The sequence below is a fragment of the Streptomyces sp. NPDC005435 genome, assembly GCF_040703155.1.
GTDB lineage: Bacteria > Actinomycetota > Actinomycetes > Streptomycetales > Streptomycetaceae > Streptomyces.
In genome coordinates, this window is record NZ_JBEXEQ010000011.1 from 1 (window position 1) to 57671 (window position 57671).

The following is a 57671-nucleotide window of genomic DNA, read 5'->3' on the forward strand; positions in this document are numbered from 1 at the left end:
AGGCCGGATCAGGGAGCGGCGTCTGGTGCCGTGCGTCGCAAGGCGGAGGAGGGAGTCGATGCGGAGCATCGGCGACCGACGACAACGCGGCGAGGCGCGGTGCCAGACGCCGCGAGCCCGGCCTGATCGACGAGACACCCCCTAGGGGCTCCGGTGACACGCTGTACGGCCCGCCGGCCTCGTAGGGGGTGGTCGGGCGCGGGCCGGGATCGACGCGCGCACCGGCGTGGAGCCGTGAGCGGTCAGCGGCGGCGCAGGGCGGCGAGTGTCGTGGCGAGGTCGGCCGGGCGGGGGCGGTTGTGCGGCAGCCTGGCCAGCAGGAGTGCCATGCCGCAGGTGTCGGTGAGCGCGGACACGACGAGCCCGCCCGCGACTCCGGCGGAGAGGATTTCGAAGGCCGGGTGCACGAGGAGGCCGAGGAGCAGACCCAGGAGGACGAGTGCCCCCGCCGTGCAGCGGACCTGCCGCTCCATGCTCCAGCCGGTGCGGGTGCCGTCGGCGGCGGGCCGGTGCAGGTCGTGTCCGGCGGCCGCCCACGCGTGGGTGCCGCCGGTGAGGGTGGCCGCCGGGACGCCCTGCCCGGCGAGGGTCCGGCAGGCGTTCGCGGAGCGGTTGCCGGAGGCGCACACCATGAGCAGGTCACCCCGGCCGGCGGCGTGCCGGAGTTCGGGCAGGGCGGCGCGGAGCCGGTCGAGGGGGAGGTTGAGGGCGCCGGGGAGGTGGCCGGTGGCGTACTCGGCGGGGGTGCGGACGTCGATGACGGTGAGGTCCCGGAGGCGGGCGCGGGCCTGGTCGGTGTCGAGGGTGCGGGGTGTGGTCATGGCAGCTGTGATCCTTGTGTGGCCGCGGGTCGCCGCCGTCCCGAAGCGGGACGTACAGTACCCCTAGGGGTATTTTTCGAGGAGTGAGCGTGGAACTGGAGCTTGAAGGCGCGAACTTGAAGTCCGTGCTGAACCGGCTGCGGCGGGCGCAGGGTCAGATCTCCGGAGTGATCCGGATGATTGAGGAGGGGCGCGACTGCGAGGAGGTCGTCACCCAACTGGCCGCCGCTTCACGGGCGTTGGACCGCGCCGGCTTCGCGATCATCGCGACGGGCCTGCAGCAGTGCCTGACCGACGTCGAGGAGGGACGCAAGAGCGGGGAGGACACGGCGGCGATGCGGGCGCGGCTGGAGAAGCTGTTTCTGTCGCTGGCGTAGGGGTCGCTGACGCAGGGGCCGCTGGGCGCGGCGGTCGCTGGGCGCGGCGGCGGGCGCCGTCCCAGCCGCGCCATGTCACATGACCCGCTCATCGCATCACCGCGTCGACCAGCATGAAGCACGCCACGCCGAGCAGCGCGACGGCGAAGAGCCGCTGGAGCGTACGCCCCGACAGCTTCGCGGCGAGCCGCTTGCCGTCCCAGGCGCCGAGCACCGCCGCCGCGGTGAACGGTCCCACGACGGCCCAGTCCAGCCCGTCGGCCGTCCCAGCGCGCAGGGCGAGGGCGGCCAGCGAGTTGACGGTGATGACGAGCAGGCTGGTGCCCACGGCCGCGCGCATCCGCATCCCGAGGACGCCGACCAGCGCGGGTACGGCGAGGAAGCCGCCGCCCACCCCGAGCACCCCGGTGACCAGCCCGAGGCCGGCCCCCGCGGCCGCCGCCCGGCCCGGCCGTACCGCCTTGCCGGCCCCCTCGGACACGGCGGCCCGGGGCCTGAGCATCCGGATCGCGGCAACGCCCGCCACGAGCGCGAAGGCCACGGTCAGCACCGCCCCCGGCAGGCGTCCGGCGAGTGCTCCGCCCAGCATGGCGGGCCCGACCCCGGCCGCCGCGAACAGCAGCCCGGTGCGCCGGCGGACGTGTCCGTCCCTGGCGTGGGCGGACAGCCCGGCGGCGGAGGTGAAGGCGACGATGATCAGGCTCGCGGTGGTCGCCGCGACGGGAGTGAAGCCGAGCAGATAGATCAGCGCGGGCACGGCCAGCACACTGCCGCCGCCCCCGAGACCGCCGAGCGCCAGTCCGACGACGGCTCCGGCGACCAGGGCGAGTATGAGCGCGCTCATCCTTGGGCGCGGGCGGCCGGGGCGGCCTGTTCGGCCGCGTCGTCGTCACGCGGGTGAGTGCGTACGACGACCAGTCCGGCCCGTACGGCCGCGTCGAAACCGTCGTCGATCGCGACGACCTCGCGCCCCGCCGCGTGCAGCAGGGAGGCGGCGATGGCGGCGCGCATGCCTCCGGCGCAGTGGACCCACACCTGGCCCTCGGGGACCTCGTGGAGGCGGTGGGGCAAGGTGTGGAGGGGGATATGGACGGAGCCGTCGACGCAGGCCGCCGCACGCTCGGAGTCCCGGCGGACGTCGAGGACGACGGTGCGGGGTGCCGGACGGCCGGAGTCGGCGTGGACGTCCGGTCGCGCCGCGAGGTCGGCGAAGGTGGCGCGCGGGAAGGAGACGAGCCCGTCCGTCGTCCACCCCTCCGGCTCCCCCGTGGCCGCGGCGGCGGGGCGGTCGATCCCGACACGGACCAGCTCGCGCTGGGCGGCGGCGAGTTGTTCCGGTGACGCGGCGAGCAAGGTCACCGGCCTGCCCCACGGGATCAGCCAGGCGAGGTACGTCGCGAGCTGCCCCTCGGCCTCGAAGTTGAGCGAACCGGCGACATGGCCTTCGGCGAAGGCGACGCGGTTCCGCAGGTCGATCACCCACTCCCCCGCGGCGAGCCGGGCGGCTGTCTCCCTGGCGTCGGCCACGGCGGGCGGCGTCAGATCGACCGGCGCCGGTCCCGCGGCGTTGGCCGGACCCATGTGCGCGTAGTACGCGGGGACGTCGTCCAGCCCGGCGAGCAGACCGGCGACGAAGGTGTCGACGTCCTGGAGCAGCACCTCGTTGGAGACCTTCTCCTGCCCGATGGTGCTGGCCTCGCCGTCGGCGCGCCCGGACGAGCAGAAGCTGCCGAACCCGTGCGTGGGCAGTACGGCGGTCCCGTCCGGCAGTTCCCCGGCCAGCCGGTGCGCGGACGCGTACTGCTCCCGGGCGAGCCGCTCGGTGAGCCTCGGCTCGACCAGGTCGGGCCGGCCGACGGTACCGGTCAGCAGCGAGCCCCCGGTGAACACGGCGACGGCCGTGCCGTTCTCCTCCAGGACGTACGCGGTGTGGTGCGGGGTGTGCCCGGGGGTGGCCAGCGCCCGCACCGCCAGCCCGGCTGTGGGGTCCACCGCCACCCGGTCCCCGTCCCGCACGGCCACCCGCTCGTACGCGACCCGGGCGCCGGCGGGCACGAGATAGGCGGCCCCGGTGACGCGCGCCAGCTCAAGCCCGCCGGTGACGTAGTCGTTGTGCACGTGCGTCTCCGCGACGTACGCGATCCGCACGCCCCGCCGCGCGGCCGCCGCGATCACCTGGTCGATGTCACGCGGCGGGTCGACAACGAGGGCCGCGCGCTCGCCACCGGCCAGGTAACTGCGGTTGCCCAGACCGGCGATGTCGAGGGTGTCGATGAAGAACACGGGGGACTCCCTTCCTGCGAAATTACCCCCGGGGGTATGCGTGGACGGTACCACGGGTACCCCCGGGGGTATTTTGGAGGGCGGGGATCTGCCGTGAGGCGGTCGCACCGACCAGGGATTTGGCGCCCTTGCGCCAGGGAGGTCGACTCAGGGGGGGACCCCTTCAAGACACGTCAGGGCACCGCGTTGAAGGTTTCGGCTGGCGCCAACACCCCCAGACGCCGCCTACCTGAAATCACCGGGGTGGCTCGGCTACCCGCAGTCCAACGATCAGGCGGCGCTGAACCGAACCGGCTGACGCCGACCGCCGCCAGCCGTCGGGCGACCGCTCTCAGCCCTCCGCCGGAGTCGCCGCACCCTCAGCCGGAGCCGCCGCATCCTCGTCCGGCAGGTAACTCGCCAGCCCCCGCAGGATGATCTCCAGCCCGATGTCGAAGCGGTCGTCGGAGGAGTCGACCACCATCAGGCTGGAGAGGGCGCGGAGGTGGGGGAACTCGCCCTCGGGGAGGGACGCGAAGTAGTTCTGCATCTCGTCGGCCATCTCGCGCCAGTCCGGGCGGGCCAGGGAGTCGCCGCTCTTCGCGTCGCGGGCGGCCCGGTCCTGCCACATGTCCTCTTCGAGGACGAAGCCGTCGATGTAGGTGGAGATGAGGTCGCCGGCTTCCGCGGCGATACGGTCCGGCAGCCCGGCCGTGCGGAATATGGCGAGCAACCCCTCGACGTGCGGCAGCAGTTCGGCCGTGAAGGGCACATGGGCCATGGAGATGCGCGCCACGTCACGGTGGGACAGCAGCCGGCGCCGCCCGGCGCGGGCGTAGTCGCGGACCTGCTCCTGCCAGCGCTCCGGGTCGGGCTCCGGGAGCCGGAAGTCGTCGAAGAGCCGGGTGTACATCAGCTCCAGGAGGTCGTCCTTGGAGCTGACGTAGGCGTAGAGGGCGGAGACGGTGACGCCCAGTTCGGCCGCGACCTGCCGCATCGACAGCCCGTCGAGCCCCTGGCGGTCCAGTACGACGAAGGCGGCCTCGACGATCCGGTCCCGCGAGAGCGGCGCCCGCGCGGGGGCGGCCTGCGATCGGCCGGAGCGTCGGCGCTCCCAGGGGGACGGCGGAGGGGTGGCGGGGGTACCGGCGGCCGCATCGGTCATGGGGACAGTCTAGGCGCGCGGTGAACAGTGTTCTCGTCCGGTGAACAGGCAACTTCCACAGGCGAACGCGATATATCTTGTCTCGGTCCGGCGATTGCGCTATATCTTAATGAACAGCGTTCTCTCGGTGAGCACTGTTCTGCTACTGTGAACAGTGTTCACCGGGCGTCCGGCCCCATCGGCCCTCAAGGCCGTACCGGCGAGCCGGGCAGTCGTATCCATTCACCCGCCGCACCCGTGGGCGTCCTTGCGGGCGCGGCCCTTCCGCCAGGAGTCCCGATGTCCACCACCGGTGTCGCGTCCACCGAGACGCCCGCCGACTCCCCAGCGCCCTACCGGTGGCGCTGGGCCGCACTCTTCGTGATCCTCGCGGCCGAGGTGATGGACCTCCTCGACGCCGTCGTCACGAACATCGCCGGCCCCTCCATGCGGGCCGACCTCGGCGGCGGCGCGTCCACGCTCCAGTGGCTCGCCGCGGCCTACACCCTCTCGATGGCCGTGGGCCTCGTCACCGGCGGTCGGCTCGGTGACATCCACGGGCGCCGCCGGATGTTCATGGTCGGCGCCGCGGGCTTCACCGTGGGTTCGCTGCTGTGCGCCATAGCGGGCTCGCCGGAGATACTCATCGCCGCGCGGGTCGTCCAGGGCCTGTTCGGCGCGGTGATGCTGCCGCAGGGCCTCGGCATGATCAAGGAGATGTTCCCGCCGAAGGAGTCGCAGAAGGCGTTCGGCATGTTCGGCCCGGTCATGGGTCTGTCCGCGGTGTGCGGCCCCATCCTGGCGGGCTGGCTCGTGGACGCCGACTACTTCGGCACCGGCTGGCGCATGATCTTCCTCATCAACCTGCCGCTCGGTCTCGCGGCGCTGCTCGGTGCGGCGCGCTATCTGCCCAAGGGCCGCTCCGAGACCAAGCCGCGCCTCGACATACCCGGCATGCTGCTGGTCTCGCTGGGCGCGATCCTCATCATCTTCCCGCTGGTCCAGGGCCGTGAGTACGACTGGCCGGTGTGGACCTTCGCGATGATGGCCGCCTCCGTCGTGGTGTTCGCCGTCTTCGCGCGGTACGAGTCGAGCCGCAGCCGGGCCGGCCAGGACCCGCTGGTCGTCCCGAGCCTCTTCCGCAAGCGCGGCTTCAGCGGCGGCATGGTCCTCGGCCTGGTCTTCTTCTCGACCATGCAGGGCTTCATGCTGGTCTTCAACCTCTACACGCAGATCGGTCTCGGCTACTCCCCGCTCAAGGCGGGCCTGGTCATGGTGCCCTGGTCCGGCGGCATGATCGTCGGCTTCGGCATCGCGCAGGGGGTCGCCCGGTTCGGCCGCGCCGTGCTCCAGGCGGGCACCGTGGTCATGGCGCTCGGCGTGTTCGGCGTGTGGCTGACCCTGGACATGGTGGGCGCCGGCGTCGGCCCCTGGCAGCTGCTGCCCGCGCTGCTCGTCACCGGTATCGGCATGGGCCTGCTCATGGCGCCCTTCTTCGACATCGTGCTCGCCAGTGTCGAGCAGCACGAGACGGGTTCGGCGTCGGGCACCATGACCGCGATGCAGCAGCTCGGCGGCGCCTTCGGCGTGGCCCTCCTGGGCACGGTCTTCTTCGGCCTGCTCGGCGGCGGCATCGCCACCGCCGTCGACCACCGCGCGGACGGTCTGCGCCACCAGCTGGCCGCCGCGCACGTCGCCCCGGCCGCGCAGGACCGTGTGGTCGCGGACCTGCGCCGCTGCGCCTCGGACCGCGCCGTCGCCAAGGACCCGGAGGCCACTCCGGCGTCCTGCGCCCGCCTGGAGAAGGACACCCGCGCGGCCGTCACCTCCCCGCAGGCCGCCCGCCAGATACCCGGCGCGCTGAAGGCCACCGCGTCGTCCGCCTTCGAGAGCGGCTTCGGCTCCGTGATGAAGACGGTGCTGTGGATCGTCGACGGGATGCTCGTCCTGACGTTCCTGCTCTCGTTCCTCCTGCCGCGCCACGCGCGTACGGAGGAAGGGGAGCCCGCCGGACACTGATCCTCCGGCGGCGGAACGGGACGGCCGGGCGGCTCCTTCGGCGGAGCGGCCCGGCCGTTGCGCGTCGTACCAGGCTTTGGCGTACGAGGCGCTGCCACAGAGGCGTTCGCATACGCGGCGCCGGCGTACGACGGGAGTCGCGTACCGTGACGCCACGCGGGCGGAGCGGCGTGGCGTCACCGCGCTCAGCGATTCCCGCCGCACCGCTCCCGCCACCGTTCCGGAAGGACGGCCCCGTGCTCACGTCGTACGCAGCCCACTTCGACACGCCCGCCGGGTATCTGGACTTCGCCCGGTTCGGGCCGCCGTCGCGGGACGCGGTGGCCGCCACCGCGCGGGCGATGGAGGAGTCCGCGCGGGCCGGCCACACCACCGTGGACGCTCTGATGTGCGCGGAGAACACGGCACGGGACGCGGCCGCGCGTCTCGCGGGCACCGACGCCGCGCACACGGTGCTGCTGCCGAACGCGTCGACCGGCGTGTTCCACGCCGCGCTCGGCGTCCGGGAGGGCGTGGTCCTCGTCCCGCGCGGCGACTTCCCCGCCAACCACTATCCCTGGCGCCGCAACGCCCACCTGGGCCGGGCCACACCGCGCTGGCTCGACCCGGCACCCGGGGGCGGTGTCACCCCGGAGCTGGTCCGCTCCGCCCTGACCGACGACGTGGTGGCCCTGTCCGTCAGCGCGGTGGATTTCCGTACGGGGTTCCGGGCCGACCTGGCGGCGCTGCGCGAGGCGATCGGGCCGGACCGGCTGCTGATCGTGGACGCCATCCAGGCGTTCGGCGTGGCCGACCTGCCCTGGAGTGCGGCGGACGTGGTGATCGCGGGCGGCCAGAAGTGGCTGCGCGCGGGCTGGTCCACGGGTTTCGCCACGCTGTCCGACCGGGCGCTGGAGCGCCTGGAACCGGTCCTCACCGGCTGGACCGGCGTCGAGGACGTCGGCCTCTTCGACGGCACCGAGCACCCACCCGCCCCCGACGCCCGGCGCTGGTCGATGACCAACCTCAGCCCGGTCACGGCCGCCGCGTTCGCGGCCGCGCTGGAGCTGGTCGAACGGCACACCGTCGCGGCGATCGAGGCGGCGATCGGGGTACGGATCGGCGAACTCACCGAGACCGTCACGGCCCGTGGCGGCCAGATCCTCTCCCCCACCGACCCGTCCCACCGCGCGGGCGTCCTCTCCTTCGCGCTCCCCGGCCACGACCCGTCCCTCGTCGCGAAGGCCCTCCACGCGGAGGGCGTCACACCGACGGTACGCACCGACTCACTCCGCCTGTCGCCCCACGCGTCGACTCCGCCGGAGGCGACGGAGCGGGTGGCGGCGGCGCTGTCGTCACTGCGCGGCCGCTGAGGGCGACGGATAGCCCGCTCGCACGGCCGGAAACTCCTTGGGCTGCTCCACCGACCATGGCCCGGAGGCCACTCCCCCGACCGAGGCCGAAGGCGGCGCGCGGCCGCGCCCCTCAGCACCCGGCGGCCCGCGTCCGGCGCCCCGCGACCGGCGACCCGCCGTCCCACGACCGCCGTCCCGCGACCGGCGACCCGCGCCCAGCACCCGACGTCCGGCATCCGGCGACCGGCGACCGGCGCCCCGCGCCCCACGTCCTGCCACCCGCGCCCAGCACCCAGCACCCGGCGCCCCGCCGTCCCGCGCCCCGCGACCGGCGACCGGCGACCGGCGACCGGCGACCGGCGACCGGCGACCGGCGAGCATCGGGCCAAGGCCAGGGCCAGGGCCAGGGGCAGGGCCAGGGCCAGGGGCAGAGTCCGCCGCTCGTACCCGCCCGTGCACGGCTGGAAGCCGGGCTCGGCAATCGCCGATCGCGGCCGAGGGGCAGCGGCTCCCACCCGCCCATCGTCGACCGGGCCGGAAGCCGTCGGCCAGCCGACCGCCCGGTCCCCTCGGCTGTCACGGGCCACGAACACACGCTGCGCGCCGCCCGGTTACTCACCTACGGCCGCAGTCCGCGGGGCCGGTGACCCCGTCCGCAGCCGGAGGCCGCCCACGCCGCCCTGGTCAACGCCGGAAGCCGGCCGCCAGGCCGCCGCCACCGCCCGCCCCATAGCTGCTCACCACGGCCGCAAGCCGCCCCCTCGGCAACCACCGTCCCCGGCCGGAGGCCACCCGCCCCCACCTGACGAGCACCCACCGACCCCGATCAGGGAGCCCTGCCCGCAGCGCTGACCACGAGCGAGGACGCTGCCCCCAGCCGCCGACGGCTCAGCCAAGCCCCACCCCCGGCGGGGCCCCTCAGCCCAGGTCCAGTTCCGGCCCGTACAAGTCCAGCCACAGCGCCAGGTCGAGGGTGCGTTCCATGCCGCGGCGGGCGGACTGGGTGGCGACGGGGCCGGCCGTCTCGGCGGTGCGGCGGACCTTGTCGCGGTCGAGGAGGTCGAAGACGCGGTGGGAGGGGCGGGAGAGGAGGTCGTGGACCTGGGACTGGAGGGCGCGGCCGTAGACGGGGTCCTGGGTGGAGGGGTACGGGCTCTTGACGCGGTCGTAGACCGAGCGCGGGAGGAGGTCGGCGGTGGCCTCGCGCAGCAGGCTCTTCTCGCGGCCGTCGAAGGACTTGAGGGACCAGGGGGTGTTGTAGACGTACTCGACGAGCCGGTGGTCGCAGAACGGCACCCGGACTTCGAGGCCGACGGCCATGCTCATGCGGTCCTTGCGGTCGAGCAGGGCGCGGACGAAGCGGGTGAGGTGGAGGTGGCACATGCGCCGCATGCGGTACTCGAAGTCGCTCTCGCCGTCGAGGCGTTCGATGCCGGAGACGGCCGTACGGTAGCCGTCGGCGATGTAGCCCTCCAGGTCGAGGGACTTGCTGAGGTCGGCGCGGAGGACGCCGGTGTCGTCGCCGAAGTGGCGGCCGAGGCTGACGAGCCAGGGGAAGGTCTCGGCGTGGCGGGCCTCCTCGTCGAAGAACTGGAGGTAGCCGCCGAAGACCTCGTCGGCGGACTCGCCCGAGAGGGCCACCGTGGACTGGTCCCGGATGGCGCGGAAGAGCAGCAGGAGTGAGGCGTCCATGTCGCCGAACCCGGCCGGCAGGTCGCGGGCGCGGATGACCTTCTCGCGGGCGGCGGGGTCGGCGAGGGACTGCGCGTCGAGCACGATGTCCTGGTGGTCGGTGCGCGCGAGCCGGGCCACGTCGTGGACGAAGGGGGTGTCGGGCGTGCCGCGCAGCTCGTCCGCGACGAAGTTGTCCGCCTGTCCGGCGAAGTCGACGGCGAAGCTGCGTACCTTCTCCCCCTGTTCGCCGAGCTGCCGTGCGGCGAGCGCGGTCATGGCGGAGGAGTCGAGGCCGCCGGAGAGCAGGGTGCAGCGGGGCACGTCGGCGACGAGCTGGCGGCGCACGATGTCGTCGAGGAGCGTGCGGACGGTGGCGATGGTGGTGTCGCGGTCGTCGGTGTGCGGGCGGGTCTCCAGCCGCCAGTAGACGCGGGTGCGCAGTCCGGAGCGGTCGACGGTGACGACGGTGCCGGGCTCGACCTCGCGGATGCCGTCCCAGACGGCGTGGCCGGGCGTCTTGACCAGGGTGAGCAGCTCGCGCAGACCGTCCAGGGTCACCCGGGGCCGGACCAGCGGGTTGGCGAGGAGGGCCTTGGGCTCGGAGCCGAAGACGACGCCGTCGGGGGTGGGGTGGTAGGAGAACGGCTTGATGCCCATGCGGTCGCGGATCATCACGAGCTTGTCGTGGCGGCCGTCCCAGACGGCGAAGGCGTACATGCCGTTGAGCCGCTCGGCCACCGCGTCGCCCCATTCGAGGTAGCCGCGCAGGACGGCCTCGGTGTCGGAGTCGGTGGTGAACCGGTGGCCCCGGCCTTGGAGTTCACGGCGCAGTTCGGTGAAGTTGTACGCCTCGCCGGAGTAGACGAGGGCGACGGTGCCCTCGGGGGTGCGGGCGGTCATGGGCTGGCGGCCGCCGGGGAGGTCGATGATGGCGAGCCGTCGGTGACCCAGCGCGGCGGGACCCTCGGCCCAGGTGCCGCGGTCGTCCGGTCCCCGGCAGGACATCGTCTCGGTCATCGCATCCAATACGGAGCCGTCGGCCGCGAGGTCACGGTCGAAGGAGACCCATCCGGTGATGCCGCACATGTGCTGCCTCCTGCCTCCGGACGACGGCCGCCGCCGCGCTCACCTGCGCTTTCCGGGTGGCGTGGGAGAAACCGCCGAACCAGTTGTATCGAGCACCTATATGACGAGCCTCCGCCCGTGAGCCGCCCGGGTCAACGCGTCCGTAACCCACACGAACCACGCCCCTCACACCCCGGACACGATTTCGGCCGCCCTTTGCCAAGGCGAAAGCCCGGAAGCGGGGCGAGTTCGCACCGCTCGGGCCCAAGGCGCCCCGAATCAGGCCACCGGCAAAAACTTCCCCAAGCACCCGGCCTTCGCGAAGAGAAACGGGACGGCCGCCTCGGACGAGGGCTTCGGGCCCTCACGATTCGGGCCGGGCGGATTCGGGCCGCGCGGATTCGGGCCCACCGCATTCGGACCTACCGGATTCAGGCCCTCCGAAGCGCGCGCGAACGGCCCGCGCTCAGACGATCCAGCGCGGGCCCCGCGCCCTCGCCGAGGCCGACCGACTGTCGGCGAGCGCGGCGGCCAGCCGGCGTACGGCCTCGCGCAGGGTCTCGGGCGGCAGGGTGTACGGGAGGCGGAGGCGCTGCTCGAAGACGCCCGGGTCGGCGGCGAAGCAGGACCCGCTCTCGATCCGCACCCCATGATCGAGGGCGCGCCCGGCCAGCGCCGGGGCGATGGGTTCGCCCAGGTCGGCCCACAGGGACAGACCGCCGGGCGGCAGCCGCCAGGTCCACTCCGGAAGGTACTCGTGGAGCGCGGCGGCCAGCGCGGACCGCTGTTCGCGCAGCTCCTCCAGCCGGTGTGCCGCCGGTCCCGCGCCGCGTGCCAGGAGGGCGACGGCCAGGAGCTGGTCCATGACCGAGCTGCCCACGTCGACGGCGATCCGCCGGGCCACGAGTTCCGTGATCAACCGGGCGCCGGCCCGCACCCACCCGATGCGCAGCCCGCCCCAGTGGCTCTTGCTCATGGAGCCGATGGTGACGACCCGGTCGCCGCCACCCCGCGCGGCGTGGGAGGCGAACGGGGGCGGGGCGGGGACGTCGAGGGCGAGGTCGCTCAGCGTCTCGTCGACGACGACCCAGGTCCCGGCCCGGTGGGCGGCGCGCAGCAGGCGGGCGCGCTCCGGCTCCGGCATGAGGAGCCCGGTGGGGTTGTGGAAGTCGGGGATCAGGTAGGCCAGTCGGGGCACGGTCTGGTGGAGGGCCGACTCGGCGATCCCGATGTCCCAGCCGTCGTCGGTCACCGGCACCGGTACGGGCCGCAGCCGGGCGTGGCGCAGAGCTTCCAGCGCGTTCGGATAGGACGGGCTCTCCACCATGACCCGGTCACCGGGACCGCACAGCAGTCCCAGCACCAGCGTGAGCGCGTGCTGGGCGCCGGAGGTCACCAGGATCTGCTCGGGCACCGTGGCCAGGCCCCGCTCGGTGAAGCGCCGGGCGACGGCGGCGCGCAGCTCGGGCAGGCCGTACGGGTGGTAGCCGGGGGTGTGCGCGTGCTCGGTGAGCCGGGGGGTGATCTCGGCCAGGGCGTCGGCGAGCGTCCGTTCCGGCAGCCCGGGGGCCGCCCTGGCCAGGTCGATCACGGTGTCCCCGGGCGCGAGAAGCCTGGCGACGCCGCTGGGGGCACGCCCCTTCGGCAGCGCGGTCCAGGTACCCGCGCCCTGCCGGCTGTGCGCGTAACCGCTCTCGCGGAGCAGGTCGTAGACCGCCGTGACGGTGGGCCGGCTGATGCGCAGCGCGGCGGCCAGCTCCCGTTCCGCCGGGAGTCTGACGTGCGGTGCGATCCGCCCGTCCAGGATCAGCGTGCCGATCGCCCGCGCCAGCTGCCGGTACGCGGGCCTCGCCCCCGCCGGGTCGGGCAGCATCGCGGCGAGCTGCGGACCCCCGAGAGTCCGCCCGACACGACGCGTCCCGTCCCCGGGCCGGTCCGAAGTCGAGGAGGCCATACCACTCTCCCCCGATTGGCCATGCTGTCGAAGCCGCTCACCATACAGACTCCGCTGTCATCGCCCTGAACAGCCCGTACAGACGGAGGAATTGGCATGGACCGCCCCGCGCACGACCACCGAAGCCCTCGCGAGGAGACGCCGGGAGGCGGCGGCCGCTTGAGGATCGCGCTCATGGACGCCGGCATCGGACTGCTCCCCACGGCCGCCGCGGTACGGCGACTGCGCCCCGACGCCGGCCTCGTCCTCTCCTCGGACCCCGACGGGATGCCCTGGGGGCCGCGCGCCCCGGAGGACATCACGGCGCGCTCACTCACGATCGCCGAAGCGGCCGCCGCGTACCGCCCGCACGCCTTGATCGTCGCCTGCAACACCGCCACCCTGCACGCCCTGCCCGCGCTGCGCGCCCGCTTCGAACCCGGCACGCCGGTCATCGGCACGGTCCCGGCGGTCAAACCGGCCGCCGCGAGCGGCGGCCCGGTGGCCGTCTGGGCGACACCCGCCGCCAGCTCCAGCCCCCAACTGCACTGTCTGATACGGAAGTTCGCCCAAGGCGTGCGGGTCACCACCGTGCCGTCTCCCGGGCTTTCCGACGCCGTCGAGCGCGCGGACGAGGCCGCCGTCGAGGGCGCGATCGCCTCCGCGGCGGAACGCACCCCGGACGATGTCCGCGCCGTCGTCCTGGGCTGCACCCACTACGAACTCGTCGCCGACCGCGTCCGCGCGGCCCTTCAGCGCCCCGGTGAGCCGCCTCTCGCGCTGCACGGCCCGGCGGATGCCGTCGCCGCCCAGGCGCTGCGCCGGATCGGCGTGCGATCCGCTCCCCCTGTCACGGCTCGGGGAACCCTGACCGTGCTCCTCAACGGCCGTGAGGCATCGTTGCCTTCGGCGGTTTCGGCGTACGCCGAGGGGCGAACCGTCGCGATGGTGGCGGGAGTTCGTCCGTGAGCCGTGACCCGAGGGTTCCGCGTACCGCCGCCCTGGACGAGCGCACGCCCACCCGGCCGGCACCCCCCGCGCACCCGCTGACCTACGTGCCCCTCGCCGAGCACCCGCTGCGACGCGTTCCCCAACTCTTCGTCGGCCTGGCCCTGTACGGCTTCAGTCTCTCGTTGATGGTCCGTGCGTCGCTGGGGGTCAATCCCTGGAGTGTGCTGTACGAGGGGCTGGAGCGGCACACGTCGCTCGGCTTCGGAGCGGTCAGCGCCGTTGTCGGGGCGGTCGTGCTGCTGCTGTGGATTCCGCTCCGACAGCGGCCGAGGTTCGGGACGTTCGCCAACATCGTCGTGCTGGCCTGCGCTTCGGACCTCGGCCTGGCGCTAATTCCTGGGCATCTCTGTCTTCCGGTCCGCTGCGGGCTGCTGGCCGGAGGCGTCCTCCTCAACGGCTTCTCGGTCGCGGTCTACGTGGGTGCGCGTCTCGGGCCGGGGCCCCGGGACGGGCTGATGACGGGAGGGTCCGCCGTGACCGGGCGGTCCATCCGGTTCGTCCGCACCCTGATGGAGGTCGCCGTACTCGTCCTGGGCCTGCTCCTCGGGGGAAGCGTGGGCGCGGGCACGGTGCTCTACGCCCTCGCCGTCGGCCCGGTCACCCAGTTCTTCGTGCCGTGGTTCGCCTATCGGGAAGCGGAGGCACAGGACACGCCCCAGCCGGTTCACCCCGGCTCCTGATCATCCTCCGGCACCTCCACCTCCACCGCCGAGCACGCCCGCCCCACACACGTCAGCACCCACCCCTCCGCCCGCTGCTGTTCCGTAAGGCAGTTGGGGGTGCTCATCGTGACGTCGCCCGCGCGGAGGCGGACGGCGCATTCGCCGCAGTTGCCCACCGTGCAGGAGTACGGGAGGGGGAGGCCGGCGGTGAGGGCTCCGTCGAGGAGGGTCCGGCCGGGGGTGATGACGGTGGTGCCGAGGGGGGTGCCGGCGCGGGTGACGGTCAGGGGGTGGGGTACGGCGGCGGCGGGCGGAAGCGGTGCGTCGGAGGCGGCCGTGTAGCTCTCCTGGTGGATGCGCTCGGGCGGGATGCCGTGGGCGAGCAGGGTTTCCCGGGCGGTGGACATGACCGTTCCGGGGCCGCAGAGGTAGTAGTGGGCCGAGTCGGAGGCCTTCAGGTCCTCCAGCCATGCGCCGACCGTCTCCGGGGTGAGTCTGCCCCGGGCGCCGGACCAGGAGGGGGACGGCCGGCTCAACTGGTGTGTCACCGACAGGCGTTCGGCGTGCCTGCGCTGGAGGCGGCTCAGGGAGTCCGCGAAGAGGACGTGGGACTCGTCGCGGTTGGCGCAGAGCAACGACAGCCGGGGACCGGTGCGTTCGGCGAGCTTCGCGCGGATCATGCTCATCATCGGGGTGACGCCGCTTCCGGCGGCGATCATGACGAGGTGGTCGGCGGCTGCCGCGCGGAACGTTCCGGACGGGCCGAGGACGGTCAGCCGATCGCCCGCGCGGAGACGGTCGTTGGCGTATGCGGAGAAGAGACCGTCCCCGACGCGCTTGACCGTCACTTCGAGCCGGGTGGAACCGGGCACCGAGCAGGCCGAGTAGGCGCGCCGGACCGGCCGGCCGTCGATCTCGGTGACCAGGGTGAAGAACTGTCCGGGTTCAAAACGCAGCGCCCTGCGGGGAGTTCGCGCGTCCTCCAGTACGAGGGTGACGGCGTGCGGTGTCTCCCGGCGCACCTCGGCCACCCGCATACGCCGGCCGGCCCCGGCGACACGGCCGCGTCCGCGACGGGACGACGACCGCCGGCGCCCCGGACTCCCGTAGCCCTCCTGCCGCATCTGGACGCGATAGCCCAGGTCCATCAGCAGCCGGGTCAGACGCGGGAAGGCCGCCGGCGCGGCGACCAGCTTCATGACGAGGGCCGGTGGCGCCCCGGGGGTGCCGGCGGGCGCGGCACTGGCGTGCTTGGACGCGAGCGCGATCAGGTTCGGGACCGTGGCGGGATCGACGTGTGCGGCCGGGCTCCACAGACTCGCCCCGGCCACCGCGTCGTTGTGGGCGACCTCCGCGTCGAGGACGTGGAGGAGCAGGGCCGCCTGGGGTGGCTGTCCGCGCAGCGACATCGTCTCCAGCAGCGCGGGATCGTCGGTGATCGAGGCGTGGCCGGTCAGGTGCAGGACCTCGGTGCGGCCGGGGACGAGGGCGGCGAGGGCGAGCCGGTCGTCGTCGAGGAGGTTGTGGAAGGTGTCCGCGCGCTGGTTGCCCTTGCGGTCGGGCAGCGCGAGCGTGCGGCCGTCCAGCACCCGGGCGAACCCGGCGTGGTCACCGCGCGGGCTCGTGTCGCTCGCCCCGGCCGCGTCACCGGTGGACAGGACGAGGAACGGCGACGCCGCCAGGAACGCGCGGACGGCGGGGTGATGCAGCGGGCCTTCGCTCAACTCCCGTGCCACGGAGGAAGATTGCGACACCGCCGATGGATCCCACAACCGCGACCGCAGCACGCTCCGCCCGCAATGCACGTATCCCTCCCGGACGTTGACCTCCAGCCGCGTCTCCCCGACCGCGGCCACCGTCCCGTTCACCCGCAGTGTCTCCCCCACCCCGGGCAGCAGGAACACGAACGACACACCGCCGCCCGGCGCCGGCGGCCGCGCCGCGACACCCGGAGGAAGAGCGAACGAGATCCGCTCCGGCGAGTGGACACGCGGGAATCCCGCGCGGCCGCCGACGAAGGTCGCCCTGCGCCGGCCCTCGGCGTCCGTGTAGCCGAACCCCGCGACCGGGGAGTGCGCCAGTACGGCCGCGCAGCCGTCGTCGAGGCGGTCGACCTGCTTCATCATGACCAGCGAAGGCGGGCGCCCGACGGTCGCCTCGACCTGCTCCACCGTCGTCATGCGGCGGAACTCCGCGAGCCGGGCGGGACGAGGGACGCCGGTGTCGGTGTCGGTGTCGGTGTCGCGCATGAGTGTGCCTCTTCGTCTTCCGGGCCCGCAGGCACCGTCGCGAGTAATCCCCCGAGCCGAGTGAGAGCGCGTTCGCGCAGCTCATGGCACTATTGTGAGCAGTAGCTCATGTTTTCTGCTACTCGCTTTTCCAGCCCGGGCGGGAGGCCCCCGTGTCCCACGACAAGCGCCGGCTCGAACCACGTCGCAAGCCCCGTCAGGTCCGCGCCGAGCTGACGCGCGGGCGCATCCTCGCCGCCGCTGCTCACGTTTTCGCGGAGTACGGGTACGCCGCCGGCACCACCAACCGCATCGCCGAGCAGGCCCGTGTCTCCATCGGCTCGCTGTACCAGTACTTCCCGAACAAGGACGCGATCCTCACCGAGCTGCTGCTCCAGCACATCGACGGCGCGGGCGCGGCCCACGAGCCCGACGCCCCGCTCCCGGCGCTGGAGGAGTGCCTGCGCCGGATCGTCCGGCGTGCCGTCGACAACCACCGTGCCGACCCCCAGCTCCTGCGCGTCATGTTCGAAGAGGCGCCGCGTTCCCAGGAGTTGATGGACAAGGTGGCGCGCTACGAGGAGTCGCGGGTCGCGGAGATCCGTACGCTGCTGGGCCGGCACCCCGAGGTGAAGGTCGCGGACGTGGACACCGCCGCCGCACTCGTCGTCTCCACGATCGAGCTGGTGACCCACAAGCTGATGGCCGCGCCCCAGGGCGTCGAGGCCCGGCGCCTGGAGAACGAACTTGTCGACATGACGACGCGCTACCTCACCGGCCCGGCCTGACCCCCTCGCCCCCACCGCCCCCCTTACTCTCGCACATGTACCGCACACCCATACAAACGCACACCGAATGGGGCGAGCACACATATGGCGGAGCACTTCTCGGTCGGGGACCACGTCCGGTGGAACTCGGAGGCCGGACACGTCGAGGGCGTCATCATCAAGAAACACACGCACGACGTGGAGTTCAAGGGCTACACCCACCACTGCTCGGAGAAGGACCCGCAGTACGAGATCAAGAGCGACAAGACCGACCACATCGCGATGCACAAGGGCACGGCGCTCACGAAGATCTGACCGGCCGGACGACCGGGTTCCGGCGCGTTGCCGGTTCCCGGCAATCCTGACTACGCTCCGGTTGACCAAGATCGACGAGAGCACGTCAAGCGCGTGCGCGGCGAGGGGGACACGGTGTCGGAGCCGGACGTGACCGGATTCCTGGGCGGCTACGTCCGTACGCTGGCCGAGGTGTCCGCCACCGGACGCAGACTCACCCGGGACGAGCTGGAGGAGCGGCGCGCGCTCGGGGAGCGGGCCGCCGACGCCGGGCACAGCCTGCGCGCCCTCGTGCGCGGGCATCTCGCGGCGACGCGCGCGTCCTGGCCCGCCGGTACGCCGGGAAGCTCGGTCGGCGGGGTGCTGGCCGCCGTCGAGCAGGCGGTGGACGCCTTCGCGGAGGGCTACGAGCGGGCGCAGCGTCTGGCGGTGCGTCAAGAGGAGGCCGCGCGGCGGGAGTTCATCGACGACCTGCTGTACGGCCGCAGTGATCTCGGGCGGCTGGCGGAGCGGGCCGAGCGGTTCGGGCTCGTCCTCTCCCACGCCCACGCGGTCGCGGTGGCCGAGGGGACGGACGCGTACGACGACGCCTCCCCCGCCACGCGCCGGGTGGAGGCCGCGCTGATCGCGCGGTTCGACCAGCGGCACATCCTGCTCGCCACCAAGAACGGCAAGCTGATCTGCATCGCGCCCGGCGACGAGGGCGGCATCCTGGACCGTTTCGCGGAGCAGGCACACTCCACCACCGACTGCGCACGGGTCGCCATCGGCCGGCCCCGGCCGGGTCCCGGCGGTGTCGTGCAGTCGTACGAGGAGGCGCTGAGCACGCTCGATCTCGCCGAGCGGCTGGGGCTGGACGCGCCGGTGGTGCGCGCCGCCGATCTGCTGGTCTATCCGGTGCTGGCGCGGGACCGGCAGGCGATGGCGGACCTGGTGCTCAGCACCCTGGGGCCGCTGCGGGAGGCCAGGGGCGGGGCGGAACCGCTGCTGCGCACGCTGGAGGCGTACTTCGAGTCGGGGTGCACGGCCGCGGCGGCGGCCCGCCGGCTCGCGCTGAGCGTGCGCGCGCTGACCTACCGGCTGGACCGCATACACCAGTTGACCGGCGCCGACCCGGCCGACCCGGTGCACCGGTACACGCTGCAGACCGCCGTCATCGGGGCGCGGCTGCTGGGGTGGCCGAAGGAGGAGCTGTGACAGGAGCCGCAAGGGACGGGAACGGCAAGGGGCCCACCGTGTCCGGTGGACCCCAGCCATGGAACTCCCCGCGCGAGGCGGCCTGTGGGGCCGTCAGCCGGTGATCTCCACCTTGCCGTTCACCCGGTCCGTCCGCTCGCCCGGGGCCGCCGCGCGCTCGGTGACGCCCTTCAGGAGCTGGGCGAGGTCGACTCCCGTGGTGGAGCCGAGCAGTTCGAGGCCCTGGGCCACGTTGTCCGCGACCGCGCGCGGGATGCGGCCCGCGCCGTCGGTGGAGATGACCGTCATCTTGTCCACGTTGCCCAGCGGCTCGGACGCCTTGGCGACGACCTCCGGGAGCACCTCGATCAGCATCTGGAGGACGGCCGCGTCGCCGTACTCCCGGTACGCGTCCGCCTTCTTGCGCATCGCCTCGGCCTCGGCGGCACCCTTGGCGGTGATCGCCGCGGCCTCGGCCTCGCCCTCCAGACGGACCGCCTCGGCGACGGCCGCGCGACGGGACCGCTCGGCCTCGCCCTGCTTCAGACCCTCGATGGCCTCCGCCTCGGCCAGCGCGCCACGGCGCTGCTTCTCGCCCTCACCGGTGAGCCGGGACCGCTCGGCCTCGGCCTGGGCCGCCGCGATCGCGGCCAGCCGCTCCGCCTCGGCCTGCTTGACGCGGGCGACCCGGCGGGCCTCCGCCTCCTGCTCGGCGGCGTAGCGCTGGGCGTCGGCCGGCTTGCGGACCTGGGTGTCGAGCTGACGGTCCGTCAGGGCGGCCTGGCGCTCGGCAACCTTCTCCTGCTGGGCGAGGATCTCCTGCTGGCGGGCGGCGTCGGCGAGCGGTCCGGCGGCGTTCGCGCGGGCGGCGGCCTCGTCGGTCTCCGCCTTGATCTCGGCCTGCTTCAGCGCGAACGTCCGCTGGGCGACGGCGATTTCCTCGGCGGCCTTGAGCCGGGCCTGCTCGGCGGCGCGCTGGGCGACGGCCTCCGCGATGTCGGCCTCCTGCCTGGCGCGGGCGGCCTCGGGACGGCCGAGGTCCTCCAGGTAGGAGCCCTCGGTGGTGATGTCCTGGATCTGGAAGGCGTCGAGCACGAGACCCTGGCCCGACAGGCTCGCCTCGGCCTCCTCCGCGACCTGACCGGCGAACGCGGCGCGGTCGCGGATGACGTCCTCGACCGACATGCGGCCGACAATGGCGCGCAGCGCGCCGGAGAGGACTTCCTGGGTGAAGCCGACGATGCCGTCCTGCTGCATCAGGAACCGCTGGGCGGCGGCGCGGATCGAGTCCTCGGTGCCGCCGACCTTGACGATGGCGACACCGTCCAGGTTGGACTTCACCCCGCGCAGGGTCACCGCGCCGCGCACCGCGACCGGGATGTGCCGCGAGGACAGATCGAGGGTGAACCGCTGCTGCACGAACGGCACGACGAACACGCCGCCGCCGACCACGACCTTCTGGCCGCTGTTGTCGGTGAAGACCCGCCCTGTCTCCGGATCGGTGGACTTCTTGCCCCGGCGCCCGGTGACGATGAACGCCTCGCTCGGGCCCGCCACCTTGTAGCGGCTGACGACGACGAGAGCCGTGAGGACGATCAGGACGACGATTCCGACCACGGCGACGACGACTGGACTCATGACAGTGCCCCCAGACACATGACACCCCGCAGAGGGGTTGACAACACCGGCCCGTGCGGGGCCGGTTGAACGATTACGGGCCGGACCGGTGACCGGTCCTGGGCCGAACAGGCTTTCGCGGCGCGGAAGTCAGCGCTCGACAGGGCGCACGAGGACGGAGGTCGGCGACGGTGTCGCCTCCACCCAGACCTCGGCGCCGCGCGCCACCGGCACGGCGCTGCGCGCGGCGAACTTCACGCGGTGGCCGCCCAGTTGGAGCAGCACCTCGCCGTAGCCGCCGGCCGGTATGGCCGTGACCACGCTGCCGGAGGTGCCGACGACGTCGTCCCGGCTCGGGGCCGCCGCCGTACGGTCGCGCATCAGCGCGCGGCTGAACCGGTACGTCGGCCAGGCCAGGGCCACCCCCGCCACCGCGCCGATCGCGGTGGCCCCGGCCGGGCCGACGCCGGTGACCGACTGGGCGAGGACCGCGCCGAAGCCGGTCATCGCGAGGAAGCCAGCGACGACCGGCAGGGACAGCCATCCGTCGAGGAGGCCGTCCAGCGCGCCGTCGAGCACGCCTTCCAGCAGCCCGTCGAAGATCAGCGACAGGACGAGCAGCACAACCCCCGTGATGCCGAGTCCGAGAAACCAGGCCATGTGTGCAGTCCCCCTCCCGTCCCGTCGCCGATCTCCGGCTTGACCAAACCTTGACACACGGGCGGAGTGCTTTTCATTGCCTGGTTCCGGCAGTTTTTACGCTTCTTTTATGCCGCCTTCCGGCCCTCGCCTCAGCCCTCGTCGCCGCCGAGGGTGCGGATGATCGCCGCCGAGAAGGCGTCCAGGTCACCGGGGTCGCGGGAGGTGATCAGCGTGTTGCCGCCCGCCGTGTCGACGACGACCTCCTTGTCGTGCCAGGTCGCGCCCGCGTTCGTGAGGTCGGGTCGCAGCGAGTGGTACGAGGTCAGCTCGCGCCCCTCGGCCAGGTCACTGTCCACGAGCAGCCAGGGGCCGTGGCAGATCGCGGCGACGGGCTTGCCGTCACGCGCGAACTCGGCGACGAGCCGGCGCACGGTCTCGTCGGTGCGCAGCTGGTCGGCGTTGAGGGTGCCGCCGGGGACCACCACCGCGTCGTAGTCCGCCGCCGACACCTCGTCCCAGGTGGCGTCGGGGCTGACCCGCTGGCCGGGGTTCTGGTCGGAGACCAGGGTCTGCACCGGCTCCGCCCGCTGCGCGGCGACGACGACGTGCGCGCCCGCGTCCAGCAGGGCCGACACCGGCTTGACCAGCTCGTCCTGCTCGGTGCCGTAGTTCGTGGTGAGTACGAGGACGTTCCTGTCTTCGATCGCCATGGTGCGGCCTCCTCCGGGGTAGGGGTGCTCGCCCCACCGACTTCCCATGCGCGGGAGGCTTATTCAGCCGGGGGAATTCCGTCTGGTGGCGAAATTCCGGGCGGAATGACGGCGTTTTCTTCACCGCCCCTCCTTTTCCCCGAACACCGGAATACCAGTCGCCGGAATACCAGTGCAGACCCTCGGCCGCTCTTCCGAGGATCTGCACTGGAGAATGGGCGGCCCTGGGAGGGGGTGTCAGGGCCGTGACGCGGTTCGGGTCAGTTCTTCTTCTCCCCCGCGGTGCAGGAGGCGGCGGCGGTTCCGTTTTCCGTGGCCGGGATCCACCTTCCACCCGCTTGTCGGGCAAAGTCAAAGAGGGATATCCGAAGACGCGATAGGGCGCGCTTATCGGTCGCCGGAAATAGGCGGGACGCTAGATCGGCTGGGGCTCGAAGTCCCAGTACGGCCGGGCCCGTGAGCGCATGTAGCGGGTCTGGTCGTGGTCGGGGCCGTGGCTGGCGGACAGGGTCATGAGGGCGACGCGTTCCAGGGCGGCCGCCTCCTCCGCGCGGCCCAGGGTGCGCAGGTCGAGGGCGAGGCCGGCGCGCAGGTTGGCGGAGAGGACGTGGTCCGCGCCCATCGCGGGGATGGCGCGGCCGAGCGCGTCCCGGCCGAGGCGTTCGGCGCCCTCCACGTCGCCCACGGCGGCCAGCGCCGCCGCGCAGTTCATGGCGCAGCCCAGCGACCAGACGTGGCCGCGCCCGATGGCCGCCTCCAGTTGCCGCATCGACTCGTCGGCGAGGTGGGAGGCGGCCTCCGTCTCGCCGTCGTCCAGCATGAGCAGGGCCAGGTTGTTGCGGGCGCCGATGGCGTACGGGTGCAGTTCGCCGAGCCGGGCGGCGTACGCGCGGGCGGTGGACTCGGCCAGTCCGCGGGCCTTGGTCCGCTCGCCGAGGACGCGCAGCAGCATCGCGTAGTCGAGGTTGACCATGAGCACGTCCGGGTGGTCGGCGCCGCTGAGCACGATGAGCCGCTTGCGGGCGTCGCGCATGATGGCGCGGGCCTCCTCGAACTCGGCGTCGCGCCGAAGGCACAGGGCCAGGTTGTGTTCGGCCAGCAGGGTCTGGCGGTGGGCCTCGTCGAGGGTTCTGCGCAGCAGGTGCACGTTGTACGCCTGGAGGCTTCTGGCCTCGGGGAGCCGGCCCAGCAGGCGCAGCATGCGGGCCGTGTAGTACCCGGACTGCAGGGTGCGCCGGGCGCGGGCGCCGAGGAGGCCGACCCTGCGGTCGTAGACCTCGCGGTGGAGCGTGCAGGACTCGGTGTAGTGGCCCTGGAGGCCGAGCGCGAGGGCGAGGTTGGTGCGGAACTGCAGGGTCTGCGGTACGTAGCGGTCGCCGAGCCAGTCGGTGGCGTTCTGTGCGGCCTCCTCGTACAGGGCGCGTGCCTCGTCGTAGCGGCCCCGGGCCATGAGGGTGGCGCCGAGGCCGTCCTTGGCGCGCAGCAGTTCGAGTCCGCTGTCGACGCCCGTCTCGCCGAGGAGGCCGAGGATGCCCCGGTCGGCCTTCTCGGCCTCCTCGTAGCGGCCGAGGCCGCGCAGCATCCGGGCCTCCTGGTGGGCGGCGGCCAGGACCCGGCTGTCGGTGGGGGCGGAGGTGTCGCGCCAGCGGTCGAGCACCCGGCGGGCGAGGTCCCAGCCGTCCTGGTACTCGCCGCGCACGCGGAGGTAGTCGATGCAGTTCAGCAGGAGCTGGCGTACGTCGCCGTCGTCGGAGTCGAGGGCGCCGGAGGGTTCGAGGTGGGGCAGGATCTCGGCGTAGCGGTGCCAGTTGCGCGGGGCGCCCGGCTCGCCGGGGTCGGAGGCGACCAGGACGCGGGCGGCGGTCGCGGCGTACTCGCGTTCCGTGCCGGGGGTGAGGCTCGCGCGGATGAAGCGGCGGAAGCTGCGGTGCATCCGCAGGGACACGATGCTGGTGGTGTCCTGCCGGGACTCGGTGGCGAACTCCACGCGCATGGAGGTGAGTTCGGAGATGGTGAGCAGGGTCGCGTCCCAGGTGCCGGGTTCGCCGACGGATCCGGCGAGATGGGTGGGCAGGTCGCTGGGCCGGGCGGCGCGCAGCAGCGGCACGGGCAGCATGTCGGGCGAGAAGAAGGTGAGCAGGAGCAGCAGTTCGTGCACGGCCGGGGAGCGCGCGGCCAGGGAGCCGAGGGTGCGCGCCCAGACCTGGCGGTGGGCCGGGGGCGCGGCCACCGGGGTCTTGGGGCCGGGGCCCGCGGGTTCGCCCGCCCTGATGGAGGTCAGATAGCGGGGGATGTCGGCGGCGGGGTGGGCGTCGATCCAGGCCGCGCTCTGGTCGATGACGAGCGGGAGGTCGCCGAGCGCGGCGGCGAGTTCGCCGGCCTGGGCCTCGGTCATGCGCGGTGCGCGGCGGCAGGCGAAGGCGACGCTCTCGTCCCGGTCGAAGGGCGGCAGTTCGCGCAGCCGGGCGCCGTGCCGGGACCACTCGGTGTTCTGCGCGGTGAGCAGCACCTGGCCCCGGCCCTCGGGGAGCAGCGGGGCGATGCCGTCGATGTCCTCGGCGCCGTCGAAGATGACGAGCCAGCGGCCCTTCCCGTCCTTCTTCAGCGCGTCCTGCACCGCCTCGATCTGCCCGGTGAGCTGGTCGCCCTCGCTGAGGCCGACCTCGCGGGCGAGCGCGGCGAAGCCCTCCCGGGCGGCGGCCTTGGTCGCGGCGGGCACCCACCAGATGAGGTCGTACTCGCTGGCGAACCGGCGGGCGTACTCCCCCGCGGCCTGGCTCTTGCCGACGCCGGGCGGTCCGTGCAGCAGGACGCGGCGCCCGGGTCCGGCGTTGAGGGTGTCGTGCACGTCGTTGAGCAGGACCTCGCGGCCGGTGAAACGGGGGTTGCGGCGGGGGTTGTTGGTGACGTCGGGCGGGTCCTCGGGGTAGCGGGGGCCCTCGCCCTGGCGGGTGTAGGGGGTGCGGGGCCTGAGGCCGACCTCGGCGAGGACGCGGCGCCGGGCCTCCTCGGGGCCGATGCCGCGCAGGGTGACGGCGCCGAGGCTGACGGCCTCCTCGGGCAGGGCGCGGGTGGTCACGGTGACCGCGCCGACCCGGTCGTGCAGGCGGGGCATGACCTGGCGCAGGACCTGGGCCCACTGCTGGTTGCGTCCGGTGTCGAAGCGCAGGTACCAGTCGTCCAGGACGAGCAGGACGCGTCCGGGGCGGGCGAAGAAGTCCTCCAGGGCGGCCATGCCGGGCAGCGGGCTCAGCGGGGACCAGCGCAGCCGGGTGACCGGGCAGTCCTCCTGGCCGAGCACCCAGGCGATCCACTGCGCCCAGCCGTTGCTCACCCCGGCGTAGACGAGCGAGACGGGCGGCGGGGTGGTCAAGCGCCCTGCGTTCATGGGCAGGCTCCCGGGAGGCGGTGGCGGAAGGCGGCGGCTCGCTTCCGATCGAGCAACAAATACCCTGGTTTGTCAATGAGTTGGCATACGAGTCGCCCTCGTGACGGCGGAGTTCCCGCGAACGCGGACGCAGACACGGACACGGACACGGACACGGACACGCTCACAGCGGCTGCGGTTCGAAGTCCCAGTACGGCCGCAGCCGGCGCTGGGCGTCGCGGGTGTGCGGGTGCTGGGGTCCGAGGGTGTCGCCGAGGGTGCGCACGGCCTCCCGTTCGTGGGTCGCGGCCTCCTGCGCGCGGCCGAGGGCGCGCAGGTCGTCGGCGAGCGCGGTGCGGGCCGACAGGGTGAGCGGGTGGGCGGCCCCGAGGGCACGGGCGGCGCCGCGCACGGTGTCGCGGCTGAGTTCCCAGGCGCCGTCCACCTCGTAGGCGAGGCTGCGCGCGCCGCTGAGGTTGAGCGCGCAGCCCAGGGCCCAGGGGTGCTCGCGGCCGACCGCCCGGACCATGTCGTGGTGGACGCGCTCGGTGAGGCGCAGGGCGTTCCGGTGGTCGCCGGTGTGGACGACGGCCAGCGCGAGGTTGCCGAGGGCGCCGATGGTGTACGGGTGGTCGGGGCCGAGGAGTTCCTCGTAGCGCCGGGCGACCGACTCGGCGGTGCGCAGGGCGGTGTCCAGCTCCCCGTGTTCCCTGAGGAAGGTGGACTGGTCGGCCTCCACCACGAGGGTGTCGGGGTGCAGCGGGCCGAGCACCTGGGCGGCGCGCCGGGCGGCTCCGGTCAGCCGCTCCCCCGCTTCGGAGATGTCCCCGGCCCGGCGGCGGGAGACGCCGAGCTGGTGGTCGGCCATGATCGACTGCGGGTGGCGTTCGTCGGAGGTCTGGCGCAGGGTGCGGACGATCTGTTCGAGGCGGGAGACGGACTCGGGGTAGTCGCCGAGCAGCCGGATGAGCCGCGCGTAGACGGCGCCGGAGTGCAGGGTGAGGTGGTGGCGGGAGCGCAGCCGGCGCTGCCGGATCTGGAGGACGTCGCGGTGGATCGCGCGGGCCTCGGTGTAGCGGCCGAGCAGGAGCAGGGCGAGGCCCTGGTTGTGGCGGGCGGCGAGGGTCTGCGGGGCCTCGGTCCCGAACTGGTCGGCGAAGCGGGCGGCGGCCTCCGTGAACAGCTCGCGGGCCTGCGGGAACCGGCCGAGGGCGAGCAGGGTGCTGCCGAGTCCGTCCTTGGCGCGCAGCAGTTCGGGGTGGTCGTCGGGGCGTACGGCGGTGAGCTGGGCCACGACGGAGCGGCCGAGCGCTTCGGCCTCGGTGTAGCGGCCGGCCAGGCGGAGCAGCCCGCCGAGTTTGTTGCGCAGGGCGAGCAGGGCGCCGTGCGCGGGGTCGAGGGCGCGTTCCCAGTGGGCGAGGACCTCGTCGCAGAGCCGGAGCGCGGTGCGGTACTCGCCGCGCAGGCGCAGGTATTCGACGCAGTTGAGGACGAGTTCCTGCACGGCCTGGCGCGGGGAGTCGAAGGCCCCGGCGAAGCCGAGGTGCGGGATGAGCAGGGCGTAGCGTTCCCAGTCGCGGGTGTCGGAGGGGCGGCGGGGGTCGGCGCCGACCAGCACCTGGCAGGCGGTGTCGGCGAGGGCCCGGCGTTCCTCCTCGGTCAGTGACTCGTGCAGGAAGCGCTGGTAGAGGCGGTGCATCCGGACCTGCTCTACGGCCGGGTTCTCGGCCAGCTCCCGTTCGTAGTCGAGGCGCACGGCGGTGTACTCGGAGAGCCTGCGCAGCGCGAGGTGCCAGGAGCGGGGGTCGCGGACCAGGGCGTCGAGCGACGGGGGCAGGTCGCCGTAGCGGACCTCGGTGAGCAGGCGGACGGGGATCTCGCCGGGGGCGAAGAAGGCGAGGAGGCTGAGCAGTTCGGCGGCCTCGGGGTGGCGGGCGCGCAGGGTGGCAAGGGTGGTGGACCAGGCGGTGCGGAAGCCGGGCGGGTATTCCGTGTCGTCGGAGGTGCCGGGTTCGGGGGTGGCGCGCAGGGTGCCGAGGTAGTCGGCGGCCGGTACGTCGTTGGCGGCGAGCCAGGCTGCGGTCTGGGCGAGCAGCAGGGGCAGATCGAGGACGGCCTCGGCGAGTTCGCCGGCCTCCTCGGCGGAGAGCCGGGGGACGCGGCGGCGCACATAGGCGACGCTCTCGGTGCGGGTGAAGGCGCTGACGTCCATGACGCGGGTGCCGGGCAGCTCCGTCCAGTTGCCGGTCCCGGCGGTGAGCAGGACGTGGGCGCGCTGGTCCGGGAGCAGGTCGGCCAGTTCGGCGGGGTCCTCGGCGCCGTCGAAGACCAGCAGCCAGCGGCCCGGGGCGGCGGTGCGGGCGGCCTCGTGCACGGCCCTGATGCGCTCGCCGATGCGCTCGCCGACCGGCAGGCCGAGGCGGGGCGCGAGCGCGGCGAGCCGTTCGCGGGCCTTGGCGCGGTGGGTGGCGTCGATCCACCAGACGACGTCGTACTCGCTGCCGAAGCGGTGGGTGTACTCGACGGCGATCTGGGTCTTTCCGGTGCCGCTGTCGCCGTGCAGCACGATCCGGGTGTCCGCGGGTGTGTCGGCGCTCGCGGCCGTGCCTGTGTCCGTGCCCGGGTCGGCGCCGTCGGCCTCGCCGGCGGTGAACGCGGCGCGCAGGCCGTCCAGTTCGGGGTCGCGGCCGGTGAAACGCCGGTTGCGGCGGGGGGTGTCGAAGACCTCGGGGGGTTCGTTGGGGAAGCGGGGCGCGGTGTCGTCGGGGGTCAAGGGCTCGGTGTCGATGGACAGTTCGCGCAGAACGCGGCGGGCCGCCTCCGGTTCGTCCAGGTCGTGCAGGTCGGCGGCCCCGAGCAGAGCGACCGCGCGGGGCACCGGCCGGGTGGCGACGGTGACGGCGGCGAGCCGGCCGGCGTGCCGGGGCACGGTGCGGCGCAGGACGCGGTCCCACTCGTGGGCGGCGATGGGGCCGAGGTCGAAGTACCAGTCGTCCAGGACGAGTAGGACGCGGCCCGGGGTGTCGAGCAGGGCGGCGAACTCGTCCTCGAAGGGCACGTCCACGCGGGGGTCGAAGCGGGTCAGGACGGCCTCGTGGCCGCGCGCGGTCAGCTGGTGGGCGATCCAGGCGGCCCAGGGCCGGTTGTAGCCGGCGTAGCTGATCGTGATGCGCCGGCCGTCGGGCCTGCTCCGGCTGTCCATGCGCCTGCTCCCCTCATGGGCGCTTGAAGTGATGGTGCGTCAGATCGGCTGGGGTTCGAAGTCCCAGTGGGGGCGCCGCAGTTCCTCGGCGGACTTGGTGTGGGGGTGCTGGGGGCCGAGGGTCTCGCGCAGCCGGGTCACGGTGTCCCGGCGGATGTCCTCGGCCTCCTCGGCGCGGCCGAGGGCGCGCAGGTCGCAGGCGCGGGCGGTGGCGGCGGCCAGGGTGAGGGGGTGGCTCTCCCCCAGGCGGCGTACGGCGGCGGCGTGCAGGTCGGTGTCGTGGGCCAGGGCTGCCGCCGTCCGGTCGGACTGGGCGAGCCGGGCGGCCAGGTTGAGCCGGGTGCCCAGGGTCCAGGGGTGGTCGTCGCCGACGGCGCGGGCCATGAGCTGCCAGGCGGTGTGGGCGGAGCCCTCGGCCTCGCCGTGTTCGTCGCCGTCGGCCCACTGGGCGAGGGCGAGGTTGCCCAGCGCCCCGGCGGTGTAGGGGTGTTCGGGGTCGAGGAGGCTCAGATAGCGGTCGTGGACGGTGCGGGCGAGGTCGTGGGCCTCGCGCGGGGAGTGGTCGCGCAGGAGGGTGGCGCGGTCGGAGACCATCATCAGGGTGTCGGGGTGGAGTTCGCCCTGAACGCGCCGGCAGCGGCCGACGACGCTGGTGAACAGGGCGGTGGCTTCCTCCAGTTGTCCGTCGCGGCGCAGGCACTGGGCGAGGTTGTGCTCGGCGCGCAGGGTCTGGGGGTGGTCGGGGCCGAGGACGCGGCCGTGCAGGCGGGCGTTGCGGCGCTGGAGGGCGAGGGCCTGGCGGTAGCCGCCGAGCAGCCGGGTCATCCAGGCGAGGCAGAGTCCGGAGTAGAGGGTCTCGTAGTGGTCGGGGCCGAGTTCGCGTTCGCGCCGCTCGTGCAACTCCTGGTGGATGTCAAGGGATGGGGTGTAGTAGCCGAGGAGTCCGAGGGTGAGGGCCATGTTGCTCTTCGCCATGAGGGCGCGCGGTCCCTCGCCGCCGGGGCGGCCGGCGTGGCCGCGCCAGACCTCCTCGAAGAGCTCGCGGGAGCGCTGGAACCGGCCGAGGGCCATGAGGGTGCCGCCGAGGCCGTCCTTGGCGCGCAGCAGCTCGGGGTCGTCGGGGGCCCGGGTGCCGGCCAGGGCGTCGAGGACGTCGCGTCCGACGGCCTCGGCGGCGCGGTAACGGCCCACCCGGCGCAGGAGGTTGGCGTACTGGTGGATCAGGACGAGCATGTCGGCGTCGTCGGGGTCGTGGCGGGGGCGCCAGCGGGTGACCGCCTGCTGGCACAGCCGGAGCCCGGTGTCGTACTCGCCGCGCAGCCGCAGGGTGTCGACGCAGTCCAGCACGAGGCGGCGTACGCCGGGTTCGTCGCGGTCGAGGGTGCCGGCGTAGTCGAGGTGCGGGACGAGCGCGGAGTAGGCGCTCCACTCGCGCCGGTCGGCCGGGCGGCCGGGGTTGGCGGCGGCGAGCACCCCGTTGGCGGCGGCGGAGAGTTCGCTCCGGCGCCGGGGGGTGAGGCTGCCGGACACGAAGCGGTGGTAGAGGCGGTGCATCTGGGCGGTCTCGACGCCGTACTCCAGGGACGGGTCCTGGGTGTAGCTGAGGTGGATCGCGGTGAGGTCGGCGAGGGCGGCCAGCGCGCTCTGCCAGCGGGTGGAGTCGGTGACGGTGCGGGCGAGGCTGCCGGGCGGGAAGACGGCGGCCGGGGCGGCGGCGATCAGGCGCAAGGGGATGGCGTCCGGGGAGAACAGCACCATGAGCTCGATGAGTTCGGCCGCCTCGGGGTTGCGCTGCCGCAGCAGGTTGAGCAGCAGGCCCCAGGAGCGGACGAAGCCGACCGGGTAGTCGTCCTCGACGCGCACCTCCATGTCCTGCGGGGACTGGCCCTGGAGTGCGTCGAGGTAGGCGGCGACGGGTTCGGCGGGGTTGGCGATGAGCCAGGCGGTGGTCTGGGCGAGGACGAGAGGGAGGTCCTGGGCGGCCTCGGCGAGGGCGCGGGCCTGGGTCTCGGTGGCCCTCGGGACGCGGCGGCGGATGAAGGCGGCGCTCTCGTTCCGGGTGAACGGGCGGACGGTGTACTCCTGGAAGCCGAGCAGTCCGGACCAGTCCCGGCTGAGGCTGGTGATCAGCACGTCGCCGGGGCCCTCGGGCAGGAGGTCGCGTATCGCGCCCACGTCGTCGGCGCCGTCGAAGATCAGCAGCCAGCGGCTGCGCCGGCCGGTGCGGGCGCGCAGGGCGGCGTGCAGGGCGCGGATGCGTTCGCCCGCGTCGCGGGCCACCGGGAGTTCCAGATGGGCGGCGAGGGCGGCGAACTCCTCGCGGGCGGTGGCGCGTTCACCGGCGGTGACCCACCACACCACGTCGTAGCCGTCGCCGTAGCGGTGGGCGTACTCGGTGGCCAGGTGGGTCTTGCCCACCCCGGAGATGCCGTGCAGGACGACGCGGGCCCCGGGGCCGCCCGGTACGGGTTCGGCGAGGAGTTCGGAGAGTTCCTCCAGGTCGTCCTTGCGGCCGGTGAAGTAGCCGTTGCGCCGGGGTGCCTCGCGGACCTGGGGCGCGTCGTTGGGGAAGCGCGGGCCGTCCGGGACGGGGTCCTCGCCGGGGTCGATGCCGAGCCGCCGGAGGATCTTGCGGCGGGCCTCGCTCTCGTCGAGTCCGGCCACGTCGACCGGGCGCAGCACGTCGATGGCGCCGGGCAGCGGCTCGTAGGACAGGGCGAGGGCGGCGAAGCGCTCGCGGTGCGGGCGGACGACCTGGCGGAACGCCTCGGCCCAGTCGGCCTCGGCGTGCAGGTCGGGGCGGAGCGCGCGTTCGTTGACGAGGAGCAGGACGCGGCCGGGGGCGGCCAGCAGGGCGCCGAGGGATTCGAGGGGGGTGCGGGGGGCGGTGTCCCAGTGCAGCTGGGTGGTGGTGCAGCCGGCGCGTTCGAGCTGGTGGGCGGTCCACAGCGCCCAGGGGCGGCTCTCGCCGGCGTAGCAGATGCTGATGTGCCCGCTGCCGGTGCGCCGCCCGGTGCCGTCCTCGGCGAGGTCCGGGACGGTGCCGGCCAGCGGTGTGGTGTCGGGCTGGAGGACGGCCGGGGCGGGCAGCCGGTAGGTGGCGCCGTCGGCGGTGTGCAGCCGGCCCCCGCCGGGTCCGACCCACTCCTCGACGACGGCGTTGCGGCCGACGAGGATGGTCCGTACGGAGTTGGCGGTGACCAGCTCCACCACGCGGGGGTCGGTGTCCGGCACGGTGATCGCGAACTGGCCGGTGGAGAACGGGGCGTCGCTGAGCGTCAGTACGGGCCCGTTCCAGCCGAGGTGGAGCGCGGCGGTGGGCAGCCCGTGGGCGATGACGGCGACGTCGGCGAGGCCCAGCCGGTCGGGGCGGGCGCCCTCGGGGGGCTCGGTGTCGAGGCGGACGGCGGAGAGGGTGAGCAGCTGCCAGGCGGTGGTGGAGCGCCGTACCGGATCGGGCAGGGTCTCCCAGGCCTCGGTGAACCAGCGGGCGATGCCGTCGCGTTCCTCCTCGACCAGCGCGCGCAGGGCGGGCCGCAGCGCCTCCTCGATCAGCGGGCCGGCATCCGGGCGCCCGCTCACCGCCTGCCAGGTCGCGGCCTCCTGGGCGCGCAGGGCCGGGGAGGCGCCGGCGCGGACCCGCTGGAAGGTGGGCCACAGCCGGTGGACGGGGTCGTCCTCGCCGGCCCGGGCCAGCCGTTCGGTGAGTTCGGCGCGCAGGTCGTCCAGGAGCGCGGGGTTGAGCACGACGTGGCCGAAGCCGGGGTGGCCGACCAGGTCGCCGAACCAGAGGTCCACCTCCGCCGACACGTCGAGTCCGGGCGCCACGCGCAGCCGTACGGCCCGCATCAGCTCGGGTTCGATCCGGGCGGCGATGCTGAGCAGCACCGCGAGGGTGCGGCCCGGCCGCTCGGCCGCGCTCAACGCCGGGCCCCCAGCGCCTTGCCGACGGTGGTGCCGCGGTCCCAGGCGAGCAGCGGCAGCAGCGGGCGCGCCCAGCGCGGCCAGTACCGCTCGGGCAGCGGGACGAGGGCCACGGGTTCGCAGCCGCGCTGGCGGATGGTGGTGACGGTGGCGCGCCATTCGCGTTCGGTGGCGCGCCAGGGGTTGAGCGGGGGGCCGCCCGCGCCGAGGTCGGACAGGATCAGCACCCGCACCCCGGGCCGGGGCGGGCGGTACGGCCGCTGCCAGGTGGACCTGGGTCCCGGGCCCGCGCCGCGCAGGGGCACGTCGGCGAAGCGCAGCACCTGGGTGCCGGCGACGCCCGCGAGCGCGCGGACGTGGGCGATCACGTCCTCCACGTCCCGGGCGAAGGGCTCCATGGCGCGGGAGGTGTCGGCGAGGATCTGCACACCGTGCCGGAGGGTGGACAGCGGCAGCCGGGGTATCGCGGTCAGCGGGCGGGCGCGGGCGAGTTCCTCGGTGGCGCGGTCCACGTCGAGTTCGCCCTCGGGGCTGACCCGGGAGAGGACCATGGTGAGCAGGGCGGCGGTGGAGCGGGGGGCGAGCAGCGGCAGGTGCGGGGGGCGCGGGGCGGGGTCGGCGCGGCCCCGGGGCGGGGGCAGGGCGGGGGTGGTCCAGGCGGGGGCGGGCGGGGCGCTCTCGTCGACGGGGACGAGGAAGGTGACGGTGCCGGTGCGGGCGCCCTGGTCGTCGCGGCCGAAGGGCGGCGGGCCGTCGTCCTCGCGCGGCCGGCCGGGTTCGTCGTCCTCGCGGGCCGGGGCCTGCCAGCCGGGGACGTCCTCGGGCGGCTCCACGTCCGCCGGGGGCGCGGCCGGTTCGGCCGGGGGGCCGCCCAGGCCGAGGAGGGCGGCGATACGGGCGTAGTCCCCGGGGTCGCGGGTGCCCAGGGCCCGGGCGGCGCGGGCCACGTCCGCGAGCCAGGCCTCCCCGGTCATGCCAGGTCACCGGCCAGTTGCTGGGGCTTGACCAGGACGTTGCGGGTGAGCATCCGCCACTCGTCGGTGCCGGGGCGGATGCCGAGCGAGCGGCAGGCGCGCAGCGCGTCCAGGTACTCGGCGGTGCTCGGGCGGCGGACGTCCTGCTTGCCGGCCTGCTCGCGGACCTCCATCAGCTTGTCGGCGACGGCCCTGGCCAGGTCCTCGTCGGCGGGGGTGACCTCGCCGGGCCAGTCGGCCATGTGCTGTCCGGCGATCCGTACGAGCATGTCCCGGTCGTGCTCGGGCAGCCGGTGGACCACGCAGCGGCGCAGCAGGGCCTGGGGCAGTTCGCGTTCCTCGTTGGTGGTGAGCACCACCAGATGGCGGGACCAGTGGGCGTGCTCGCCGGTGGTCCCCGGGCCGGCCGGGGAGGTGGTGGCGGGCTGCTCGGTGTGGATCTCCTCGCCGATCTCGGAGACGACGAAGCGGTGTGAACCCAGCGGTACGAGAAGGCTGTTGGGCACGTCCGGGTCGGCCTTGTCGATCTCGTCGATGAGGACGACCGCGTGGTCGCGTTTGCGCCCGGCGTTGACCTTCTCGAAGGGGTCGGGGCAGGGGTCGGTGATCTCGGCGTCCTCGGGCCTGCCGCGCCTGCGGGCGGACTCGGGGGCGAGTGCCCACCACAGGACGCCGGGCTGGACGTAGCTCGCGTCGTCCGGGGTGCCGCCGCGGCGGGCGGCGACCTGGGCGTCACCGAGCCTGCGGACGCTGTCGAAGCTCCACAGCAGCTCGCGGGGCTGGGTGCGGTAGGTGACGACGTGTTCGTAGTACCGCCAGCCCAACTGCCGTGCGATGTACGGCGCGAGGGAGGACTTGCCGGAGCCGGGCATCCCGCGCAGCAGCAGCGGGCGGCCGGTCGCGCGGGCGACCCGGACGGCGAAGTCGAGTTCGGGCGGCATCACATAGACGCGGCCGTCGCCCCGGTCGGGGGTGTCGAGCCATTCGGCGCCGCCGGGTGTCCCGGACGGCTCCGGCGCGTCGGTCTGTTCCTGGCTCATCAGGCCCCCCAGCCGATCGAACCCACGTGCTTGCTCACCCGACGGATGACGGCATTGACCAGAGTCTCATGTACGGCGCCGAACGGCGGGTCGAGAACCAGCACTTCGTCGGGACTTCCCGGCCAGCTCCCGCGCGCGTCCACGCCCCGCCCGGTGATGACGAGGACGTGCATCCACGGGATGCTCTCGTGCAGCCGGGAGATCACCCGGTGCACGACGGCCAGGTCGCAGCGCTTGGCGTCGAGGAGCAGATAGAAGCGGCCGAAGCTCTCCGGCTCCTCGGGGGTGCCGAGTTCGTCGTACGGCTCCAGGCCGATGGCCTGTTTGACGGCCTGCTCGCACTGGCCGAGCAGATAGTCCTCGGGGTCGTCGTCGCCGGGCGGCCGCCCCGCCGCCTCGGCGATGTAGTAGCTGCGGATGTCGACGCAGAACGCGCGGTCCAGGTAGTGCTTGCCGATCACCGTGCTGTCCACGCTGAGGATGACGACGCGGCGCACCACGCCGTCGGTGTCGCGCACGATGCGCCGGGCGTCGTCGCGGTCCACCCACGCCGGCAGGATCATCTGGGCGAGGTCGCCCGCGCGGCCGCGCTCCAGGCCGCCCATGAGGGCCGCGAGCACCGTGTTGTGGAGCTGGACGATGTCGTGGGAGTCGAGCAGCTGCGAGGCGATGAGCAGCGGGGCGAAGCCGGGGATCAGGTCGCCGAACTCCTCGTCGGGGACCTCCAGTTCGCGGGCGAGACGGGCGAAGACCGCGTGTTCGCGGATCTCCCGGAGCTGGATGCAGATGCTCTCCAGCCAGACGCTCATGGAGTCGTCCCAGACCTCGCGCACCTGAGGGAACCGTCCGACGAGCCGGGCGACCTCCGCCGCGCTGCCGGTGACGATCCGCTCCACGTCGTCGGTGGCGAGGTAGCCGAGCGCGGACTCCCTGAGCTTGCCGGCGCTGATGCCGTCCACCAGGACGGTGACCAGGACCATGTCGGGGTACAGCGTCTTGCGCCAGTGCAGGATGTTGGTCTCGCGGCGCACCCAGGTCGAGCGCAGAGCCGCCTCGTTGACGAGGACGAGGGCCGCGTCGCACTCGCCGAGGAACCGGGCGAGCTTCAGCTGCCAGGGGCGGCCGGGCTCCTGGATGCGTACGTCGAGCAGCACGGTGTGCCGGGCGGTGTCGAGGCCGGTGGCGAGGGCGTCGCGCAACTGGGCGGCCGGTTCATCCGTGTTGGTGCTGTGGCTGATGAACACCCTGACCACCCTCGCCCCGCCTTCAGTCCGCGATCCACTTGGCCATCCAGCCCTCGTTCTGCACCGAGACGACGTGTTCCGTGCGCTCGGCGAGCCGGTCGGCGTCCGCGTCCGTGGCCGGATCGCGCTCGCGCCACCAGCGCAGGAGCCCGTCCAGCTCGCGCGCGGTCCTGTTGAACTCGATCTCCTGGGCGACGAAGCGTGCCGACGCGCCGTAGGACACGACGCTCGCGGAGACCGCGGCGACGACGGGTATCCAGGCGGCCGCCTGCTCCGCCGCGAAGGCGCCGGCGACGGCGCCGAGCAGCGCGGAGATCCCGGCGAGCACCCGGCCCCAGCGTTCGACGAGCCGGGCCTTGGCGGCCATCTCCCGGGCCTTCGGCCGGTAGTAGCGCTCCAGTTGCCTGTGCAGCCGCTGCTCGGCGTAGTCCGCGATGCCGGTGACCGGGGGCAGCGACCGGGCGGCGGGCTCGATGCCGGCGAGGGCGCGGTCGAGGTCACCGGCGTCGGCGAGGACGGCGCCGACGCGGGCGCGCAGCTCGGTGTCGCGGGTCTCGGGGCGGCGGTAGGGGGCGGCTCCGGCGAGGTAGATGTAGAGCTGGCTCTTCAGTTCCTCGGAGACCGAGCGCAGGGCCGTCCACTCGCGCACCCGGTGCGGGGAGGCGCCGGCGGCGGTGAGCGGGGCGGTGCCGGCGGCGAGCAGCGCGAGGAAGGCGAGGACACGGCCGGTGGCCGGGGAGAGCGGTATCACCTGCGAGGCGGCGGCGCCGAGCACGGCCGCCGCGACCACCGCGCAAAGGGTGGCCGCGCGGGCCCGCTCGACCGCGGCCTTGGCCCGGTTGGCCGCCCGCGACCAGACGCTCTGCGCCCGCCAGACCTCCTCGGCCGCGGCCGCTCCCCCGAGTGTGCTCACGACAGGATTCTGACGCGGCTTCAACTCCTAGGCAATGCAAAGGGGTTCAATCGGGCAGGAGGGGACCGGAGTGGAGAAGCGGTTCGATTCTTCCCGCGATGTGCCGGATGAGCAGGGTGAGATCGGCGCAGTAGACGGAAGGATGGCGGAAGCCGCTGCCCCGGCGGTAGCGGTGGGCGTAGTGGCCGCCGCCGCAGATCCGCATCAACGGGCAGCGCAGACAGTCCTCGGAGAGCGCCTCCTCCCCCAACTGCCGTGCCACGATGCCCGGATGCTCCAGCGCGTCGTCGAAGCTGTCGTCGAAGACGCTCAGACCGGTCGAAGGGGCCCTGGAATAGGCGGCCTTGAGCGAATCGACCTGCTCGATGGCGCCGTCGGTCTCCACCAGGACGGCGGCGACCGGGGAGAGTCCGACGGCCTCGGCGGTGCTCGGGAAGCCGGCCAGCAGCCCGATGATCTCGGTGAAGAGCCTGATCCCGGTGTGGTGCCGGCCCGCGTCGAACCAGCGGTCGAAGACGCGGGCGAGCCACTGTCCGTAGGGCGCGGCTCCGGCGCTGGAGGGGCCCTTGCCGGGCGGCGGGTGGGTCCAGTTGGCGTGCGGCAGCAGCAGATCGAGGGCGGCGGGCCGGAACTCCAGCAGGGAGTCGTAGACGTCCTCGGGGTCCTGGTCGAGGTCGATGGTGCACAGGATGCCCGCGTACGCCTCGGGGCGCTGGGCGAGCAGGGCGAGACCCCGGGTGGCGGCGGGCCAGGCGGGGCGGCCCGCGTGGTCGACGCGCCGTTTGTTGTGCTCGGGGCGCCCCCCGTCGAGGCTGACGCCGACGCGGACTCCGGCGTCCGCGAGGCGCCGTACGGTCTCGGCGGTCAGCAGGGTGCCGTTGGTCTGGACGCCGACCCGGACCTCGCAGCCGGCCCCGGCGGCAGCCCGTACGGCGGAGCGCACCTCGGAGACCTGCCGGAGCGCGGTGTCGACGCCGCCGAGGAGCGGTTCGCCGCCGTGCAGCTCGACCCGGATGTCGCGCAGTCCGTGGGCGGCGACGTGCTCGCCGATCCGCTCGGCGCTGCGGGCGAGCACCTCGGGGGTGACCCTCGGGGGGCGGCCGCGCCAGGAGGTGTCGGCCGCGTTGTAGACGTAGCAGTACGAACAGAGCAGATTGCAGCGGCTGTTGAGCTTCAGGACGAACTGGCGCAGCGGGACGGGGGCGGTGCCGGCGCGGCGGAGGGCGGGCACATCCAGCAGCCGGTGCGGCCAGGGCGCCGAGGCGTGCGGGTCCGCCGCTCCCCCCTCCGGATGCGGGGCCACCTCAGGGACTGTCCTCGTAGTACGCGACGGGCCGGCCTGCCGTCCGCCGGTCGCGCTCCAGCAGCCGGCGCAGCACCTCGGTCAGCACCGGATGGTCCACGCCGTGCGGCGGCGGCCGGTGACCGCCGCCCGCGCCGGAGCGGAACCGGACGGCCCGGTCGGGACCGTCGGCCACCGGATGGCCGGCCGGCCGGTGATTGGACACCGCACTCCCTCCACGCGAGGCCACGCGGACGTGGCGGTGCCGTGGCGCGCTCCGGGCGACACGGCGACGGGCCAATCGTAGAGCCCGACCGCCCGCCTTGGACCCTTCAACGGGCCTTCCACCGCAGGCGAGTCGGGCCTCCCGGCCGGGTGGGCACGCGTGTGCGGGAGCGGTACGGCACCGGGGTGCGGACCCGGCCGCCGCGCCGGTGCCGTACCGTCCCGCGCCGGGCGGGGTCAGGCGCCGGTGCGCAGCGTCCGCTCCAGCGCGGCCAGGCCCTCGCGGTAGATGCCCTGGAACAGGGCTTCCGCCTCCGCCGCGCCGACGCCGTCGGGGGTGAAGGTGCCCGACCACTCCACCCGCGCGGTCCCCGGGTCGGCCGTGGGGTGGACGGTGAGGGTGGAGAGGTAGCCGGTGACCGGGAAGGGGGCGTCGAGGATCGCGTAGGTGTAGCTGCGGGCCTCGTCGTCGAAGGCGTGCAGGCGTTCGACGATGGTCTCGCCGCCGGCGTTGGTCAGCCTGCGGACGCGGCCGCCCTCGGTCAGCTCACTGTGCGGGATGTAGGGGAGCCAGTCGGGCAGGGAGCCGAAGCCGCCGATGAGCCGCCAGACGTGGTCGGGGGTGTGGGGGAGGTCGATGGACGCGGTGGTGCTTGCCATGGCGCTTTCCTGGTGGGGGGTGGACAAGGGGTCGGGTGGGGCTCAGACGGTGGGGACGGGCGCGTCGGCGGAGATCAGCTTCTCCGCGCGCAGGTCGGCCCAGAAGGCGGCCGGGACGTTCTCGCGGAGCGCGGCGGTGTCCTCGGCGATGCGGCTGGGCCGGGTGGCGCCGGGGACGACGGCGGCGGTCGACGGGTGGGCCAGGGCGAAGCCGAGCGCGGCCGCCTTGACGCCGACGCCGTGCCGCGCGGCGAGGGCCTTGATCCGCTCGACCTTGTCGATGATCGCCTGCGGGGCCCGCTGGTACTCGAAGTGGGTGCCGCCCGCCAGGATGCCGGAGCTGTACGGCCCGCCGACGACCATGTCCACGCCCTGCTCGACGGCGGCCGGGAGCAGCCGCTGAAGGGCGCGGTCGTGGTCGAGCAGGGTGTAGCGCCCGGCCAGCAGGAAGGCGTCGGGGCGGGGCTCGTCCAGGCCGAGGGTCAGCTCGATCGGCTCGACCTTGTTGACGCCGAGGCCCCACGCCTTGATGACACCTTCGTCGCGCAGCTTCTCAAGGACGCGGAAGGCGCCGGTGCGGGCGGTCTCGAAACGGGCGAGCCATTCGTCGCCGTGGAAGTCCTGGGCGATGTCGTGCACCCAGACGATGTCCAGGCGGTCGGTGCGCAGCCGCTTCAGGCTGTCCTCGATGGAGCGCAGGGTGGCGTCGGCGGTGTAGTCGTCGGTCATCCGGTTGGGGCGGCCGTGCTCGAAGAGGCCGCCCTTCTCGCCCAGCTCGCGCGCGGCCGGGTCCTCCACGTCGTCGTGGATCACGCGGCCGACCTTGGTGCTCAGCACGTACGCGTCGCGCGGGCGGTCGGCCAGGGCCTCGCCGAGGCGCAGCTCGGAGAGGCCTGCGCCGTAGAAGGGGGCGGTGTCGTAGTAGCGGATGCCGTGGTCCCAGGCGGCGGCGACGGTGGCCGCGGCCTCCTCGTCGGGGATGGCGCGGAACATGTTGCCCAGCGGGGCGGTGCCGAAGCCGAGCGGGCCGGGGAGGAGGGACTTGATACCCATGAGTAGCTCAGATCCTTGTTTCACGAGGGTTCAGCAGCTTTCGTCCCGTATCGCGGCCTTTCGCCGTTCTTGCGGGTTCTGCCGTTCTTGCTCTGTCGAGGCTAGGATCGAAGCTTGAGACTGTCCAAGACTTGCTTGGACACACTTGAGTCCTCCGAGGTCTTACATGCTCGATCTGCGCCAGCTCCGGTACTTCGTGACCGTCGCGGAGACGGAACACGTCGGCCGCGCCGCCGAACTCCTGCACATCTCCCAGTCACCGCTCAGCCGGCAGATCGCCCAGCTGGAGAAGACCCTCGGCCTGACCCTGTTCGAGCGCAGCCAGCAGCGCATCCGGCTCACCGCCGACGGCCGGGTCTTCCTCTCCGAGGCCCGGGCACTGCTGCTGCACGCCGACCGCCTGGAGAACCTCGGCCGCAGGCTCGGGCGCGGCGAGGAGGGCGGCCTGTGCATCGGGTACGCGACCGACGCCATGCACTCCGGGGTGCTGCCGCGCGCGCTGCGGGAACTGCACGACGAGCGGCCCGGTATCCACGTCGCGCTCTACAACCACCCCACGGCCGAGCAGTTCGAGGGGCTGCGCCGCCGCAGTCTGGACATCGCCCTGGTGTCCGAGCCGCCCGCCGAGGACGACCCCGATCTGCGCGCCGCGCTGCTGCTCGACGATCCGCTGCTGCTCGCCGTGCCGAGCGGGCACCCGGTGGCGGACCTGGCGGAGATCACGCCCGCCGATCTGGAGGGGCTGCCCTGGATCGCGGTGGAGAACAGCCGACGCGCTGCCTGGCGGGACGAGTTCATCGCCGCGTGCGCCGCGTCCGGGTTCACCCCGGACATCCGCCTGGAGGCCGCCGAACCGCTCACCGCACTCGGGCTCGTGGCCTCCGGGCTGGGTCTCGCGCTGGTCCAGCGGAGCATGGTGCGCGGTGAGCCGGCCGGGGTGACGGTGCGCGAACTGCCCTGGCTGGACATGTCCGTTCGGCTGTGGGCGGTGTGGCACCGGGTGGATCTGCGGCCGGTGGTGGCGTCGTTCCGGGAGACGGTGCTCGCCGGCCGCGAGGGGGCGGGCGGCGGGAAGGGCGCGTAGGACGACACGTCCGGCCGCCGAGGCGCGCCGCCCCGCGCGGTACCACGGCGACGCTCGGCACTGCGCCAACGCTCAGCGCCCCGGCAACGCCCAGCGCCGCGGCAACGCTCAGTACCGCAGCAGCGCCGCCACCCCGCCCGCCTCCGCCAGCGTGCCGTCGGGTACGAACAGCACATGGGAGTCGGCGGCGATCGCCCGGTCGACCAGCTGTTCCACGATGTCGGTGGCCACGCCGATGGTGTGCGGCGGGGGTGTCACGTCCGGCTTGGGCTCGGGCAGGGTGACCGGCTTGGGCACCTCGGCCAGCTCCAGGACCCGGCCGTCCTCGGTGACCCGGCCCGCGAGGTACAGCCCCTCCTCCACGATCAGCCGCTGCACCCGCTTGTCCGCGACGGCGGTCCACACCTCCAGCGGCCCGCCGGCGTACTTGCCCTGTCCCCGCGCCTCGTTCAGCGCGCCGACCGCTTCGGCGACCTGCCTCGCGCGGAACTCTTCGAGGAGCGGCTCCAGGCGTTTCATCAGGTCCTGCGGGCGGTCCTTGTCCATGCCGGTGAGCTGGAGGGTGCCGGAGATCGCGTTGCCGTGCGTCGTGACGTCGCGGAACGCGGAGAGGATCTTGTCGCCGCCGATGACGAACAGCGGCAGATCGGTGTGCTCGTCCAGCGCCTCGCCCAGCTTGCGGTCCACGCGGCGCAGATACTGCTCGACCCGCTCCCGGTGCCCCTCGTAGGGCGCGGAGTGCGGGATGGCGCCGGGCAGCGCGTCCTCGGGCGAGGGGATCTCCGGCCGACAGGGGAAGCCGTGGTGCTCGACCTGCGTCAGGCGCCGGACGGCACCGTGGTAGAGGCGGCACATCTCCTGGTCGAGGACCAGGACGAGGAAGGGCCGGGAGCGCTGTTCGGCCGCGTCCAGATAGCGCGTCAGGAACGACTCCGCGAACTCGACGCGCGGCTGTACGGGCGCAAGGGAGGTCATCTGCCAGACCTGGACCGGCTCGTCGGCGGCCACGTAGACGACCATGGCGTCGTCCGGGTGGAAGGGGTCGGCGACGCGCTCGATCACCGCGGGCTCCAGCAGGTGGTCCCGCAGCTCAAGGCGTGTGTCCCGGCCCACCTCCGGGTCGTCGGCCAGCCGGCGCCTGGCCTCGGTCACCAGGTCGCGCAGGAGGATGCGGTCCTTCTCGCTGAAGGGGAAGTCCGGATCGGTCGGCATCACCATCGTGATGGCGGGGTACGCACGGCGCTCGCTCAGAGCGGCACGGATCTCGGGAGTCAGCTCAGAGGTATGCACCAAGTCAGCGTCGCACCGAGCCCCCAGGCCCGCACCTCGAAACCGGTGTGCGCCCGCCACCACCCGAACGGCCGCCCAGTCGCCACCCGTACGGGTGCGGCGTACCGTGAATCTAACGAAATTCCGGGTGCCGTCACCCCGAGGAGCCGAGTCATGCGTAAGAACTCTCCGGTCAAGGGACACCACGGCCTCGGCGCGCGCGGCCAGGGCAAGCTGCTCTACTACCACACGCAGATTCCCGAGGCGGCCGCCAAGCAGGCGAAGGGCCAGCCGCACGACAGTCACCGTCAGCAGCAGGAGCGCCGCCGCTCCGACGGCCGCTGGACCTGACCGGCCCGTCCGCCGAGCCCGGCCCGCCCACCGCGCCGGACGCTCAGCTCCGGCGCGGCGCGGGGCGGAACTTGGGAACCCGTACGGTGATCTTCGTACCGGCGCCGACGCCGGTCTCGACGACCAGGCCGTACGGGTCTCCGTACACCTGACGCAGTCTGCGGTCCACGTTGCTCAGGCCGATGCCGGTGCCGGGTCCGGCGGTGCCGCGCAGGACGGCGCGGGCCCGGTCGGGTTCCATGCCGACGCCGTCGTCCTCGATGACGACGCGGGCCTCGGTGCCCTCGTCCTCCGCGATGATCGTGATGCGGGCGCGTTCGGCGGACTCGGCGAGTCCGTGCTTGAGCGCGTTCTCCACGAGCGGCTGGAGGCACAGGAACGGCAGGGTGACCGGCAGCACCTCGGGCGCGATGCGCAGGGTCACCGCGAGCCGGCGGCCGAAGCGGGCGCGGGCCAGCTCCAGATACTGCTCGATGGAGCGCAACTCCTCGGCGAGCGTGGTGAAGTCGCCGTCCCTGCGGAACGAGTAGCGCGTGAAGTCGGCGAACTCCAGCAGGAGTTCACGGGCGCGCTCGGGGTCGGTGCGGACGAACGAGGCGATGGACGCGAGCGAGTTGTAGATGAAGTGCGGGGAGATCTGGGCGCGCAGGGCGCGGATCTCGGCCTCGATGGCGCTGGAGCGGGCCCGGTCCAGATCGACCAGTTCGAGCTGCACCGACACCCAGCGGGCGACCTCCCGCGCCGCGCGCACCGGTACGGCGTCCTCGCGGCCGGCGAAGGCGGCGAGGACGCCGCTCACCCGGCCGTCGACGGTCAGCGGGACGAGGACGCCCCGGCGCACGGGACAGCCCTCGTGCGCGCAGGACAACTCGACGCTCTGCTCGCGGCCGGTGCGCACGACCTGCGCGAGCAGCATCGCCGTCGCCTCGCGGTGGTGGTCACCGGCACCGTCCCAGGCGAGCACGGCCCCCTCGTCGGCGAGGGCGAGGGCGACAGTGCCGAGGAGCGGGCGCAGCCGCCGGGCCGCCTTGCGGGCGGTGTCCGGGGTGAGCCCGGCGCGCAGGGGCGGCGCGGCGAGCGAGGCGGTGTGCAGGGTGTGGAAGGTGGCCTGTTCGACGGGGGTGCCGGGGCCCGCCGGGTTCTCCTGCTGGCGGCGTACGGCGACATGGCCGAGGGCGGCGCCGAGGACGAACAGGGCGAGTCCGGCGACGGCGAGCAGCAGGAAGCCGAGGGCGCTCATCGGGACCTCCGGGGGAATGTGATCACTCGTGTCACCGGCCCGCGCCCGCCTTCTCCTTCTCCGGCAGATGCAGCCGGGCCATGGTGGCGGCGGTGCCGGGCGGCACCCGGTCGCGGGTGGCCAGGGAGATCAGCACCATCGCGGCGAACCCGACCGGCACCGACCAGACGGCGGGCCAGGCCAGCAGGGTGTGCGCCCAGCCGGAGCGGGCGCCCCCGGCGATGGTCGCGGTGACGGCGGTGAGCGCGGAGCCGCCGCCGAGGATCAGCCCGGCGATCGCACCGGGCGGGGTGAGCCCGCGCCACCAGATGCCGAGCACGAGCAGCGGGCAGAAGGAGGACGCGGACACGGCGAAGGCGAGCCCGACCGCGTCGGCCACCGGCAGCTCCCCGACGAAGGCGCCGGCCGCGGCGGGCACCGCGATGGCGGGGACGACGGCGGCCCTGAAGTGCCGGAGCCCCAGGGCGGGAAGCACGTCCTGGGCGAGCACTCCGGCGACCGACATGGTGAGTCCGGAGGCCGTGGAGAGGAAGGCCGCGCAGGCGCCGCCCGCGAGCAGCGCGCCGAGCAGATCGCCGCCCACCCCGCCGATCAGCCGCTGGGGCAGGACGAGGACCGCGAGGTCGGTGTCGCCGGTGAGCAGCAGGTCGGGGGCGTAGAGCCGGGCGAGCGCGCCGTAGAGCGGCATCGGGAGGTAGAAGGCGCCGAGCGCGCCGAGGACGATCAGGGTGGTGCGGCGGGCGGCGCGGCCGTCGGGGTTGGTGTAGAAGCGCACGACGACGTGGGGCAGGCCCATGGTGCCGAGGAAGGTGGCGAGGATCAGCCCGTAGGTGGCGTAGAGGCCGTGCTGTTCGCGGTGCGGGGACTGCGGCTGCGCCCAGCTCGACGGGGCCGACCCGGCGGTTTCCCGGTCGGGCAGCGGGACGCGGGCACCGGCCGGGAAGCGCAGGCCGGTGTGCGCGCCGATGTGGTGGCGGCCCTCGGTGAGCCGGAGCGTGCCGTGCTCGACCTTGCGGCCGTCCACGGTCCCGGAGACGTCGGTGACCCGGACCGGTTCGCGGACGGTCATGGTCAGCGCGTGGTCCACGCGGACCTCGGTGGAGCGGTGGAAGACGGGCCGGTCGTCCCACACGGGCGCGGGGGCGTGGTCCGAGCGCCAGGCGAGCAGCAGGAACACGACCGGCACCAGCAGCGCGGTGAGCTTGAGCCAGTACTGGAAGGCCTGTACGAAGGTGATGCTCCGCATGCCCCCGGCCGCCACGGCCGCCGTCACCACCGCGGCGACGACCAGCCCGCCGAGCCAGCCGGGCGCCCCGGTGAGCAGCCGCAACGTCAGTCCGGCACCGCGCAGTTGGGGCAGCAGATACAGCCAGCCGATGCCGACGACGAGGACTCCGGCGATCCGGCGCACGGCCCGCGACTCCAGGCGCGCCTCGGCGAAGTCGGGCAGCGTGTACGCCCCGGAGCGGCGCAGCGGGGCGGCGACGAAGACCAGCAGGACGAGGAACCCGGCCGTGTAGCCGATGGGGAACCAGAGCATGTCCACGCCCTGCGCGAGGAGCAGTCCGGCGATGCCGAGGAAGGACGCGGCGGAGAGGTATTCGCCGCTCACCGCGAAGGCGTTGAGCCGGGGTGCGACGGTGCGCGAGGCGACGTAGAAGTCCGAGGTGGTGCGCGAGATGCGCAGGCCCAGCGCGCCGACGAGGGCCGTGGCGAGCACCACGGCCGACACTCCGGCGATTCCGTACGTCTGGTTCAACGCCCGGTCACGTCGCCCTCGTTGCGCTCGGCGCGGCGGACGTACCAGGCGCCGATGCCGAGCAGTGTGGGGTACGGCGCGACGCCGAGGGCGACCCAGACGGCGAGCGGGACGCCGGCCCGGCCGGTGGCGGGCAGGACGTGGAAGAGGACGGGGAGCAGGCCGAGGAGGAGGGCGAGCAGGGCGGTGACGGTGAGCGCAGCGCACAACTGACGGCGCATCAACTTGCCTACGCTGGGGCTGTGTTCGATGGATCTCGCGGACCCGGAAAGGGGGCGCGTGGCCGGCTTCCCCGTGATCGTCTCGCGGCGCGGCGGGACGGGCTCCGCACCCATGACGCACCCCCGAGGCCCCGGTGATCGGCTAGTTGCGGCGAGTGTACGCAGCACGTCAGCGGTGAGGTAGCCACCTGACGCGGTTCGGCACATGGTCGCCACAGGGCGGGGCCGCGTCAGCGGGGGCGGTCGGCCGCGCGGGTGGCGCGACGGGCCAGCAGGTCGCGCAGCTCGCGGGCGTTGCGGCGGCTGACGGCGAGGACGCGGTCGCCGACACGGACGGTCAAGTTGCCTCCCTCCAGGCGCAGTTCCTCGATCCGGGCCAGGGCCACGAGGTGGCTGCGGTGGATGCGCACGAACCCGTGCGGGCGCCACTGCTCCTCCAGGGTGGACAGCGGGATGCGGACCAGATGGCTGCCGTACGGGGTGTGCAGGCGGGCGTAGTCGCCCTGCGCCTCGGCGTGGACGATGTCGGAGACGGGCACGAAGCGGGTCACCCCGCCCAGTTCCACGGGGACTTGATCGGTTCCGCCGCTTCCCGGCCGGGCGGCGGGGACGGCCGGCCTCGGGCCCTGCCCGGCGCGGGTCAGCTCGGCCACCCGGCGGACCGCCTCCGCGAACCGCTCGGCGCGCAGCGGCTTGAGGAGGTAGTCGACGGCCTTGAGGTCGAAGGCGCGCAGCGCGAAGTCCTCGTGCGCGGTGACGAAGACGATGAGCGGCGGGGCGGCGAACCCGCCGAGCAGCCGGGCGAGTTCGAGCCCGCTGAGGCCCGGCATGTGGATGTCGAGGAAGACGACGTCGATGGCGCCGGTGCCGCCGGGTCCGGTTTCGACCGCCCGGCCGAGCAGGCGCAGCGCCTCGGTGGCGTCGAGGGCGGGCAGCACGTCCCCGACGCGCGGGTCCTCGCCGAGGAGGTACAGCAGCTCTTCGAGGGCGGGTTCCTCGTCGTCCACGGCGAGCACCCGCAACGGGGTCGCGTGCGCCGCGAGTTGGGCGGTGGGGTCGGTCTGTCGCGCCCGTTCCGTGGAACTCATCACCGCTGCTCTCTGCCCCGACGCGCCCGGTGCACCGGGCCTTGCCCGAGGAATGGTGGTCCAGCGCGACCGCCGCCGTCGAGACCTGCGACGACGGCGGTCGTACGGGACGGACGGCTCGCCACCAGATCGCGAGGGCGCCGCCCGTCAGGCCACCACCTCCTCCACCCCGTCCCGCCGCGCCGCGAACTGCGTCCGGTACAGCTCGGCGTAGCGCCCGCCCGCCGCGAGCAGTTCGTCGTGCGTGCCCCGCTCCACGATCCGCCCCGCCTCCACCACCAGGATCTGGTCGGCGGCCCGCACGGTGGACAGCCGGTGGGCGATCACCACGGCGGTGCGGTCCCGCAGGGCCTCGGTCAGGGCCTCCTGGACAGCGGCCTCGGCGGTGTTGTCCAGGTGCGCGGTGGCCTCGTCCAGGATGACGACCCGCTGCCGGGCGAGCAGCAGCCGCGCGATGGTCAGCCGCTGGCGTTCGCCGCCGGAGAGCCGGTAGCCGCGTTCGCCGACCACGGTGTCCAGGCCGTCGGGCAGGGAGCGTACGGCCTCGGCGAGGCGGGCCCGGCCGAGCGCGTCCCACAGCTCGGCGTCGGTGGCGCCGGGCCGGGCGAGGAGCAGGTTGGCGCGGACGGTGTCGTGGAAGAGGTGGCCGTCCTGGGTGACCAGGCCGACGGTGGCCCGCAGCGAGGCGCCGGTCAGCTCGCGCACGTCGGTGCCGGCGACACGTACGGCCCCGGAGTCCACGTCGTACAGCCGTGGCAGCAGCTGGGCGATGGTGGACTTGCCCGCGCCGGAGGAGCCGCCGAGGGCGACCGTCTCGCCGGGTGCGGCGCGGAAGGAGATGCCGTGCAGGACCTCGGCGCCGCCCCGCCGGTCGAGTGTGGCGACCTCCTCCAGGGAGGCGAGGGAGACCTGTCCGGCGGCCGGGTAGGCGAAGCGCACGTCCTCGAACTCGACCGCGACCGGCCCCTCGGGCACCGCGACGGCGTCCGGCTTCTCGGTGATGAGCGGCTTCAGGTCCAGCACCTCGAAGACGCGCTCGAAGCTGACCAGCGCGCTCATCACCTCGACGCGGGCCCCGGCGAGCGCGGTCAGCGGGGCGTAGAGGCGGGTGATCAGCAGGGCGAGGGAGACGACGGCGCCCGCCTCCAGGGTGCCGTGCAGCGCGAACCAGCCGCCGAGCCCGTAGACCAGCGCGAGGGCCAGGGCGGAGACGAGGGTGAGGGCGGTGATGAACACCGACTGCGCGGTGGCGGTGCGCACCCCGATGTCGCGGACCCGGCGGGCGCGCGCCGCGAACTGCGCGGACTCCTCCTCGGGGCGCCCGAACAGTTTCACCAGGGTGGCGCCGGGCGCCGAGAAGCGCTCGGTCATGCGGGTGCCCATGGCCGCGTCGAGGGTCGCGGCCTCGCGCTGCATCAGGGCCATGCGGTGGCCCATGCGGCGGGCGGGCAGCACGAACACCGGGAGCAGGGCGAGCGCGAGCAGGGTGATCTGCCAGGACAGGCCGAGCATGACGGCGAGGGTGAGGAGCAGGGTGACCAGGTTGGTGACCACGCCGGACAGGGTGCCGGCGAAGGCCCGTTGGGCACCGATCACGTCGTTGTTGAGTCGGCTGACGAGCGCTCCCGTACGCGTACGTGTGAAGAAGGCGACGGGCATCCGCTGCACATGATCGAAGACAGTGGTGCGCAGATCGAGGATGAGGCCCTCCCCCAGGGTCGCCGACAGCCGCCGGACCAGGACGCCGAGTCCTGCCTCCACGACGGCGACGAGCGCGATCAGCAGGGAGAGCCGTACCACCGTGCCGGAGTCGTGGCCCGCCACGATGGCGTCGACGACCCGTCCGGCGAGCACCGGCGTGGCCACCGCGAGCAGCGCGGAGCCGATCCCGAGCAGCACGAAGCGGGCGATGGCCGCGCGGTGCGGGCGGGCGAAGGCGGCGATGCGGCGCAGTGTGGCGCGGGCGAGGGGGCGGTGCTCCTGGGCGTTCAGCACGCTGTGGAGCTGTGTCCACGCGGTGGTCTCCATGCTCATGAGCAGCACCGTAAAACCTCAAGTTTTATTGAGGTCAAGGCGCGCGTCGCCCCACCCGCTCCACCGTCCCCAGTAACCTCCCCACCCCGCTCCCCGCGAAGGCTGCCGCCATGACCGCTCCCGCTCCCGCCCGCTCGCTGCCCGGCCGCAAGCCGCCGTCCGCCCCGCCGCCACCCGCCGTTGGGACACCGGGGGAAGCCTCCCCGGGTGTGACGGCTCCGACCTCTTCTCCCCTACGGCCGCCGCGGCGCGTCCATGTCCGCCGCGTGCTGTGTCTCCTGCCGCTGGTGCTGGTCGCCGTGGTCGCGGTACGCCATCGCTCGGTGCTGGCCGAGGGGTTCGGGCAGGTGCGTACCGCGTCGCCGGCCTGGCTGCTGGTGGCGGCCGCGGCGACCTGTCTGACCTGGGTCGCGGCCGCGTGCACCCGCCAGGGCGCGGTCCTGCGGCCGCTGCCCAAACGGCGGCTGCTCGCCACCCAGTTCGCGGCGGGCGCGGCCAATCATCTGCTGCCCACCGGCCTCGGCGCGAGCGCGGTGAACCTGCGCTTCCTGACCGTGTGCGGGGTGCCGCTCGCCCGTTCCTCGGCCGCGCTCGCCCTGTACCTGCTGGCGGAGTGCGTGGGCCGGCTCGGTCTGCTGGCCGCGCTGCTGATCGCGTTCCCGGACGCGCTGCGCCTGCGTCCCGTCCTGCCCGACGGCTCGGCGCTGCCCCTGCTGCTGGGCGGTGCGGCCCTGGTGCTGACGGCGGGGGCCACGCTGTTCCTCGTACGACGGCTGCGCGCGACCGTCGCCCGGTTCCTCCGGGAGACCCTGGGCGAGGCCCGCTCGGTGCACCGGCGCCCCGCCCGCGCCCTGGCCCTGTGGGGCGGCGCCCTGGCCTTCCCGGCGCTCCAGGCGGCCGGTCTCGTGGCGGTGGGCCGCGCGCTCGACCTGCCGGTACCGGCCCCGCACGCGGCCCTCGCCTACCTCGCGGCCACCACCGCGGTCGCCCTCGTCCCCACCCCGGGCGGCATCGGCTCGGTGGAGGCCGCACTGGTGGTCGCCCTGGTCGCGGCGGGCGGCCCGGCGGCCGTGGCGACGGCGGTGGTGCTGGCGTACCGGATGATCACCGTCTGGCTCCCGCTGGTACCGGGGGCGCTGACGCTGGGGGCGTTGGTGCGGTTGCGGGTGATCTGAGTGCAGCGCGGCCCCTTCGAGGACGCGGCGAGGAGCCGGCGGACCGTTATCGGGGGTGCGGGGTGCCGAGGCGTTTCCAGAGGCCGGACAGATGCGCGCGCAGGACCTCCTCGGCTTCCCGCCCGGTCAAGTGGCCGATGAGCACATGGGTGGTGAGGCCGTCCGCGAGAGCGAGCAGGGCGCGAGCCTCGCGCTGCGGGTCGGGCGGCGGGGCGCCTTCGCCGCCCGAGCCGGTCTCGGCGGCCTCTGTGATGAGACGGACGAGGAGGGACTGGAGGGCCGTGTAGCCGGCTCTCAGCGGACCGGCGAGTGACTCGCTGACGGCGGCCTGGGCGACGAACGCGAGCCAGATCCGCGCTTCCGCCCGGTGTTCCTCGCGGAGCAGGGCGATCTCGTCGGCCGCATGGTCCAGGGCGGCGGCGGCCGACCGGTCCGGGCCGGCGGCCAGGCGGGTCCTCACTCGCTCGGTGATGCGCTCGCCGACGTGGTCGACGGCGAAGAGGAGCATCTCCCCCTTGGTGCGGAAGCAGCGCTGGACGGCGCCCACGGAGACCTGCGCGCGGGCGGCGACCTCGCGCATGCTCACCCCCTCCGGCCCGTGTTCGTCGGCGAGGAGGCAGACGGCCTCGGCGATCCGGCGGCGTCGGCTCTCGTAGTCCACCTGTCTGGGCATGCGCGGTCGGCCTCCTTATTCCAATACGATCGTATCGGTTCCGGGTTAGGGTGCGGACCCGGGCACTTCGGCATGTGGAGGGAAAACGCGATGATCAGGCAGGACGCCTTGTGGGCCATGACAGCCGCCGCGCAGTCGGAGGCGGTCCGAGGCGGGGAGATCTCGGCCCTCGAACTGGTCGACAGCCATCTGGCCCGCATCGCCGAGGTCAACCCACAGGTCAACGCGGTGACGCAGCTGATGGCCGAGCGAGCCCGCGAGGCGGCGGCGCGGACGGACCGACGGCGAGCGGCGGGTGAGGAACTCGGGCCACTGGCCGGTGTGCCGTTCACGGTGAAGGAGACCACCGCTGTCGAAGGCGTGCCGACCACGCTCGGAACGGCACGCTTCCGCGACATGGTGGCTCCGGCCGACGCACCCCCGGTGGCCCGGCTCCGCGCGGCCGGAGCCGTACCGATCGGCCACAGCAACATGCCCACCCTGGTCCTGGCCGGGATGCACACCCGCAGCGAGCTGTTCGGCGACACCGTCAACCCGTGGGACCGGAGCCGGACCCCGGGCGGCAGCAGCGGCGGTGACGGAGTGGCCGTCGCCACCGGCATGGCCGCGCTCGGACTCGGCAACGACTCCGGCGGGTCGGTGCGGATTCCGGCCGCGTTCTGCGGGGTGACGGCGCTGAAGCCGACCACCGGACGGTTCCCCGCCGACCACCGCGTCCTCGGCCCGGACGACCCGGGACCGGCCTCACAGATGCTGGTCACCGACGGGCCCCTGGCCCGTACGGTCGCCGACCTGCGGCTGGCGTACGAGACGCTGGCCGGGACCGACCCCCGCGACCCACGGGCCGTTCCCGTGCCCCTGTACGGCGAGCCGCTGCCGGGGCCGCTCAAGGTCGCGGTCGTCGCCGACCCCGGAGGCCACGGCGTCCACCCCACGGTCCGCGCGGCCGTCACCGCGGCGGCGGACGCGTTGCGCGACGCGGGGTACGACGTACGGGAGTTGACCGACGTTCCGCAACTGGACGAGGCGCTGGAGGCGTACGGCCGCATCACCGTGACCGAGTTCGCGCCGACCTGGCCGGTGGTGCGCGCGCTGCTCGGCGAGGGCCAGGACCGCTACATCCGGTGGGCCATGGAGAAGACCCCGCCCGCGAGCGCCGCGGAACTCACGAAGCTGATGGGGACCTGGCTCACCATCCGCCGCTCCTGGGCGGAGTTCCTCGACGAGTACCCCCTGCTGCTCGGGCCGGTGTTCACCGAGCCGCCCGTCGAGCCGGGCCTGGAGTCACGCGACGAAGCGGGACGGGAACGGGTCGCCTCGGCCATGCGCCTGTGCACGGTGACCAGCTTCGTGGGCGTGCCCTCGGTCGCCGTGCCGACCGGAGTCCACGACGGACTGCCGGCCGGCGTGCAGATCGTCGGGCGCGCCTTCCGGGAGGACCTGTGCCTGGCCGCCGCCCAGGAGATCGAGAACCGCCTCGGCGGGCTCACGCCGATCGACCCCCGCCGAGGGTGACCCGGCTCGGCCGCCCCTCCCGCTCCGGGCCCCGCGAGCGGAGGATGTGACCGCACGACCAGGGAAGACCGCGACAACGCAGCGAAGAGGAGTCACCGTGCCGGTCCGTGTGGAGCGCAAGGGGTTCGTCACCACCGTCGTCCTGTCCCGGCCGGAGGCCCGGAACGCCGTGGACGGGCCGGCCGCCGCCGAACTGGCCGACGCCTTCCGGGCGTTCGAGGCGGACGACGGCGCGCGGGTGGCGGTGCTGTGGGGGGAGGGCGGCACGTTCTGCGCGGGGGCGGATCTCAAGGGGATCGGTACGCCGCGCGGGAACCGGGTCGAGGAGGACGGGGACGGGCCGATGGGGCCGACCCGGCTGCGGCTGTCCAAGCCGGTGGTCGCGGCCGTCGCCGGGCACGCCGTGGCGGGCGGTCTGGAGCTGGCGCTGTGGTGCGATCTGCGGGTCGCCGAGGAGGACGCGGTGTTCGGGGTGTTCTGCCGCCGCTGGGGCGTGCCGCTGATCGACGGGGGCACGGTACGGCTGCCCCGGCTGATCGGCACCGGGCGGGCGCTGGACATGATCCTGACCGGGCGCCCGGTGGAGGCCGCCGAGGCACACGCCATCGGGCTCGCGGACCGCGTCGTACCGAAGGGTCACGCCCGCTCGGCGGCCGAGGAGTTGGCCGCTGTCATCGCCCGTTTCCCGCAGGACTGCCTGCGTGCCGACCGGGCGTCCGCCCTGGACCAGGAGGGGCGGCCCGAGGAGGCGGCGATGCGGGCCGAACTGCTCGGCGGGCGGGACGTGTTGGGCGAGGCGCTGCGGGGTGCGCGGCGGTTCGCGGACGGGGCCGGGCGGCACGGGTCGTTCACCGCGCCGTGAGCGGCGGGAAGTTACCCCGAGTAAGCGATCATGCTCCGCCGTCCCGGTGCGGAACGGCCTCCGGGATACGGCAGGATGACGAGCGAACGCGCCCGCCGGCGTACGGCGTGCGGCGCGCCACGGCACATCCCGGACTTCGAGCAGGTGACAACGTGACGAGACTTCACTTCAGGCTCCACGCGGCCGTGTCGGCCCTGGGAGGCGGCCGGTGAACCACGTGCTGACCCGTGACGCGACGCTGGACGACCTCGTGCTCGCCGGGATCACCCTCGCGGCCGGTGTGGTGCTGGCCTTCCTGTCCCGCACCGTGCTGCGCTGGCTGGCCAAGCACGCCAAGCGGACCAAGTGGAGCGGCGACGACGTCATCGTGGACGCGCTGCGCTCGGTCGTGCCGTGGGCGGCGATAGCGGGCGGTGCGGCGACGGCCGCGGCGGTGCTGCCGCTGACCCGGACCACGCAGCACAACGTGTACCAAATTCTCGAGGTCTGGATCATCTTCGTGGTGACCCTGTCCGCGGCGCGGGTGATCGCGAACCTCGTGCACGCCGTCACCCAGTCCCGCTCGGGCGTGGCGGGCTCGGCCACGATCTTCGTGAACATCACCCGGGTGCTGGTCCTCGCCATCGGCTTCCTGGTGGTGCTGCAGACCCTCGGCATCTCCATCGCGCCCCTGCTCACCGCCCTGGGTGTCGGCGGTCTGGCCGTCGCGCTGGCCCTCCAGGACACGCTGGCCAACCTGTTCGCGGGCATCCACATCCTCGCCTCCAAGACCGTGCAGCCGGGCGACTACATCCGGCTCAGCAGCGGCGAGGAGGGCTACGTCGTCGACATCAACTGGCGCCAGACGACCGTCCGTCAGCTCTCCAACAACCTCGTGGTCATCCCCAACGGCCAGCTGGCCAAGACCAACATGACCAACTTCACCCGGCCCGAGCAGCAGCTCACGATGCTGGTGCAGGCGGGCGTGGGCTACGACTCGGACCTCGAACACGTCGAGCGCGTGACCGCCGACGTCGTGAACGAGGTCATGACCGAGATCACCGGCGCCCTCCCCGAGCACGAGGCGGCCATCCGCTTCCACACCTTCGGCGAGTCCCGCATCGACTTCACGGTCATCCTCGGTGTCGGCGAGTTCAGCGACCAGTTCCGCATCAAGCACGAGTTCATCAAGCGCCTGCACCGCCGCTACCGCGAGGAGGGCATCTCGATCCCGGTCCCGGCCCGCACGGTGACGCTGCAGCAGGGGGCGCCGCTGATCCCGCATCAGCGGGGTACCGCCGGCGTACCGACGGGTCCGGCCCTGGCCGACCAGTGAGCCGGGTGGCGGCGCCCCTTCGGCAGCCCTTTCGGCAGCCCCTTCGGCAGGGCGCCGCCACCACCGGCCTCAGTCACCAAACACCGCGCCCCGCTCAGTCCTCGGACGCCGTGCCCCGCGACCAGCCCCGCCGCTCGCCTTCGTCGATGAGGTGCCGGCCCGCCGTCCACAGCGAGGCGGAGGCGTCCCCGATCACCGCCTTGCGGGCCCGGACGTCGTCGGCGGTGACCCCGGGGGTACGCCAGGTTCCGCCGCGCGCCATCCAGTTGAGCAGCAGCGGCTGGAGCCGGTCCATGGCCTTGGCGAACCGGGCCTCGGGGGTGACGCGCTCCTCGAACTCGTCCCACAGGGCCCGCAGCCGCCGGGCCTGGTCGTCCGGGAGCAGCCGGAACAGCTCGTCGGCCGCGACCGCCTCCCGCTCCAGCTGACCGGCGCCGCCCGCGCCGTCGTACAGCGGGGTGTCACCGGCGTAGATCTCCACCAGGTCGTGCAGCAGCACCAGCTCGATGGTGTGGCCGACGTCGATGGGCTCGTCCGCGTGCTCGGCGAGGACCGCCACCATCATCGCCAGGTGCCACGAGTGCTCGGCGTCGTTCTCCCGGCGGTCCGCCGCCGCGAGGGGCGACTGGCGGAGCACGGTCTTCAGCCGGTCCACCTCCACCAGGAAGGTGAGCTGGGCCCGCAGCCGCTCCTCGATGCCGTCGGGCAGGGGCGTCTTGTCCACGAGAAGGTTCCGGCGTTCATCGGTCACCGGCTCATCGTGGCACGCCCGGTCCACGGCTCACACCACGGGGCTAAGCTCGAAATAGTATGACTTCTCCGCGCACACCCGAGCCCGAGCCCGACCTCGCCCCCGACGCCGTCCCCACCCCCGCGCCGTTCACCCCGCCCTCCCCCGCCGCCCTGGACGCCCGGCTCGACTCGATCACCCGGCAGCCGTTCCGTGCCAAGTTCCACCTGCGCGGGCGGGACCGGGCGACCGCCGAGCTGAAGGGCCCGGCGACGATCCGCTGGCACGCCTACGACCTGATCGCCAAGCGACTGGCGCCCGCGCGGCCGTACAAGGACGGCAAGCAGACGCCGTACAAGGGGCACCCCGTCTTCGTCGCGCAGCACGCCACCGGCACCTGCTGCCGTACCTGTCTGCTGCGGTGCCACGGAATCGGGAAGGACCGTGACCTCACCCGCGCCGAGCACGTGTACGTCGTGGACGTGATCTGCCGCTGGATCGAGCGGGAGATGACCGGGACCGGCCGCTGACCGGTCGGCGGCGGACCCCTGTCGAAGCGCGTGCGGTCACGAGATATCTTGATGTCGAGCAATGTTGCAGACGTGGAGCGGAGCACCCGGTGACTGACTCGACCATCATCTACACCTACACGGACGAAGCGCCGGCCCTGGCGACCCATTCGTTCCTGCCGGTGATCCAGGCGTACGCCGCCCAGGCCGGTGTGCCCGTGGACACCCGCGACATCTCGCTGGCCGGGCGCATCATCGCCGTCTTCCCGGAGTACCTGACCGAGGACCAGCGCATCCCGGACGCGCTCGCCGAGCTGGGCGAGCTGGCCAAGACCCCCTCGGCCAACATCGTCAAGCTGCCGAACATCTCGGCGTCCATCCCGCAGCTCAAGGCCGCCGTCGCCGAGCTGCAGGCCAAGGGCTACGCCCTGCCGGCCTACCCCGAGGACCCGAAGACCGACGAGGAGCGCGAGATCCGCGCCCGGTACGACAAGATCAAGGGTTCCGCCGTGAACCCGGTCCTGCGTGAGGGCAACTCCGACCGCCGCGCCCCCGCCTCGGTGAAGAACTACGCCAAGACCCACCCGCACCGCATGGGCGCCTGGACCCCCGAGTCCAAGACCAACGTGGCCACCATGGGTGAGAACGACTTCCGCTCCACCGAGAAGTCCGTGGTGATCGCCGAGGACGGCACGCTCCGCATCGAGCTGGTCGCCGAGGACGGCACCACCACCGTGCTGCGCGAGTCGGTACCGGTCCGCAAGGACGAGGTCGTCGACGCCTCCGTGCTGCACGTGGCCGAGCTGGAGCGCTTCCTCGCCGCGCAGGTCGCCCGCGCGAAGGAGGAGGGCGTTCTCTTCTCCGTGCACCTCAAGGCCACGATGATGAAGGTCTCCGACCCGATCATCTTCGGTCACGTGGTGCGCACGTTCTTCCCGAAGACGTTCGCGAAGTACGGCGAGACGCTCAAGGCGGCCGGTCTGTCCGCGAACGACGGCCTCGGCGGCATCCTCAAGGGCCTGGAGGCCCTGCCCGAGGGCGCCGAGATCAAGGCGTCCTTCGACGCCGAGCTGGCCGAGGGCCCGGCCCTCGCCATGGTCGACTCGGACAAGGGCATCACCAACCTGCACGTCCCCTCGGACGTCATCGTGGACGCCTCCATGCCCGCGATGATCCGCACCTCCGGCCACATGTGGGGCGCCGACGGCCAGGAGCACGACACCCTCGCGGTGATCCCGGACTCCTCCTACGCCGGTGTCTACCAGGCCGTCATCGAGGACTGCCGCGCCCACGGCGCCTACGACCCGTCCACCATGGGCTCGGTCCCGAACGTCGGCCTGATGGCGCAGAAGGCCGAGGAGTACGGCTCCCACGACAAGACCTTCGAGGTTCCGGTCGCGGGCACCGTCCGCGTGGTCGACGCGAGCGGCGACGTCCTCATCGAGCAGCCGGTCGCCGCGGGCGACATCTTCCGCGCCTGCCAGACCAAGGACGCCCCGATCCGTGACTGGGTCAAGCTGGCCGTCACCCGCGCCCGTGCCACCGGCGACCCGGCCGTGTTCTGGCTGGACGCCGAGCGCGCCCACGACGCCAACCTGATCGCCAAGGTGGAGGAGTACCTCCGGGACCACGACACCGAGGGCCTGGACATCAAGATCCTGTCCCCCGTCGAGGCCGCCAAGCTGTCGGTGGAGCGCATCCGCCGCGGCGAGGACACCATCTCGGTCACCGGCAACGTGCTGCGCGACTACCTGACCGACCTGTTCCCGATCCTGGAGCTGGGCACCAGCGCCAAGATGCTGTCGGTCGTCCCGCTGATGGCGGGCGGCGGCCTGTTCGAGACGGGCGCGGGCGGCTCCGCCCCCAAGCACGTCCAGCAGCTCGTCAAGGAGAACTACCTGCGCTGGGACTCCCTCGGCGAGTTCTTCGCCCTGGTCCCCGCCTTCGAGCAGTACGCCGAGACCACCGGCAACGCCCACGCCAAGGTCCTCGCCGACACCCTCGACCGCGCCACGGCGACCTTCCTCGACGAGGACAAGTCCCCGACCCGTCGCGTCGGCGGCATCGACAACCGCGGCAGCCACTTCTTCCTCTCCCTGTACTGGGCGCAGGAGCTGGCCAAGCAGACCGACGACGCCGACCTGGCCAAGGCGTTCGCCCCGCTCGCCGAGGCCCTCGCGGCCGACGAGCAGAAGATCGTCGAGGAGCTGCTCGCCGTGCAGGGCT

Annotated in this window: 45 protein-coding genes (1 of these 45 running past the window's edge); 16 read left to right on the plus strand and 29 right to left on the minus strand. The window is 73.5% G+C overall.

Annotation, left to right across the window (positions count from 1 at the left end):
* Positions 1-242: 242 nt before the first annotated feature.
* Positions 243-821: a rhodanese-like domain-containing protein gene (locus AB0898_RS15485; RefSeq protein ID WP_366803433.1), complete on the minus strand. Its 579-nt coding sequence runs from the start codon at positions 819-821 to the stop codon at positions 243-245.
* A gap of 89 nt (positions 822-910) precedes the next feature.
* Here AB0898_RS15485 and AB0898_RS15490 point away from each other — a divergent pair, with 89 nt between their 5' ends.
* Positions 911-1198, plus strand: coding sequence for a metal-sensitive transcriptional regulator (locus AB0898_RS15490; protein ID WP_018549369.1), 288 nt, complete (start codon positions 911-913; stop codon positions 1196-1198).
* An 88-nt stretch (positions 1199-1286) separates the two neighbouring features.
* Here the strand turns inward: AB0898_RS15490 and AB0898_RS15495 are convergent, their stop codons facing one another.
* The 3 genes from AB0898_RS15495 to AB0898_RS15505 all read right to left on the minus strand — a co-directional run bounded on the left by AB0898_RS15495 (position 1287) and on the right by AB0898_RS15505 (position 4625).
* On the minus strand, positions 1287-2042 hold the full coding sequence (locus tag AB0898_RS15495) for a sulfite exporter TauE/SafE family protein (protein ID WP_366803434.1): 756 nt from the start codon (positions 2040-2042) through the stop codon (positions 1287-1289).
* The gene (locus tag AB0898_RS15500) at positions 2039-3481 is read right to left on the minus strand and encodes an MBL fold metallo-hydrolase (RefSeq protein ID WP_366803435.1); all 1443 of its coding nucleotides are present in this window, start codon (positions 3479-3481) and stop codon (positions 2039-2041) included. The genes AB0898_RS15495 and AB0898_RS15500 overlap by 4 nt, the downstream gene beginning before the upstream one ends.
* Positions 3482-3812: 331 nt before the next feature.
* Entirely contained in the window at positions 3813-4625 is an 813-nt protein-coding gene (locus AB0898_RS15505; RefSeq protein WP_366803436.1) for a TetR/AcrR family transcriptional regulator, read from the minus strand.
* Positions 4626-4904: 279 nt separating this feature from the next.
* Here AB0898_RS15505 and AB0898_RS15510 point away from each other — a divergent pair, with 279 nt between their 5' ends.
* A complete protein-coding gene (locus AB0898_RS15510; protein WP_366803437.1) occupies positions 4905-6623 on the plus strand; it encodes an MFS transporter in 1719 nt (572 codons plus the stop codon).
* A gap of 236 nt (positions 6624-6859) precedes the next feature.
* Positions 6860-7975, plus strand: a complete 1116-nt coding sequence (locus tag AB0898_RS15515; RefSeq protein WP_366803438.1) for an aminotransferase class V-fold PLP-dependent enzyme — start codon at positions 6860-6862, stop codon at positions 7973-7975.
* A 900-nt stretch (positions 7976-8875) separates the two neighbouring features.
* On the opposite strand, the gene asnB is transcribed toward AB0898_RS15515, so the two are convergent.
* Positions 8876-10717 carry an asparagine synthase (glutamine-hydrolyzing) gene (asnB, locus tag AB0898_RS15520; RefSeq protein WP_366803439.1) on the minus strand — a complete coding sequence of 614 codons (1842 nt, stop codon included), beginning with the start codon at positions 10715-10717 and terminating at the stop codon, positions 8876-8878.
* Positions 10718-11162: 445 nt separating this feature from the next.
* Complete coding sequence (locus AB0898_RS15525) at positions 11163-12650, minus strand: PLP-dependent aminotransferase family protein (RefSeq protein WP_366803440.1); 1488 nt, start codon at positions 12648-12650, stop codon at positions 11163-11165.
* Between the two features lie 159 nt (positions 12651-12809).
* On the opposite strand from AB0898_RS15525, the gene AB0898_RS15530 reads away from it, so the two are divergent.
* Entirely contained in the window at positions 12810-13598 is a 789-nt protein-coding gene (locus AB0898_RS15530) for an aspartate/glutamate racemase family protein (RefSeq protein WP_366803664.1), read from the plus strand.
* Positions 13595-14320, plus strand: a complete 726-nt coding sequence (locus tag AB0898_RS15535; protein WP_366803441.1) for a hypothetical protein — start codon at positions 13595-13597, stop codon at positions 14318-14320. The genes AB0898_RS15530 and AB0898_RS15535 overlap by 4 nt, the downstream gene beginning before the upstream one ends.
* Here the strand turns inward: AB0898_RS15535 and AB0898_RS15540 are convergent.
* Positions 14305-16551, minus strand: a complete 2247-nt coding sequence (locus AB0898_RS15540; RefSeq protein ID WP_366803442.1) for a 2Fe-2S iron-sulfur cluster-binding protein — start codon at positions 16549-16551, stop codon at positions 14305-14307. The two genes, AB0898_RS15535 and AB0898_RS15540, sit on opposite strands and share 16 nt — an antisense overlap.
* Positions 16552-16703: 152 nt before the next feature.
* On the opposite strand from AB0898_RS15540, the gene AB0898_RS15545 reads away from it, so the two are divergent.
* The 3 genes from AB0898_RS15545 (at position 16704) to AB0898_RS15555 (ending at position 18788) form a co-directional block, all read left to right on the plus strand.
* Complete coding sequence (locus tag AB0898_RS15545; protein WP_366803443.1) at positions 16704-17318, plus strand: TetR/AcrR family transcriptional regulator; 615 nt, start codon at positions 16704-16706, stop codon at positions 17316-17318.
* Between the two features lie 84 nt (positions 17319-17402).
* A complete protein-coding gene (locus AB0898_RS15550; protein WP_366803444.1) occupies positions 17403-17612 on the plus strand; it encodes a DUF2945 domain-containing protein in 210 nt (69 codons plus the stop codon).
* A 114-nt stretch (positions 17613-17726) separates the two neighbouring features.
* Positions 17727-18788 (plus strand): helix-turn-helix domain-containing protein, encoded by a 1062-nt coding sequence (locus AB0898_RS15555; RefSeq protein ID WP_366803445.1) that lies wholly within the window; start codon positions 17727-17729, stop codon positions 18786-18788.
* Between the two features lie 93 nt (positions 18789-18881).
* Here the strand turns inward: AB0898_RS15555 and AB0898_RS15560 are convergent, their stop codons facing one another.
* From AB0898_RS15560 to AB0898_RS15625, 14 genes are all read right to left on the minus strand, one after another.
* Positions 18882-20405 (minus strand): SPFH domain-containing protein, encoded by a 1524-nt coding sequence (locus AB0898_RS15560; RefSeq protein ID WP_366803446.1) that lies wholly within the window; start codon positions 20403-20405, stop codon positions 18882-18884.
* Between the two features lie 129 nt (positions 20406-20534).
* The gene (locus AB0898_RS15565) at positions 20535-21044 is read right to left on the minus strand and encodes a hypothetical protein (RefSeq protein ID WP_366803447.1); all 510 of its coding nucleotides are present in this window, start codon (positions 21042-21044) and stop codon (positions 20535-20537) included.
* Between the two features lie 131 nt (positions 21045-21175).
* The gene (locus AB0898_RS15570; protein ID WP_366803448.1) at positions 21176-21736 is read right to left on the minus strand and encodes a type 1 glutamine amidotransferase domain-containing protein; all 561 of its coding nucleotides are present in this window, start codon (positions 21734-21736) and stop codon (positions 21176-21178) included.
* Between the two features lie 415 nt (positions 21737-22151).
* Complete coding sequence (fxsT, locus tag AB0898_RS15575; protein WP_366803449.1) at positions 22152-25124, minus strand: FxSxx-COOH system tetratricopeptide repeat protein; 2973 nt, start codon at positions 25122-25124, stop codon at positions 22152-22154.
* A 163-nt stretch (positions 25125-25287) separates the two neighbouring features.
* Positions 25288-28305: an FxSxx-COOH system tetratricopeptide repeat protein gene (fxsT, locus tag AB0898_RS15580; RefSeq protein WP_366803450.1), complete on the minus strand. Its 3018-nt coding sequence runs from the start codon at positions 28303-28305 to the stop codon at positions 25288-25290.
* Positions 28306-28344: 39 nt separating this feature from the next.
* A complete protein-coding gene (gene fxsT, locus AB0898_RS15585) occupies positions 28345-32229 on the minus strand; it encodes an FxSxx-COOH system tetratricopeptide repeat protein (RefSeq protein WP_366803451.1) in 3885 nt (1294 codons plus the stop codon).
* Positions 32226-33203 carry a hypothetical protein gene (locus AB0898_RS15590; RefSeq protein ID WP_366803452.1) on the minus strand — a complete coding sequence of 326 codons (978 nt, stop codon included), beginning with the start codon at positions 33201-33203 and terminating at the stop codon, positions 32226-32228. The genes fxsT (AB0898_RS15585) and AB0898_RS15590 overlap by 4 nt, the downstream gene beginning before the upstream one ends.
* Positions 33200-34243 (minus strand): MoxR family ATPase, encoded by a 1044-nt coding sequence (locus AB0898_RS15595; RefSeq protein WP_366803453.1) that lies wholly within the window; start codon positions 34241-34243, stop codon positions 33200-33202. The genes AB0898_RS15590 and AB0898_RS15595 overlap by 4 nt, the downstream gene beginning before the upstream one ends.
* The gene (locus AB0898_RS15600) at positions 34243-35487 is read right to left on the minus strand and encodes a toll/interleukin-1 receptor domain-containing protein (RefSeq protein ID WP_366803454.1); all 1245 of its coding nucleotides are present in this window, start codon (positions 35485-35487) and stop codon (positions 34243-34245) included. Before AB0898_RS15600 ends, AB0898_RS15595 begins: the two co-directional genes overlap by 1 nt.
* Before the next feature lie 22 nt (positions 35488-35509).
* Positions 35510-36400 carry a DUF4231 domain-containing protein gene (locus AB0898_RS15605; RefSeq protein ID WP_366803455.1) on the minus strand — a complete coding sequence of 297 codons (891 nt, stop codon included), beginning with the start codon at positions 36398-36400 and terminating at the stop codon, positions 35510-35512.
* A 46-nt stretch (positions 36401-36446) separates the two neighbouring features.
* Positions 36447-37703 (minus strand): FxsB family cyclophane-forming radical SAM/SPASM peptide maturase, encoded by a 1257-nt coding sequence (locus tag AB0898_RS15610; RefSeq protein ID WP_366803456.1) that lies wholly within the window; start codon positions 37701-37703, stop codon positions 36447-36449.
* Position 37704: 1 nt separating this feature from the next.
* Entirely contained in the window at positions 37705-37908 is a 204-nt protein-coding gene (locus AB0898_RS15615) for a hypothetical protein (RefSeq protein ID WP_366803457.1), read from the minus strand.
* A 236-nt stretch (positions 37909-38144) separates the two neighbouring features.
* Positions 38145-38567 carry an SRPBCC family protein gene (locus AB0898_RS15620; RefSeq protein ID WP_366803458.1) on the minus strand — a complete coding sequence of 141 codons (423 nt, stop codon included), beginning with the start codon at positions 38565-38567 and terminating at the stop codon, positions 38145-38147.
* 42 nt (positions 38568-38609) lie between these two features.
* Positions 38610-39620 carry an aldo/keto reductase gene (locus AB0898_RS15625; RefSeq protein WP_366803459.1) on the minus strand — a complete coding sequence of 337 codons (1011 nt, stop codon included), beginning with the start codon at positions 39618-39620 and terminating at the stop codon, positions 38610-38612.
* 166 nt (positions 39621-39786) lie between these two features.
* Between AB0898_RS15625 and AB0898_RS15630 the strand changes: the two genes are divergently transcribed.
* A complete protein-coding gene (locus AB0898_RS15630) occupies positions 39787-40704 on the plus strand; it encodes a LysR substrate-binding domain-containing protein (RefSeq protein WP_366803460.1) in 918 nt (305 codons plus the stop codon).
* A 108-nt stretch (positions 40705-40812) separates the two neighbouring features.
* On the opposite strand, the gene AB0898_RS15635 is transcribed toward AB0898_RS15630, so the two are convergent.
* A complete protein-coding gene (locus tag AB0898_RS15635; RefSeq protein WP_366803461.1) occupies positions 40813-41994 on the minus strand; it encodes a hypothetical protein in 1182 nt (393 codons plus the stop codon).
* 153 nt (positions 41995-42147) lie between these two features.
* Here AB0898_RS15635 and AB0898_RS15640 point away from each other — a divergent pair, with 153 nt between their 5' ends.
* Complete coding sequence (locus AB0898_RS15640; protein WP_366803462.1) at positions 42148-42324, plus strand: hypothetical protein; 177 nt, start codon at positions 42148-42150, stop codon at positions 42322-42324.
* A 43-nt stretch (positions 42325-42367) separates the two neighbouring features.
* Here AB0898_RS15640 and AB0898_RS15645 read toward each other — a convergent pair whose 3' ends face one another.
* The 5 genes from AB0898_RS15645 to AB0898_RS15665 all read right to left on the minus strand — a co-directional run bounded on the left by AB0898_RS15645 (position 42368) and on the right by AB0898_RS15665 (position 48660).
* Entirely contained in the window at positions 42368-43564 is a 1197-nt protein-coding gene (locus AB0898_RS15645; protein ID WP_366803463.1) for a histidine kinase, read from the minus strand.
* A gap of 31 nt (positions 43565-43595) precedes the next feature.
* Positions 43596-45323, minus strand: a complete 1728-nt coding sequence (locus tag AB0898_RS15650) for a cation acetate symporter (RefSeq protein WP_366803464.1) — start codon at positions 45321-45323, stop codon at positions 43596-43598.
* Positions 45320-45544, minus strand: coding sequence for a hypothetical protein (locus tag AB0898_RS15655; RefSeq protein WP_366803465.1), 225 nt, complete (start codon positions 45542-45544; stop codon positions 45320-45322). Before AB0898_RS15655 ends, AB0898_RS15650 begins: the two co-directional genes overlap by 4 nt.
* A 230-nt stretch (positions 45545-45774) precedes the next feature.
* Entirely contained in the window at positions 45775-46632 is an 858-nt protein-coding gene (locus AB0898_RS15660) for a LytTR family DNA-binding domain-containing protein (protein WP_366803466.1), read from the minus strand.
* 147 nt (positions 46633-46779) lie between these two features.
* Complete coding sequence (locus AB0898_RS15665) at positions 46780-48660, minus strand: ABC transporter ATP-binding protein (RefSeq protein WP_366803665.1); 1881 nt, start codon at positions 48658-48660, stop codon at positions 46780-46782.
* Positions 48661-48932: 272 nt separating this feature from the next.
* On the opposite strand from AB0898_RS15665, the gene AB0898_RS15670 reads away from it, so the two are divergent.
* Positions 48933-49841 (plus strand): lysylphosphatidylglycerol synthase domain-containing protein, encoded by a 909-nt coding sequence (locus tag AB0898_RS15670; RefSeq protein ID WP_366803467.1) that lies wholly within the window; start codon positions 48933-48935, stop codon positions 49839-49841.
* Positions 49842-49887: 46 nt separating this feature from the next.
* On the opposite strand, the gene AB0898_RS15675 is transcribed toward AB0898_RS15670, so the two are convergent.
* Positions 49888-50514, minus strand: coding sequence for a TetR family transcriptional regulator C-terminal domain-containing protein (locus AB0898_RS15675; RefSeq protein WP_366803468.1), 627 nt, complete (start codon positions 50512-50514; stop codon positions 49888-49890).
* Between the two features lie 90 nt (positions 50515-50604).
* Between AB0898_RS15675 and AB0898_RS15680 the strand changes: the two genes are divergently transcribed.
* The 3 genes from AB0898_RS15680 (at position 50605) to AB0898_RS15690 (ending at position 54206) form a co-directional block, all read left to right on the plus strand.
* A complete protein-coding gene (locus AB0898_RS15680; RefSeq protein ID WP_366803469.1) occupies positions 50605-52029 on the plus strand; it encodes an amidase in 1425 nt (474 codons plus the stop codon).
* 97 nt (positions 52030-52126) lie between these two features.
* The gene (locus tag AB0898_RS15685) at positions 52127-52891 is read left to right on the plus strand and encodes a crotonase/enoyl-CoA hydratase family protein (protein WP_366803470.1); all 765 of its coding nucleotides are present in this window, start codon (positions 52127-52129) and stop codon (positions 52889-52891) included.
* 220 nt (positions 52892-53111) lie between these two features.
* The gene (locus AB0898_RS15690) at positions 53112-54206 is read left to right on the plus strand and encodes a mechanosensitive ion channel family protein (protein ID WP_366803666.1); all 1095 of its coding nucleotides are present in this window, start codon (positions 53112-53114) and stop codon (positions 54204-54206) included.
* 94 nt (positions 54207-54300) lie between these two features.
* Here AB0898_RS15690 and AB0898_RS15695 read toward each other — a convergent pair whose 3' ends face one another.
* On the minus strand, positions 54301-54957 hold the full coding sequence (locus AB0898_RS15695; RefSeq protein WP_366803471.1) for an HD domain-containing protein: 657 nt from the start codon (positions 54955-54957) through the stop codon (positions 54301-54303).
* 59 nt (positions 54958-55016) lie between these two features.
* Here AB0898_RS15695 and AB0898_RS15700 point away from each other — a divergent pair, with 59 nt between their 5' ends.
* Positions 55017-55466 carry a DUF4186 domain-containing protein gene (locus AB0898_RS15700; RefSeq protein ID WP_366803472.1) on the plus strand — a complete coding sequence of 150 codons (450 nt, stop codon included), beginning with the start codon at positions 55017-55019 and terminating at the stop codon, positions 55464-55466.
* A gap of 89 nt (positions 55467-55555) precedes the next feature.
* A protein-coding gene (locus AB0898_RS15705; protein WP_366803473.1) for an NADP-dependent isocitrate dehydrogenase crosses the window boundary here: on the plus strand, positions 55556-57671 show its 5' portion. 104 nt of this gene lie beyond the right edge of the window; the window shows 2116 of its 2220 coding nt (coding positions 1-2116); it begins with the start codon at positions 55556-55558; its stop codon lies beyond the right edge, outside the window.

Coding starts and splice junctions, on each gene's coding strand:
- AB0898_RS15595 (WP_366803453.1), bottom strand. CDS start 34,243: ATGAGCCAGGAACAGACCGACGCGCCGGAGCCGTCCGGGACACCCGGC.
- AB0898_RS15540 (WP_366803442.1), bottom strand. CDS start 16,551: ATGCGCGACACCGACACCGACACCGACACCGGCGTCCCTCGTCCCGCC.
- AB0898_RS15680 (WP_366803469.1), top strand. CDS start 50,605: ATGATCAGGCAGGACGCCTTGTGGGCCATGACAGCCGCCGCGCAGTCG.
- AB0898_RS15565 (WP_366803447.1), bottom strand. CDS start 21,044: ATGGCCTGGTTTCTCGGACTCGGCATCACGGGGGTTGTGCTGCTCGTC.
- fxsT (WP_366803450.1), bottom strand. CDS start 28,305: ATGGACAGCCGGAGCAGGCCCGACGGCCGGCGCATCACGATCAGCTAC.
- AB0898_RS15660 (WP_366803466.1), bottom strand. CDS start 46,632: ATGAGTTCCACGGAACGGGCGCGACAGACCGACCCCACCGCCCAACTC.
- AB0898_RS15525 (WP_366803440.1), bottom strand. CDS start 12,650: ATGGCCTCCTCGACTTCGGACCGGCCCGGGGACGGGACGCGTCGTGTC.
- AB0898_RS15630 (WP_366803460.1), top strand. CDS start 39,787: ATGCTCGATCTGCGCCAGCTCCGGTACTTCGTGACCGTCGCGGAGACG.
- AB0898_RS15700 (WP_366803472.1), top strand. CDS start 55,017: ATGACTTCTCCGCGCACACCCGAGCCCGAGCCCGACCTCGCCCCCGAC.
- AB0898_RS15675 (WP_366803468.1), bottom strand. CDS start 50,514: ATGCCCAGACAGGTGGACTACGAGAGCCGACGCCGCCGGATCGCCGAG.
- AB0898_RS15485 (WP_366803433.1), bottom strand. CDS start 821: ATGACCACACCCCGCACCCTCGACACCGACCAGGCCCGCGCCCGCCTC.
- AB0898_RS15640 (WP_366803462.1), top strand. CDS start 42,148: ATGCGTAAGAACTCTCCGGTCAAGGGACACCACGGCCTCGGCGCGCGC.
- AB0898_RS15625 (WP_366803459.1), bottom strand. CDS start 39,620: ATGGGTATCAAGTCCCTCCTCCCCGGCCCGCTCGGCTTCGGCACCGCC.
- AB0898_RS15560 (WP_366803446.1), bottom strand. CDS start 20,405: ATGAGTCCAGTCGTCGTCGCCGTGGTCGGAATCGTCGTCCTGATCGTC.
- AB0898_RS15655 (WP_366803465.1), bottom strand. CDS start 45,544: ATGCGCCGTCAGTTGTGCGCTGCGCTCACCGTCACCGCCCTGCTCGCC.
- asnB (WP_366803439.1), bottom strand. CDS start 10,717: ATGTGCGGCATCACCGGATGGGTCTCCTTCGACCGTGACCTCGCGGCC.
- AB0898_RS15590 (WP_366803452.1), bottom strand. CDS start 33,203: ATGACCGGGGAGGCCTGGCTCGCGGACGTGGCCCGCGCCGCCCGGGCC.
- fxsT (WP_366803449.1), bottom strand. CDS start 25,124: ATGAACGCAGGGCGCTTGACCACCCCGCCGCCCGTCTCGCTCGTCTAC.
- AB0898_RS15505 (WP_366803436.1), bottom strand. CDS start 4,625: ATGACCGATGCGGCCGCCGGTACCCCCGCCACCCCTCCGCCGTCCCCC.
- AB0898_RS15645 (WP_366803463.1), bottom strand. CDS start 43,564: ATGAGCGCCCTCGGCTTCCTGCTGCTCGCCGTCGCCGGACTCGCCCTG.
- AB0898_RS15510 (WP_366803437.1), top strand. CDS start 4,905: ATGTCCACCACCGGTGTCGCGTCCACCGAGACGCCCGCCGACTCCCCA.
- AB0898_RS15550 (WP_366803444.1), top strand. CDS start 17,403: ATGGCGGAGCACTTCTCGGTCGGGGACCACGTCCGGTGGAACTCGGAG.
- AB0898_RS15665 (WP_366803665.1), bottom strand. CDS start 48,660: ATGGAGACCACCGCGTGGACACAGCTCCACAGCGTGCTGAACGCCCAG.
- AB0898_RS15620 (WP_366803458.1), bottom strand. CDS start 38,567: ATGGCAAGCACCACCGCGTCCATCGACCTCCCCCACACCCCCGACCAC.
- AB0898_RS15570 (WP_366803448.1), bottom strand. CDS start 21,736: ATGGCGATCGAAGACAGGAACGTCCTCGTACTCACCACGAACTACGGC.
- AB0898_RS15495 (WP_366803434.1), bottom strand. CDS start 2,042: ATGAGCGCGCTCATACTCGCCCTGGTCGCCGGAGCCGTCGTCGGACTG.